This is a genomic window from Rothia sp. HMSC065G12 (assembly GCF_001811455.1).
Classification (GTDB): Bacteria; Actinomycetota; Actinomycetes; order Actinomycetales; family Micrococcaceae; genus Rothia; species Rothia dentocariosa.
Genome location: NZ_KV804813.1, coordinates 204,625 through 262,295 on the forward strand (window position 1 = coordinate 204,625; position 57,671 = coordinate 262,295).

A 57,671-nucleotide genomic window follows, 5' to 3' on the forward strand; every position below is an offset into this window, starting at 1 on the left:
CTGACCCGTTGTATGAGGATGGGGAGTGGATTGACGATCCTGATGAGTACCCCGAGAGCACATCCTACACCGGCGGCAGTGGTGAGGAGGGTTCTTCTGAATAATACAAGTTAGTTTTCTCGTCGAGTTGCACTCCAAAAGAGGTAGAAAATGGCTTATAGACAAGCAGGGTCTTCTAAAAAATTCATCGCGCCCTTGTTTCTTGCAGAAGATCGATACTGGGAAGATTATATGCGCCCTTACCTCGAGAAAGAAGGATGGTGTGTTGTGGAGGTCGATTGCGCAGGAGTGCAAGGTACTAGGGATTTTGGGTATCGACTTATGGAAGCGATCCGACTTGATTGGGAGAATGAGATTAGTGGTGAATTTGACTCATACTGGGCTGAAGAACTTGCTACTGAAATCGACTGGCTAGATATGCGCCAAGGACTGTTTGTTTATCTTAAACATTTTGAAGATGTTCTAAAGATGGCCGATTATCTGGGGGCTGATAGTTATGCGAACTATGTAGTACGTCTCATTGATTCGATGCAGCTTCATTACCCTATGCGGCCTGCCGGTCATGAAGGGTATGAGGTTCTTTTTGGGTATGGGTTTGAGGTGTCGAAAGATTTTCTCCCTCGCGTTGAGGAGTATTTTGAAGGTCATCAGACGATCTGCGCTGATCCCAATGCTGTATATCCCTGGTCTCAGCAGGAGGAGCGGAAGAAGAAATATTTCCCTAATGGTTTTCCCGATCCTCGGTATGATGAGAATGGTATCTGGATAACTGACCCCGACATATACCCCGAAAGTACTACTTACACCAATAACAACGATGTATAAGATAAGAACATCTGAAAGTTAACATAAACAAAGAATACGGACCGTAGTCCAGGTCATGTTCTAATCTTTATTCGTCTTATTGACTAAGCCTGAAAGGAAAAAGCTTATGCCGTATGAACATAGTCTTTCAAAACCTTTTATTGCCCCGATCTTCATTGAGGAAGATGGGTATTGGCAGAATTGTATGAAGCCCTATCTTGAGCGTGAAGGGTGGTATATCGCAGAGGTTGATTGCGCTGGAGCCACTGGATCATTGGAATTTGGGCGTCGTTTTTTAACAGCCCTGGATTTTGATTGGGATTTTTTTCCGTATGAGTTTGATGTCCATTGGGCTTTTGAATATGCTACTGAGGTTGATTGGCTTGATCTGCGTCAGGGACTGTTTGTGTATTATAAAAACTTTGAGGACGTACTGTCGATGGCGGACCGTTTAGGGAACGATAGTTACGCTATCTATGCCGTAAATATCATTGACTCAATGCGTCTGAACTATCCTATGCGTCCTAGCCCACGTCCTAGGTCTGGGGATGATTATGAGGTGACTCTAGGCTACGGGTTCGGGGTGAGCCGGGCTTCTTTGCCGCGTGTGGAGCAGTTCTTTACAGGAAATAACGAGATCCTCATTGCTGGCCCGGAGGTGGTGGAGTATCCGTGGACTTGGCATGAGGAGCGGAAGAAAAAATATTTCCCTCAGGGGTTCCCGGCTCCTCGGTGTGATGAGCGGGGGGAGTGGATTTTTGATCCTGAAAGGTACCCGGAGAGTCCCGCGTTTACGGGTGATGCAGGATATCCCGTAGAAGAATAGTCGTCTTGAGGTTCAAGCTGGGTTTTTGCGTCCTATATACCTAATCCTTTTGAGGATTTTGGAACTACCATAAGAAGTTGGCGCAGGGTAAAGAACCTAGCCTGCAGCAGTACCGGTTTAGTTCTTATGCTGAGTCGCGGTTGTTATCGGCTGCGTTGTGTTCGGTGATGGATTCGGTGGATAAGGCTGGTATGACTGAGGTTGTGCGCTCGGGGATGACTCATATGGTTGAGTAGCCATCAGAATAGGTCGTCAGGTATACCGTCTACTGAAGAGAACATAGACCTAGTCTATATAAGGCTGAAATAGACGGGTCTAGCTTGAGATGACAGGGACGACTGAAGAATCAGTACGAAATCTTTATCCAAATCCTCTAAGGATAAGGTGATGACATACAAATGTGAATATAAAGATGAGTTTGTTGTTCCTGTTTTCCTCGGAAGAGTGGGTATTGGGAGCAGGTGATGAAGCCTCATTTGCAGGAACAGGGGTGGTTTATTGTTGAGGTGGATTGTGCTGGTGTGGATACCTCGCACGAACTTGGGTGCAGGCTTTTACGAGCGCTTGGGTTTAATATTGCTCCGGATCAGTGGGTGAATGGGTTTTGGGTTAAAGATGCTGTTGAGGAAGCTGATTGGAATGATATGCGTCAGGGTCTTTTTGTATTCTATGAGAACTTTGAGGATCTTTTTAGCGTACGGGAAGAGTGTTCGCCTTTTTATGCCCCGGAGTATGCGCTTCAATTAGCTGAACGTATGAGCTATCACTATTCTGATCTTCGTGGGTATATTTACGAGCAGTATCCTGTGGTGGTGGGGTATGGTGTTGGTCTTCCCACCTCATATATTCCACAGTTTGAGGAGCTGATGGGGGCTGAGAACGTGATGATTGCTGGTGAGGGGGTGCGATACCCCTGGTCTGATTTCGAAGAAGAGCAGCGAAGGAATTTCCCGAACGGAGCCCCGGATCCTCTCTACGATAAGACAGGTCAGCTCTTTGGTGGGGTTATAAACCATGATCCGCAGGCTACGGGTATCTATGTTGCTGATCCTCGGTATTATCCTGAATCACCGTTTTATGATCCGGTTCTTGCCTCCAAGGTGCACCTGGTGCATAGTGAAGATGTTGATGATACAGAATAGTATATAAGCACGTTCGTATATATTGAGGGTTATTCATGATTGGGATACTGCCACTTCATAGGTGACCCTCAAATTTTTTATTTCCGCATCATGATAAGCGTTTATTTTGATTAAGGAGTAGAAATATTATGGGTTTCTATACTGATGAGTGGGATGACGTCTTTTTCCCGGTTGTTTATGTGCGGGAGGATGGTGTTTTAGAGCGGCAGTTGGAGTTGTTGCGGCAGGCTGGGTGGAAGATTATTGAGTTCTCCTGTGAAAAGTTATTGGAGTCTTCGGGGCCTGCGGAAGCTGCTGTGATGGTTTTTGAGGCTATTGAGTTTCCGTATGAGATTCCTCGGTTGCCGGATGATTGGATTCATGAGTATCTTGAGGATTTGCAGTGGTTGGATTTGAGTCAGGGGTTCTTTTTTTGTTCTGAAGAATTATGATGCGCTATTCCAGAGTCCTCACGATCCTCATTATTATATGGCGAAGTGGGCTGCACAGCTGTTGCAGACTGTGGATACTGAGTTGAGGTACCGGTATTCGGAGGATGAGGATGGGGAGTATGATCCTGCGAATATCCTTTATGGTATGGAGGTGTCTCAAGAGCATCTTGATCAGGTGTTGGAGTTTTTTGAGGGTCGGGCGATTGTGATTCCTGATTTCGATGAAGATGACCCTGGGGCGGAGCATCCTTTGTATGTGAAGACTAAAGAAGACGCTATCAGTAATTTGAAAGGTATAACGGTTGACCCAACAGATACTGAGGGTTAGTTGTATCTTCTGAAGAGATGATGTGACGAATCGTCCAGATCTTCAATTTACTAAAGATGGTAAACGGTACTATGTTGAATGGGATCGTACTACTTCGGGACGTGAAATTGAGCATGCAGAACGCATTGCAGCCAATGATCCTAACCATGGCGGTATTGAGCTACGTATTGTTGATCCGTATAAAAAATAGCTAGTGTACGGAAAGGTGTGAATTGTCATGACTGAAAATACTGATCGGTACAGGCTTGTAGATGGAAAATATGAGCCTGTGACTTATGACTTAGCATTTTTTAAGGAAAATTACCAATATGTAGCTGAATGCTATAAAAATTGGGTATCGAATATCGAAAGTCCTAAGACCTTAAAATGTAAAGAAGTTCATATTTTAGGAAATAATATATTTGAGTCTTTATTGCCTTTGCAATTTGCTGAGACTAAGATTATTTTTGTCCAATGTAAGAACGGGTGGACTGTCATGTTAAGGAATAGTCCAAAAATGCAAGACTATACAACTATTATGTGGAATATGGAGAAAAAATATTTTCTTGATGGTGTTCTAATAAGGTATATTCCCAATATTTATCCACCGAAGAATTATAAAGATCTTGATAGCTATAGGGAATCATATGGAGATATATTTTTTGGTTATTATAATGGATCTGGAGAAAAACTGTGCGGTAAGACCGGGCGTCGTATCATACATTTAAGTCGGCAAGGGCTTCGGAAATGGTATTTCCAGGCAGCGGGTCAACCATCTTTCAGTTTTGAGGATACGAATGTCTATGAGAATCGGAAAGTAGCTGACCGTTTTTCTCCAGAGCTAATGTTACAGTATGCACAGCATCTAGGGATTGACCCGTATAATCCAAGTTTCTATACTGGACCCGCACTTATATGTCATGTAGAAGCGTCTTGGCATCACGATGATCCAAAATTCTTAAAACCTTTAACTTTTGCCCAGGCTCGCAAAGAATATAAACTTGATCATCTTTACGATAGCTATGGTGATGATGAAGGCTATTCAAAAATATATTTTGAAAGTACCCAGAAGAATGAATCTAAAAAATCTGATGAATTCGAGCCTTTAGATGAATATCAGGCTGATTCTCTACGTCTGAGTGAGCTACAGGCATTGTTGCCATTGCCAGTTGAACAGGTTAGCGTGGGAGATTTGAATTTCTCTTTCACGGGTAATAAAGATAATTCTTCCTTTAAGCTCTATGTGGATTGTGACTGGCGTATCGCTCCAGCATTAGAGAAAAATCGCCTAGAGGAGTTTCCGAAGAATCAGCAAGAGCCTATTAAAGCTCTCCAAGGCGGCATGATAATTGCCGTTGAAGCGGATACACCAGATGCCTATGATCCGCTTATTACCGTTCGCGATATTCATGGTGAGGACTGGGTAATTCACATCCTGAGCGAAGATGAAAATGCTCCGTGGGGTGTCATACAAAATCGGGAACAGATTATCGAAGGCCCCAGTTGGCAGGCTCACGAAGCATGGAAAGAAGCACACTGTCAGGAAACCGAAAGGTAAAAGCCTAAACATTGGTGACGAAAACTCGTACACCTGCAAACTCTATCCGATACTATCGCTAATGTAGATCATTACATCCCCCGCCCCATGACGAAGGAATAAATACATGGTACTCATAAGCCCCGTTACCAGCCAGAATGATGACTTACAACGCACCATTGAGCAATTACATTATCAGGGCGCTGAGGATATTCTTGTTAATGCCCCTCAGCAGAGCGCTTACGGCTACCAAGTAGGGTATAACCATCCCGAGTTGCAGTACACGCTTGATGGTAAACGGTACTATATTCTCTGGCTGACTGAAGAGAGTAAGCTCGCGCAGTATAAGGCACAGCGTATAGCTGCTAATGACCCAGAACATGGAGGGATAGAAATACGTACTGTGCGGGAATACGATGATCCTGCAACGAAGACCTTTACCCGTTCCGCATCCTAAATTCTTACGTAGCGATAACCGACAGAATAGAGTGTTATGAATCCCCACTACACGTTAGCTAACGGTGCATATGAGCCCACTACCTACGAACTTGGCTATATTTATGCGGACCTGCAGGATATCGCCCAGGCATATATCGACTGGCAGCAAAAGCTGGGCTACCGCATGCAGTATGAGGTTGTTGAATCAGGCGGGTTAGCTGCGGCGATGTCGTACCTTGAGCCGCTGCGTCGTATCAGTGATGCTGTTGTGTTTACTGAGTGTGAAAATTATTGGGTTTCGGTTTTGACAAATCGTGTGCCGAGTAACGATGTAGATTCTATTGTGCACACAACCTCTCGACTACTGAATACTACCGGCGTGCTGATCTCAAATGTTCCGAATCGGTACCCTATAGCTTCTCATGCTGATTCTCGGGTGAATGTGCGGGGTCGTCGCCGGTTTGAGGTCCTTTTTCAGCCTGATAATCCTGGCGATATTCACACGGAACGGGCTCGACGATGTGTTGAGGTTAAACGTGAGATGGGTTCTCGGTGGCGTTTCGTTCATGAGGGGATCCCAATTAACTTTGAGCAGGAAGAAGCATATAAGGTTGCGCGTATTCCTGACCGCCTTGGTGAGGATATGCTGATTGATTATGCGCACGCTATGCGTATTAACCCATATGATGAGAACTTCTACACGGGTCGTAGCGTGGCGGTGTATCGGTACAAACCAGAGTTTGAGGTAGAAGAGAATAAGAAATTTATTGTGCCTCATAGTTTTGCCGAGGCACGCCACTATTTTGGGTATGTTCCTTCTGATGGCACAGCCCCGTTGGAACCATCGGATGAGACACCTGCCGGGTGGGATACCCGTTCAGTACTTGAACGTATGCGTTCACACCTCCCGCTAACCGTTGATGCAGTGGAGGTCATGGGTGAGGACGCCTGCGCAGTTTTATCTGGGAAGGATTGGGCACTTCAAGTTAACTGTAGCGGTGTTCTTACTGCGGCAGAGGGCTCTGTTCCCAAGGAGCCCCAGGAAAATCATTTTCCGGATAGTCTGGGGCAAATTCAGGGAACGGTAATCACTGAGGTTTCCGGTTCAGAAGACGGGTATAACCCCGTGATAACACTGCGTGCTTCTGATGGTTCCCCGTGGACTTTAACCCTGCAAGCGGGCGCGGTGAACGATCCATGGGAGCTATTTGCTCATGGCGAGCGTATTGCTGGCTTTTCGTGGCAGGATCACCAGGCTTGGCAAGCAGGAGATCTCACCGAAGGGTAGCTCATATAGAAGGTGACTTCTCGACATAGCCATCGGGAAGTCACCTTTTTGCCGTCCCTATCATGTTCCTGCGGTTATCCAGACGGAAGCTGAACGGCGTTCCGGCTGGTAAACTGATGGTGCTATACGTGCGGTATAAAACCGCGCAGTCACCGTGTGAATGTGCCCCAGGCGTCTGCCGTAAGCACGTACCCTAAGAGAGGGTTTCTTATGATTATTGGATACGCCGCCGGCGCCTACGACCTGTTCCATTACGGGCACCTCGAAATCCTGCGCAAGGCGAAGGAAAACTGCGACTACCTTATCGCCGGTGTCGTGCACGACGACGTTCTTGAGCAGACCAAGGGGCGCCGTCCCGTTATCCCCATTGATGAGCGTGCCGCAATCGTCAGTCATATCGACTATGTGGACGAAGTCTATATCGAGACCACCCCCGATAAGATCGAAACATGGCATCAGAAGCCCTTTAACGTCTTTTTCAAAGGCGACGACTGGAAGGGAACCCCGCAGGGTCTCGCCCTCGAAAAACGTTTCGCAGAGGTCGGCGTGAGCGTCCACTACTTCCCCTATACGGAGCACACCTCAAGCACCAAGCTCCGCAAAGTTGTTGATCTGTTAGAAGCTGAGCACGACTTGCGTGTAGAGATGCGCCGCTTCGCCGAACTTCTTGGCGACCGTGCTTATCATGAGGCGGTAGTCGCCGCTAAAGCAGAGACCCCCGTGGGAGCGGCAGAAGCCGAAGCATCCTAAAGCCCCATCGGTCGTTAGCATTCAGTACCCAACATAAAAAGGCTCTTTATTCGAATAAAGCGGGTTTTTCGCCGCTTCATTCACATAAAGAGCCTTTTTAGCAGGTAGACTAGCAGACCAGTAATTAACCCTGCTGAGCGGTCCACTTCTCAGCCGAGGTGCCAAGAACCTTGAGCACGCGACCAACCTGAGGTTCGGCAGCGGCAGCAATCTTCTTGCCCACCAGCGGAATCGAGCAGGAGACCTCACCATTGACGTCCACACGTGCCTGGCTGTCGCTCACAGGAGTGAGGGTCTGGGTAGCCTGCGCGCTTACAGGCATACCGCTAACCTTAACCTCGGTGTTCACGGTGCGGGTGCCGTCGGCAGCGGGTGCGCTCACCTTATCGGTCTGGGTCATACCCACACCGTTAGAGACGAACTTCTTCGCAATATCCGGAACGCGGTCTGCGGGGATGGTGCGCTCTGTGGTGATGGTGTACTCACCGGCGGGGTCACCGTCAAGGTTAAAGCTGACGAAATTAACACCAACCTCATTGCATACAAAGCGTGCGAAATCTTCGCTGGCGTATGCTGCAGCGATCTGCTCAACTGATACGTTGACGTCGTTGGACTCTTGAACTGCCATATTTTCTCTTTTCCTTCCATGGCGCGTGCGAAGCCCCGGGCATCCTATCCGGAAGATAAGCGCTCCGAGGCTTTTGTACCTAACAGGTAACAGCCTTCGTGGCTGCACAACTTGAGTGGAACACCCGCGCATATGTGCGGTTTTCTGCCTCATATAGTGGCGAATGTTCCGGTGTAGCCTTACGTCTGAAAACTCGGCGGATACATGTGCACTATATCGCCGATAGCTACTTAGATTCTACTCGCTGGGTGTAATAGCGTTAATTCGAGCCATTTCTTGCTTACCCGCAGCGTGAGCACGTGCTGCCTGCTTGAAACGGGCTATATATCCCTCAGCACGGCGAGTCCTCCCCGAAAGCAGGTTATCGAGCCCCTGCGCCAGCTGTCCCGCTGCGATACTTGGGTTCGCCACATAGGGCTGTGCCGCATGAAAAAGTGAGGGATTTTCAAAGGCTAAAGTAAGCTTGTCGAACAGGTCTGCGCGGCTCTCAACGATAACGGCGCCGCCCTGCTTCTCCATCATGGTAACGAAAGGGACCTGGTGGTTATCGACAACTTCATCAAACTCAACGCGGCGCGGTACAACGAGGGGGATAGCGCCGGTGGCACGCGCATCCTGAATAGACCCCGGGCCACCCTGAACCAGTACAACCTGCGCCTTGGCATATAGGCGTTTGAGGGTACCTGCGGGCAGAAGTTTAACGTTGTCTGCCCCTTCAACGGGGGAGGTATGGCCGTGTTGAATGAGGCATCGTACCTGAGGATTCTCCGCCAAATAAGCCTTGACCCACCGTAGCAGCCGGTCAAAGGTGTGATAGTCGGTTCCGAGAGAAACCACAAGATCATAAGTATCCGCCGGAAGACGTGAGGGAGCCTGGGCGAGAGTGAAGCTCGCCGGATCGAGAATAATGCTATGCCCTGCAGTATAGGGCACGTTCTGAATAGACATATATGTCTGATCCTAACTCTAATCGGTGAGTGCGGAATCGGTCAGCCTAAAGAGTGGAAGTAGGCCAGCTAACCCCGAGTGGTTGGTAAATCGGAAGAGTTTCTGCGATTGACTCCGGTGGTTAGTCGAAGGTAATGCTCGCCCGCAGATGTTGTTATCAGTTTGTTATGTATTAAGTATATACGCGCAGACGCAGAATTAAAGTAAAACTTCACGGTCATGAAAGCGGTGAAAATTATTAATCCCACGCCCGCGCATATAATGCGGTGCTGCCCCCTAGAAAATCGGGTGCAGAATCGTCGAATCCGGAAAATTCTTCTGCTGTTCCTCATTCTGAACGTTAAAGCTATCGGCCAGAATATAGAGCATCTTTCCCGTCATCGTCGGCAGCGTTGGGCGGTCATAGCACTCAATGTACATGGTCTTGACCCGAAATAGCTTTGCCGCCACGAAGAACGGAACCGCAACCCCTGCCCCCGCAGACACCACGGCTTGCGGTTTCTCCTGAGGAATAACCTTCAGAGCCAAGAAGAAATTCCGAATAGCGTTCTTAATATTGCGGGTCGTAGGGTAGTAGGCCCAATGCACACGCTCGTTCTCAAGCGCCGCCTGAACATCGGGCTGTTTGAAACTCACCCACACTCGCTCGTAGTTTTCCCATGCAGAAGCGGTCTCGGTCAGATGCTTCAAATGCCCGCCGCTGCTAGAGACGAGAAGTAACTTTGCGGACTTATCCGACGAATTAGTCATCGCTTACCCCTCCTTCTGCGGTTCCATAAATACTGCGATGCTCACGGTATTTTCAAGAGTCTGCAGGTACGAGAAGAGCTCGCGCAGCTTTGCCCGGTTAGTATCTTTGTTCACCGGAATCAGGCACAAACGAGTGGCATTGCTGAATCGCACAACCTGCGGAAGCGTAGCGGAATTCCCCAAATCAACCACAACGGGAATGGAATTACCCGCAACATACTTCTCGGGGTTCTGCAGCGAGTGACTGTCTTTGAGCGACTTGTAGTCGATAAAACGCACCTGATCGCTTGGCAGCGCGGTGTAGAGAGCCTGGTACATACGGTAAGCGAGTTTGCCGGATGCAGAACTGAGGGTAATACCGGCATAACCGGCCTTCTTGAGGTCACCATCCGTAGCGCCTACACGGTGCAGCAGCAAAAGCGCTCCTTCGGTGTCGTTCGGCTTGAGCTCATGCGAATCGATACCCATCTCCTTGAGACGACCAGCGTAGCCCAAGGTACGCATCGAACGGTCATAAATGTATGCCGCAGCAATACCCACCAGCAGACCGAAGGCACCGCCCACGACCATCAGAACCATGGGGGAGAGACCCTTCTGGCTCTTTGGAACCTGAGCAGAGGATACAACACGACCGCCCTCCTGAGAAATCAGCTCAAGCTGAGAAAGGCGTTCACGAAGCTGCGTAAGTTCGGAAGCTGGGATGGTAGTGCTATTTTTTGCTTCGTCAATCTTCTCATTGAGCTTCTTGCGCCGGTCCTCCACATTAGCCTTGAGGCCTTCACTGCGCACCTCCAGATAGGCTTCAGCCACGGCATTTGCGTAGTCAGCCGCTTGTTGGGCGTTAGGCAGAGTCACCTCAATATCCAAAACAGCCGACTGCGAAGTACCCGTTACCTTTGTGGCAGCCATGAGCTTATCAACGTCCATCGCCTGGTAGTTGGGGCCCTCTTGGTTAGCCTGAGCCTTGGTAATGGCACGCCCGGCAACCTGGCGGGAACTTGCCGCACGGGACTCGGTGTTAATATCGACCTTCAAGGAGTTCGCGCTGCCGGTTCCAGAAAGGTCGTTCACGAGCGGATAAACCACCACAGTTGATTTCGCGGCGTATGATGCAGGCGAAATCACACCGTAGGTTCCCGCAAGAATGGCCATCACCACGATCGGAATAAGAACAATGAGCTTATGGCGCCATACTCGCTGAACCTGCTCAAGCAAAGATGCCGAAGGCTGTTTCTCGGAAGTGCTCGAATTTTCCATGGTGTTCTCTTTCTGAACGATAATCCTGGGTCGTTCGTGGTTCGTGATCGGTGTTGTGTTGTGAGAGTCCGTCGTATCTTCGGAAGACTTCGCCGGGGCTTCGGCATCTGTGCTTTCCGTTGGTGTCGTCTGAGTCTTAGCGGCGGGCTGCGCGGGTATCATGCCCGTGGGCGTATCCGGGGCACCATTCGAGGTAGCCTGTGCAATCGCAGGAAGCCTCGGCTTCTTCACGGCTTGCACGGGTCGAGCTGGCTCGGGAGATTTATCGGCTTCAGGCTGTGCAGAATCCTGCGGCAGAGCATTTCTGAGGGTACCAACCGCAGAATCGGGTGAACCCGGCTCGTCGCCAGCCGCCGCACCCAAGAATATTGGTACGGTTGGCGATTTTTCGATATGCGGTGTTTTCCCCGTCTGGGGGTTGCTGTGATCCTGCGACGATGCGTTAGCCTGCGGCGCAGACTCTTGTTCTCTCCCCATGTGCGGAGTTTGTCCCTTCTCGTGAAGTTGTTCGTGGTGAACCGCCGTTCCCTCGGCGGGAGGCGTAGCTGACAGATGTGTCTCAGCTGCGGTATGTTGCTGAGAGGGCGCATCCGAAGAATGCGCCGGTGGTGTTTTTGAAAGCGCCGCAGTAACGGCAGAAGCAATGCTGGAGGAGCGTTGAGGATTCTGCGGGGAAACCCCGACGAGCTGAACCATCGTTGCTCCGTGGGCAAGCGCATCATTCAAGCGCTGTGCATCGGCACCGGAATCGGTGTACTGCGGGAACGCTTCACGTCGCCCCTGAGCAATAGCGGCACGCACCGCCGAAAACTTGCTGGGGGAGCGAACGATCGCCATCACCGTGGTAGGCGCGTTTTCCGGGGTCTGGGCTGCAACAACTTCTTCCGCAGTTGCGGGCTTCTTGCGTGCCGAGAGGAAACGTTCAACGCCCAACGGCTTGCGGAAGCGCTTCAGCAGGTAACCGTAGCTTGGAACCAGAAGAACCAGGTACAGCACCAGAGCTACTAGGCTTTGCCCCAGAATCGCGAGCGGAATAAGGGCGCATACAGTCGGTACCACACCGCCAAGGATGAGCGCCGGAGCCATTTCCTTGACAGTAGCGCGAATACCCACCAGCTTGAAAACCTGGTAGCTTGCCAAGAACGTATCAATCAGCAGTGCCGCCGCCCAAGCGGTGACGGCACCATAGAGCCCCCATAACGGAACCAAGGTAAGGTTCAAGATAATCGCCAGAACCAGAGCGGAGAGCTTATTGAGAAGCTGCCAACGGCTTTTACCGCTCATAAGCAGAACCGATTGCACGCCACCCGCACTCATCGCGAGCATCGCCGCCGGGCAGATAACCCAGAGAATACCGGCGCCAGACTCGAAACCTTTACCAAAGAAACGCAGCAAAACCGGGCCGAAGAAAGCAAGTGAAAGGTAGAAAGGCCAGGCTAGGGCGGTGAGCACGCGGGTGGTCGCAAGGAAGATTTCACGGGCACGAACCAAGTTTTGGGTTGCCAGAGCCGCGCTGATCGATGGTCCAGTCACGATGCGCCCGGTGTGTTCGACCATAGTGCCAACACGCACACACCGGTTTACCGCGCCGTAGACACCGCCTGCGGCCGGTCCGAGGAATGCTGCGATAACCAGCACATCAATCCATTCGAGTGCGGTCTCGACAATGGCGGCAACGCCGCGGGCAGATGAGAACATCCAAAAAGAACGCAGCGTTTCTTCCGGGGCGTCCTGGTGCTCGTTCGTGGTGGGCGGCGCGTCCTGGCTCATTTCTTCGGGAAGAGGGCGGTTGAGCAGGTATGCAGTGACCGCCGTGGTGATAATCACCGGAATAGTCCATGCCCACACTAAGCCCATCAGAGAACCCGCAAGAATCACCGCAAGAGCTACACCCGCTAGACGGAGAGTCGGGAGCACTACGTTCTGCAGGAGGGTGAATGTCACTACCTGGTTTAGACCGCGTAATGCTCCGAACCCCACCGTCATGGCGGCGGCAATTATCAGGAACGGAGCGCTCACCCGTAGAGCGGTGGCGTATTCGTCGCTTCCCGGCATGATCAAACTGTACACCAGCGCTGCGAGGGCTACGACAACGGCAAGAAGTACCGAGGGGAAAAGAGCGAAGCGGATAAGCTGGGGGAGCGCAGAGTATCGTCCTAGGGCACGCTGTGCGGACATCGTACGTACAAGTCCGGTATCCGCGCCGAAGACTGAGAGCGAGGTTCCGATCGCAAAGAGTGCCATTAGACGGAAGAATTCACCGGCACCGGCTGCGCCGATTCCGTTTGAGACCACGAGGGTTGTAACGAACGCAATACCGGCACCGTACATCACACAGAGAGAAGCCAGCGAGCCGCTGCGCGCTAAAGAAGCATGACGTGCCATTAAAGCTCCTCTCTGTAATATCGTGCACGAATGCAAGCCATGGCGCTGAGCAGAAGAACGCTGAGCTGTGCCACATCGAAGCTATAGAAAATAATGACAACACAGCTGCAGACCGGAATAGAATGCAACCAGAATCCGGCGGGGGTGCGCACCTTCAACCCTTCACCCAAAATACTGAGAATAAAGAGGGCATATATAGCAAGACCCACAAATCCGAAACAGAACATTAGAGTCCATAGATACCCCTGAGTACCCATCGAAACACCCACGCTCAATTCCATACGGGGAGTTCCATACCCCACAATGGGAGACTCTAAGGACGCTGCCCAGGTTGAGCGGTACAGCGCCGCGCGACCGCCGGTCGAGTCAGAATATTGCTGACGACCCAAAATAGCTGCCACCGTGCCGGAGGCAATTAACGCGGTCACCACCCCGACAACCATCACCCCGGCCGCCGTTACCAGGCCCCAATAGCGACCAATAATCAGGCGAATAATGACGTATGCAGTCGCAAAACCCAGACCAATGAACATACCGCGGTTACTGGTCGCAACGAGCGGCACGACCGATGCTCCGAGGACGATCGCCAAAAAGATGCGCAGAAGCCACGAGCGTGTGCGAGCAAAGAATGCGAACATCACGGGCGTAAGCACGGTAAAGGCAAGACCCCAGCTATTGGCGTAGGGGAAAGGCGCGGCGGGGCGCACGTAGGGTTCGGGCGCTCCCCAGGGGTTTTGAACCTCCGCGAAGGGTGGGAGCATATAGTCTTTCACCAAAGAGTTCGACATGAAACTCTGTGGCACGACGTAGCTCATTGGTGTTTGAACGCGCACTTCCGGGAAGAGCACGCCGCCCCATCCGAGTACGACAACCGTAACCCACAAAGCAGTTAAACTGCCCAAGAGCTGATTGATCGAGATGCTTTCTTTAGCGTTGAAATAGTAAAGCGCATACACGCCCGCGTTGAGAATATTGACGAAGCGCAGCGTCCAGGCGATATAGTCTGTCACATCTTCTAACGAGACGGTACAGACAATCACCCAGAAGATGAACGCAGCCCATATCCAGAGCGAGCGGGGCACTCGCACGCCGCCGCGGATAGTCAAGTAAATGACCATCGTAACCGAAAGCACCAGCGGCACGATCTGAAGCAGCCCCAACGCCCAGAATGCCGGGAACCCATAGAACAGGGTGAGAAGAGGCCACGCAGGAAGACGTTTACGGGGTGCCTGTGCGGATGCACCGCCCGCCGCGGGTGTAGACGCGAGCTTCCTTGAAGCACCGAGGGTTGGAAGAGCTAGAGCAGTAGACATTACAGACCTCTTCCTGTCTTCTGAACGAGATCAAGAAGCAGCTGAGGTTTCACAATCCCCAGTGCTACCACGTATGCCGCCCAGGCACGTAATTGCTTTTTATCGCGTTTAAGGGCCGAACGGGCGTAGGAACGAGCAAGATCACGGTGACCGAGCGCCGCATGCACAAAAGCTATCTGCCCGGCAATACGTGCCAGTCCACGCGGGCTACGCTCAAATTCGGGGAATTTTTGCAATATATAGGTAAGCCCGTCCGCCATAGCCTGCCACTTACCAGCAAAAAATGAGGGACGATCCCACAGCACCAGAATAAGCGGTTTCTGCACTGAAAAAACGTCGCCGTAGCGGGTTGCTCGTAAGAGTAAATCGTAGTCTTCGCCGTAGGAAGCTGGCAGCTCCTCATCGACTAAACCGAGATGGTCGGTCACAAGATCCTGCCTCGCATAGAGCATAGCGGAAGGATGAATCTCCGTAATGCGTGAGAGCAGAAAGTCATCGAAGGATGCACGCTTAGGCGCCAGCCGCTCAATATCACGCCCACCCGAGCGAACGGTGATACCCGAAGAAACCGCGACCGCCTCCGGGTGAGCATTCCACAGTGCGAGTTGTTCGGTCAGCTTGGTGGGCATCCAATAATCGTCGTCGTCACAGAAACCAATAATTTCTCCAGTGGCGGCAAGAATCCCGCTGTTACGACCACCCGCAAGACCGCCCGTGCGTGTGTTTGCTATCGTAATGAGCTTCCGATTTTCCGGAACCTGCACGTCTTCCAGCAGATCGGGCTCTACCCGGTCATACACCACGACAACCTCGATAAACTCCGCATAATCTTGATCGAGAATAGAGCGTACCGCAGTGCGCAGAGTTTCGGGACGTTTACCGTTAGTTGCGATCACGGCGCTTACGGCGGGAGCTGAAGATTCAAACTTCACGGTTATGCCTCCTGCGAGGGGGACGATGCGGGGGTTGCAAGCGTGACGTATTTACGGCGCATAGACAGCAAAACGGTCGCCGCATTTGCCAAGAAAAGAAGCGCATAGACGAAGACGAAGAGCACGCCAAAACCCCAAAAAATGTAGATCCAGCAGAGCGTACCGGCGTCCATATGCAGATTGATGAAGGAACGGAGGTTACCCCCGGTCGAAGGCGCCGCAGTTTTACGGTTTTTGCGAAGCTGTTCAGCGAGAATCTGACTCATAAAATGTCCGGCGGTGAGCACTGTGAATGTCATGGGCAGTGCCCAAAGAATCCAGCCACCGGGAAAACCATCGGCGGTATGTGATGCAGAGAAGTACTCGGGAAAACGGATAAAACCTACCAGCGTCGCTAGGTGTACGGTGGGTACTCGCATGGAATCTACTACATGGTCAAGCCATTCTCCGGCAGGTGAGGATGCGCCGGTCACGCGGGCTACCTGCCCGTCCGCCGAATCAAGCCCGTAACCGAGGGCAAACAGAAGCGCAACGATAACGCCTGTCAGGATTGTTGGGGGAGCGGTTAGAAGAACGATAACACCTGCCGCCGAGACAGCAGCGCTGACCGCCGTAACGCCGTTGGGCGTAATACCGAGGGAGACAGCGGCAGCAGCAAAATAGCGTGCAATCCTGCGGTTTACCCATCGGGTGTATGCGGGAACTCCAATACCTGGTTTTTGCGCCTGCTCAAGCGCTCTCAGAGTATCCGAAAAGCCGGGGCGTTTTGCTGTGCTTGGCGTAGTGATGTGACCCATGTGAAGAATCCTAATCGGTGATCAAAGTTTGAGGTGGTGCCGCGGGTGATGACGACGTTTGCTGTTACCTAAGCCCGCCGGAAGACATGCGATCTAAAACCGAGTGTCCGAGCAAAAAGTAAGTCATAAAGATTATAGAAATAAAATGCTCTAAAAAGTAGGACTTTGCCAGGCGCGCCTTATTTTGCTGACTCTTAGTCAAACATTGAAGACGGTATCGCGCTGAAAAACGCCCCCGTAGCCGAATACTAAATCCAGCTACAGGAGCGTTTATGCAGTCCCTACAAAGGGGCTAGGTGATTACCAACCGAATCCGTAGTCGTAGAATGCACGACCGAAGAATCCGTGGGCATAACCGAAGCCACCCATGTAACCAAAACCACGGTGATCGTAGTTATAGGCTACGCGTTGGTTACGACGACCGTAGTAGTCACCGTTACCATAGTTGCCGTAGTACTCCGGGTAGTACCAGTACCAGACCTGAGGGCGGTGCTGCTGACCGTTATCCTCCTGATTCTGTGCTTCAGGAAGGGGGTTCTGGTGCTGCGCGGTGGAAATAACCTGCATATCGAAGCTGATGTTGTTGCTCCAGTGCGAGTTAGCGTGAACCTCAACGGCGATTGCGTTGCGACCTTCGCGCAGGTACTCAGCAGGAACGTCAACTGAGAACAGCTGAGCGTTCTGGCTTTCCGGACGCTGGGTTGCGGGGGTATTAGCCGAGATACGACCCTGCGGCATGTTCTTACGAGCAACTTCCTTGCCGTTGACATAAACCACAGTACCGTCATCTGCGTAGGTGGTGAGCTTCAGATACTGCTGAGCCTGTTCCTTCGTGAGGGTAACGTCCTTACGGGCGTAGATGCTCATCGGAGTACCAAAGAAGGTATTCACCTCGGTCTCAACGTTCACCGAGCCAGCACCCAGGGGAGCCTTGCCGCGAGACCATGCGCCGCCGAGCCATGAACGAGTTTTCCATTCGCTTTCGGCGCGGTCGCTGCCTACGCGGTAGACCCATGAAGAACCGCTATCGACGAGAACCTGATCGCCCCGGGGCTTCTGCTCCTGTTTGGGAGCCTCTTGCTTGGGCTGCTCCTGCTTGGGGTTGTCCTGTTTAGGATCTTCCTGCTTAGGCTGCTCCTGCTTCGGGTTCTCCTGCTGCTTAGGCTCGTTCGGTTTCAGATCATCGTTGGGATCAGCGGGCTGAACCTGATCGTCTGTCGCAGGGTTTTCCGGCTGAGGCTGTTCATCCTGTTTAGGATCTTCCTGTTTAGGCTGCTCCTGCTTGGGATCGTCCTGGATGGGGTTCTCCGGCTGAGGATTGACAATATTCTTATTGTCATCCTGCTTGGGATCTTCCTGTTTAGGATCCTCTTGCTTGGGCTGCTCCTGCTTAGGATTATCCTGTTTGGGAGCCTCCTGCTTAGGATCTTCCTGCTTAGGCTGCTCTTGCTTGGGCTGTTCCTGCTTGGGGTCCTCTTGCTTAGGATCTTCCTGCTTAGGGTTTTCCGGCTGAGGCTGCGGATTCTCCTGCTTGGGGTTCTCCTGCTTAGGCTGCTCAGCCTTCTTGCCAGATACAGCAACCGAAGTAGAAGCAGAGTAGTTACCGTTTGCATCAGCCGCACGCACGAAGTAACGAGCGTTGTCGGTGTGCTTTACCCTGTAGCTGGTGCCGTTCACAGTAGCAATCACGCGATCGTTACGGAGCACATGGTAACGTGCACCCGCCTCGCCAGATGCGCTCCAGTTCAGCTGATCGTTATCACCGGATTGAGTAACGGTCAGGTTACTCGGAGCAGGCGGGGGAGTAACATCGCGTGGTGCGTAGCGTACGAAGCCAACAGATTCCTGCTGCACACCATTTTCACCTAGGGAGCGGTTCAAATCGCCGCCAACCCACAGTACACCATTGGAGTCCACGAAGGATTCCCAGATGCCATGACCACTCTTACCCTTAAGAGTAGGAGCGAACTCGGGGAGAGTTTTACCGCTGTCCTTATCGAACGCAGCAACCAAACGGATGCTGTCGGTCACGGTAGAACCACGCCATGCGTAGTCGTGGGTGCCGCTGCCCTGGTACAGGAAGTCACCACAGTGGCAGGCGCCGTAGATGTTATTACCGTTGAGATGCAGATCCTGGAAATCACCGCCGTTGCGGGTAATACTCGAGCTCAAACGGGTCATTGGTTCGTTCTTAGTGTACTGAGAAATCATGTGCTCAGTACCACCAAGCCATACGGAGCTGCCAGCATCCTGAACGTCAAAGTGGAAGCCCCACACCCTTTTCTCGCGGGTTTGTGGATCCGGAAGGTATGAGGGAGTGACCTCCCATGTGCCGACCTTCTTGGCGGAATCGAGGATACGTGCCACACGGAATGCGCGTTGGTCATTCATCTCGGTGAAGTAACCGGCGGCAAATACCTCGGAGTTATCTGCCGATGCACTCATACCATTTACTGTTCCGTTGAAACGCGGGGTCCACGTGCGATCAACCTGGTTGGTGGAGATCTTCACGCGAGCAGCGTTACGGGAGTAAACCTTATTGGGGGTTCCTGAGCTCTTGAGATGGGTAAACGTACCGCCCAAGTACAGGTAATCCCCCTGAGCTTGCAGAGTCTTCACAGAAAGAGCTGAACCGGAAACATTGTTTTCAACCTGCAGGTTCAGTTCGCGGTCAAGCTGTCCGGTTGCGGGGTCAAGCACCGCAAAACCGGGCACCTTTTCGCCGTTAACCTCGGTGAATTCACCACCAACGGCCAACTTGTTGTTCGGCAGAGCCTCAAGAGACTTAATTTGACCATTGAACTTCGGCTTGAAGGTCTGCACCAGTTCACCAGTATTGACGTTGAAACCAGCAAGATAAGACTGATCCACATGAGCACCGGCTGCAGACTCCAGGTATGCAAAGTCACCGCCGGTGAAGACAGTGTCGCCTACCTGAGTAATAGCCTGAACGTAGGTGTTCATTTCGTTGACGTTACCGGTTCCAGACTTATCGCTTGTGCGCCACTTCCATGGCATAGAACCGCTCTTGGGCAGTGCGCGGCGGTTACTTGCCGCGGTACCGTTATCGCCAATAGCCTGTGCCCCCATGTTCTGCTGGGTTAGCTTCGGGCGCAGGTAGACCTGAGTGAAAGCGAAGGGAGTAGCGTTGGAACCGCTCGGGCGGTACAGATATGAGTTGCTTGCGCTCTCATTGCGATTTCCGTTAGCACGAACATCACGGCTGTAGCTAAAGCCGAGCTTCCATCCCTGCTCACGCTGCTCATCAAAGTTCAGCACCGAGTAGGTACCATTTTGCTGGATATGACCCTCGGTCTTGTCGAAGTGGGTACGATCCCTCTGCATGTACTGGGGGTTATCCGCGCTGACGTCAATATTGGACCAGATATTGTTGCTTCGCAGAGCCCAGGTCCAACGCTCGGTCTGATCACGATGCGCCGTGATGTTCTGCCATTCCGTGCCGTCAGTATTCAGAGCGCGGCGGAAGCGCACGCCATCTTCAAGATCCTGCGGCTTCTGGCCGTTCAGCAGCTCATCAACAGTGGTAGAGGGCAGCTGTACCGGAGTCATTGCGTCGTCACCCTCAGGGCTAGTGTATAGCTTAGACGCAGCACCTCGACCGTGGTAGTTCTCGGTCCAGCCGTCACGGCCGCGACCAATCAGAACCCAACCGCCGCCGTTAGTCTCCTGGTCGCAGTAGAACTGCTGTGGAGCCGACATCGAAGGGGTGTACAGCCAGTACTTACCGGATTTTGCATCCTTGTTGACTTGTTTAGCTTCATAGCAGGAAGCGGCTGCCTTGTCGCTGGAGGAGCCGTCGTGAACGACCGCATCCTCAGCAGCGTAGGCTACGGGACCTACCGGGGCTAGCCCGGAAAGTCCAAGCGTCAGGGCAAGCCCTACCGCCGTAGTCGCTTTTCTAGCAAATTTCATGGTTTTATTGCACCTCCGTTGAATGCTGAATACGTATTGAAGGAGTGGAATAAACACGGGCAGACACCGAAGGATAAAACGGCCTTACGATGCCTGTAGGTACGACGTACCATGTGCTTAGCAATCGGGATTGTTAGGGAAGTCGTGTTGGGCTATTTTCCACGTGCCGTCAGATTCGACCAGCGTATATATATTGAGAGTCCGTTTGCCTCCGCTCTGGAGTTCCCGACCCGCGCTGTCTTTGGTCTTGACTTGGGAGGAATCCAGGCACACTTCGACGAATCGTGCACGCTTGCCCTGGTAGGTTCCTTCGGCAACTTTGGGGCTGCCGACGACCGTGCTGGTGCCCTCGTAATGCCAACCGTTTTGGGCGTACTCGGCAGCGGATGCCGCGTATTCTTCAGCGGCGTTGTCTACAGCTACCTTGTTGATGGAGTCCATGGTTGCCTCATCAAGAAACTGCCGGGGTTGACCGGAATCTGATGAAGCAGTATCTGCTGAACCTTCAGGCGCGCTTGGAACAGAAGACATGGTCTGCTCATAGGAGTTTACGAGACCGTTGACTTCTTTAACCTCGGCAGCGTCAGTCGAGACAGTTTTAGCGTCTTTGAGTTGCTCTGCCTGGGGATAATTTTCGTCCTGCGCAGGAACTTCAGCCTGTGCAGATTCAGAGGAAGAAGTAGCAGTCTCAGAAGAAGAAGGGGCGGAAGAAGCGCTAGATGCGCTGGAAGCAGAAGATGACGAGCTTGCTGAAGCTGAGCTGTCAGGGCTCGCAGTCTGTTGATCTGATGACTGAGAGCATGCCGCGAGGGGGACTATCAGAGACAAACTCAGAAGTAAGCCCGTTGCTGCCCGTCGCTGTTTCGGAAGTGAAGAAAACGTACGAAGCACGATCTTTCTCGTTCAGTTGTAAGGTGGTTGGTTATCGGTAAAGTGAAGGCACTTCTGCCAACAATAACGACAACCCACCCTTTGTGTAATTGTAAGTGAGTGAATTGCTATTGCCGACGGGAGTACCCGTTGGTTTTTATTATTTTCCATGGGGCTACACCGCGCCATGAAGGCACAGAACTTTCCGTGGATACCTATAGGCTAGCACAGCGAACGAGAGTTGTGACCGCGGTGAGGTCACAATACTCACGGATAGTCCGAGGGGTGGACAAATACTATAAGAAAACCTAATAAATATTTTATGAACCCTTATCAAAAGAAAGGTGTAAATGGTTGTTTCGATACAAAGTTGATAGTTGTCCTCACATATAGAAATTTACCCATAAAATACCTATAAAACTTCGCAGGGCATGGGTAGAGTTGGGTTTCGGCAACTGAGTCTACTTGAAAGATATCTAAAGCTCTTAAATTTATAAATATGCACTCAATATACGTTCTGAGACTTGGCACATACTTTACCTATCAAATAAAAAATAATAGTACATACCCCCAGAAAACAGGTTCCCTGTGATAACAAGGGAGAAGGGAGGTGGGCAAGCCTTACTATAAATTTCCTAGCCACAGCTTTAAAACCAGGATTTACAAGGGGATATACCTTAAGGACACTCTCATGAACAGTTAAAAATATGCATTTCGCATGCCATCCTCAAAAATATGAGCAGATAGGAACCGACGAACAATAGATTTTGTCGTGAAGACCCGCCTCACCGGCTGTAGTCGAGGAGATAGACAAAAAGCCTGAACGAGATACCCCTACGGTATAAGATAGACGGGTACCCAAACGCATCAACGTGGCAATATAGAGCGCACGCATTATTGGGAGACGCCGCCTTGAATGCCACCGCATCCGGTAGAAGGAGTATCCGTGAAACTAACTGGACTGAGCCGTCTTCTGACAGAACAGCCCTCCTACCGTCATATTCTTGAAGCCTGCGATGTTCCCGCTGCGGAACGTCCTGTCCAAACCCTGATTGGCGCCGTTGCCGGTGTACAGGCACCCCTTATAGCTGATCTTGCCGTTGCAGTACGGCGCCAGTCCAGAACCGGAAAAACTCCGCTGACGCTCATTATTACACCAACCGAGCGACAGGCTGAGGATACCGCGCATGCCCTGCACTCATATTTGCCCGATCACCATATCGAGAGCTTTCCCGCGTGGGAAACTCTGCCGCATGAACGGCTTTCGCCACGCAGCGATACCGTGGGAAAACGTCTGAATGTTCTGCGCTCTATAACTCATCTTGAAACTCCGACTCCACAGGTTGTTATAGCTCCGGTACGTGCGGTCATTCAGCCTCTCGTGGCTGGTATTGAGAACCTGGAACCGGTAAGCCTAGTACGCGGTGAAGAATACTCTTTCAAAGACGTCATTAAAGGTCTAACAGATGCCGCATACTCGCGTGTAGATCTCGTAGCAAAGCGTGGTGAATATGCGGTTCGAGGCGGTATTATCGACGTCTTTGCACCTACCGCACAGCATCCGGTTCGCTTGGAATTCTTCGGCGACGAACTTGACGAAATACGTTACTTCTCAACGGCAGACCAGCGCACTCTAGGGCAAGAAGCAGACCACCCAACGCACGTTACTTTACTCCCATGCCGTGAGCTTCTTATTACCCCGGAAGTTATGGGACGTGCTGCCCGACTCAAAACGGACTATCCGGCGGCATCAAGCATGCTTGAGAAGATTGCGGGAGGTATCTATGTCGAAGGCATGGAATCTCTAACCCCGCTTCTTGTCGATAAAATGCAGACTCTCGTGTCTCTGCTCCCCGAAGAATCACTCATTATTTCTCTGGAACCTGAGCGGGTGCGTGCCCGTGCCGAAGACCTTGTGGCAACCAATGAGGAGTTTTTAGCGGCCGCTTGGGATGCTTCCGCTGATGCGGGCTCGCGTGCGCCTATAGACTTGGGACAGCTTCGGGTCAGCGACAGCGGGTTCCACACGATTGCCGCGACCCAGCAGGAATCTTTGGACCGTAACCTATCCTGGTGGGAAATCACCGAGCTTGTCGATAGTGTAGATCTTCTCAACAATGCTCCCGACGACGACATCCCAACTATGACGGTCGCGGCACAGGCTCCAGCATCCTTCACCGGCTCGGTAGAACAAATGCTTCACGAGGTTGGTTCGCTGGTTCGTGACGGCTGGACGGTACTGGCGCTTACCAATGGGCGAGGATCCACCGACCGCCTCATCGAACTTTTCCGCGAGAGTATCTCAGGAGAAGACCCAATTCCGGCCATACGTCGGGAAACCCTCGACGGGGGAACGGAAGGCGCTCTACAGCCCGGAGTCGTCGAAGTTTGTGAGACCCCAGCCTCTGCCGGATTTTTAATTCCTGAGGCACGCTTTGCTGTTTTGACTGAAGGTGAAATTTTGGGCAGGCGCGGCACCTACGCGCCACGTGGCGCGAGCGGCAAAAAACTCAAACCCCGTAAACGACGTAACGCCGTCGATCCCCTGGCGTTAACCCCTGGCGATTATGTGGTGCACGAACGCCACGGTATCGGTAAATTCATTGAAATGGCTTCGCGCCCAGTCGCTGGAGTGTCTTCAAAACATGGGGAAACCCCTTTGAAAGAATACCTGGTGATCGAGTATGCGCCTTCAAAACGCGGGGGAGCCCCTGATCGCCTCTTTGTACCCTCCGACCAGCTGGATCTCATTTCGCACTATGTGGGAAGCGAAACCCCGACCCTCTCTAAAATGGGCGGGAGCGACTGGGCTAAGACAAAGAGCCGCGCACGTAAAGCAGTCAAAGAGATAGCTGCTGACTTGGTTAAACTCTACTCGGCGCGGCAAGCTTCGCGCGGTCATGCATTCTCAGAAGATACTCCCTGGCAACGGGAACTTGAGGAATCTTTTCCTTATAATGAGACTCCCGACCAGCTCACCGCTATTCACGAGGTTAAGGCGGATATGGAGAAGGAAATCCCCATGGATCGCCTGATCTCCGGGGATGTTGGCTTCGGTAAAACGGAGGTCGCTATTCGGGCTGCCTTCAAAGCCGTGCAGGATGGTAAACAGGTTGCCATACTTGTACCCACAACCCTGCTGGCGCAGCAGCATTTTGAGACTTTTACCGAGCGTTTCTCGGGGTTCCCCATCAAAATTAAGGTGCTATCGCGCTTCCAAAAAGCTAAAGAAACCCGCGCTATCGTGGAGGATATTGCCTCCGGGAGTATAGATGTGGTGATTGGTACCCACCGCATCCTCTCGGAAAACGTGAAGTTCAAGGATCTTGGACTCGTCGTTATTGATGAGGAACAGCGCTTTGGTGTGGAGCATAAGGAAAAGCTCAAGCAGATGCGCACTAATGTGGATGTGCTTGCCATGAGCGCCACCCCGATTCCGCGCACGCTCGAAATGTCGCTCACCGGTATTCGGGAAACCTCAACGTTGGCGACCGCACCGGAAGAGCGGCATCCCGTGCTCACTTTTGTGGGGCCGCGTACTGATGCCCAGATTACTGCCGCTATTCGACGCGAACTTATGCGGGAAGGGCAGGTATTCTTCGTCCATAACAGGGTGGCGAATATTGATACTGTTGCCGCCGAAATCGGTAAGCTCGTGCCGGAGGCACGCATCGCCACGGCACACGGGCGCATGAGTGAATCTCGGCTTGAGCAGATTATCGTGGACTTCTGGGAGCGACGCTTCGATGTTCTGGTGTGTACAACCATCGTGGAAACTGGATTGGATATTTCAAATGCCAATACCCTGATTGTTGATAACGCCCAGAATTATGGACTGAGTCAGCTGCACCAGCTGCGCGGGCGTGTGGGTCGCGGGCGTGAACGGGCTTATGCCTACTTCCTGTACCCGACGGATAAGAGCCTGGGTGAAGTTGCGCATGAACGCCTCAAAGCAGTAGCAACCCATAACGAGCTGGGTGCCGGACTGCAGCTGGCGATGAAAGACCTTGAAATTCGCGGCGCCGGTAACCTGCTCGGCGGCGAACAGTCCGGGCATATCGCAGGTGTCGGCTTTGATCTGTATCTGCGTCTCGTGGGAGAAGCCGTGGCAAATTTCCGCGGCGAACAGGAGAATACCGAAGTCGAGGTTAAGGTTGATCTTCCCGTTAATGCCCATATTCCGCATGATTATATTGATGCGGAACGTCTACGCCTGCAGGCATACCGCCAGATAGCCTCCGCAGACACCGATCAGAAGATCGCGGAGGCACGCGAAGAGCTTCATGACCGTTACGGTGCCTTGCCCGAACCCGTAGAGAATCTGCTTCAGGTGGCGGTGCTGCGCCGCGAAGCACGGGAAGCAGGCATCCATGAGATTACTGCGCTGGGGCCGAAACTGCGCGTGGTCAGCGGTGAGCCGCTGCCGGAATCACGGCAGATGCGCCTCAAACGTGTGTATCCTGGCTCAACCCACACCCAGCCGAAGGGTCTGAGCACGTGGCTGACGCTGGTTCCGCGTCCTAAGACTCTGCCGGTCGGTGGCGTGGACCTTATTGACGGTCCTATGTTGGAATGGTGCTCGAAGTTCATTAACTCTATCTACTCGGCAGACCCGAAAGCATTGGAGGAGTCATGATGCCATCGGCACCTACCCCGCGCACCCCGAAAGGCTGGGTGCGACTTCTGCTGAGTATCGTGGGATGGGCGGCGCTAGGCATTGTCACCTTAGGCACGATTGCTTGGGTCTTTTTCGGCACATACGGGTTAACGGTGTACTTCGTTGTAGTGGCGTACCTGCTGATCGCGGTTGCTTGCGGTACACCTGCCCTCTTGTTTTATACAGCCCATCGAGCTAAGGTTCGCAGCGGAGAATTTGGCACGAGCGGACCGGTAAGGTTTGGCAGCAAGGAATAGCGTGGGAGCAACAGATTGCCGGACGGTGTCACATTTCTTATAGACTGTGATACCGTCCGGCAGATAAGAAAAACTATAAAATGGGGTACTTCAGTTACTTTTGTACCTTATTCTGATCCGTAATCTTACGGGTTGTCTTCGAGGGCAGCAGATGGAACACAACACCAAAGAAAATTCCAAACGCAACGAGGGAACCGGCATACAGAACCGGACCGCCTTCGGGGTAGGTGCCCAGCAAGTAGAGGGATAGAAGCAAAAATACGAAGCAGCCGATGAACAACACTGCGTTCTCAAGATGCCTGCCCTGCCCGGAGTAGGCGGGAGGTTTCGTCGTTTTAGCCATAATTTTCCTTCATCTGTAGCGACCTGCATTGGGTCGATGATGTGTGTGCTTCACCCCGGTTTCAGTGCCCTATAAACATTTGTAAACCGAGAAATCCTTTCTCAAGTATAGTGTTTTTACCCGCACGAATGCACACTTATGACGCAGCGCAACTTCAAAATATGGTTCATGACGTTACCCGGCAAATATAAGACTCTCGTAGGCATCAAGATGTATCCGTAGCGTTCTCGACGACTCTGTCGCTCCTGCAGGCATCACGGTACCTACTCGGCACCAAAAATCGGCATTTAATATCCTAGAGACGACGGCGGTTTCGGTTGAGTATTTCAGTGTGATAGCACACAATGAAAGTGTGACTTCAACAGTGAACTATGCATCCCAACGAATCGTGATACTAGGCGCTGGGCCCGGCGGCTATGAGGCCGCGCTTGTGGCAGCATCATCGAATGCTGATGTAACAATCATCGAACGTAATGCTCTAGGCGGCTCCGCAGTCCTAACCGATGTGGTACCTTCGAAAACGCTTATCGCTACCGCAGATATGATGACTCGTTTCTCTGACGCCGGGCGATTGGGGATCGAAAATACCAAGGGCGACGCGCCGCAGTTGCAAGTAGATATGAACCGGGTGAATAGCCGTGTTTTGGATCTAGCGCATCAACAATCTGCCGATATCAAACGGGCCCTTGCCTCTGCCGGGGTCAAAATTATCAGCGGCACCGGTAAGCTTACCGGTCCACACACCGTCGCGGTTACCGATAATACCGGGCTGGAATATGACCTGCATGCAGACTTTATTCTGCTGTCGGTCGGGACGCACCCACGTGAGATGGCGACCGGGCAGCCTGATGGGGAACGGATTCTCACCTGGACGCAGCTCTATAATCTGCGTGAGGTACCTCGCGAACTCATCGTAATCGGTTCGGGTGTTACCGGTGCCGAATTCGCCTCTGCCTATAACGGGCTTGGCTCCCAGGTGACCCTAATTTCTTCGCGAGATCGTGTGCTTCCGGGCGAAGATGAAGACGCCGCGCGTGTGCTGGAAGACGTCTTTGAGCGCCGTGGTGTTCGGGTAATGCCGCGGTCGCGTGCGAGCGCCGTGGAACGCACCGACGACGGTGTGGTGGTGACTCTCTCCGATGGACGCAAGGTTTCCGGCACGCATTGCTTGGTCGCAATTGGTTCTATTCCCAACACTGAAGGACTGGGTCTTGAGGTCGCTGGTGTAGAGACCAACGAGTCGGGATATGTGGTTGTTGATGCTGTTTCACGTACGTCAGTACCGCATATTTACGCTGCTGGAGACTGCACGGGTGTGTACCCGTTGGCTTCCGTAGCCGCTATGCAGGGGCGCATAGCGATGGCGCATCTTTTGGGTGATACGGTGCATCCGCTTCGCACCGATCGAGTGGCAGCGAATATTTTCACCACCCCGGAGATTGCGACCGTGGGTATTAGTGAGAAAGACCTTGCCGCCGGGGTTTACCGAGGCGAGGCTGTCATGCTTCCGTTGACTACGAATCCGCGCGCCAAAATGATGGCGTTCCAAGACGGCTTTGTGAAGATTTTTGCCCGTAAGCACTCCGGTACTGTGATTGGCGGGGTTGTGGTCGGTCCGCGTGCATCCGAACTTATCTATCCTATTGCGCTGGCTATCGAGAAGAAGCTGACGGTGGATGATTTGGCCGCTACCTTTGCTGTATACCCGTCTCTGTCCGAGGCGATTTCTACGGCATCGCGGCAGCTTCACACCCGTGTTTAGATTTTTGCATAGCTCTTGATATAGGTTTGAGGGGCGTGACTCTATATGAGTCACGCCCCTCAAATGCATACAGGATTCAGGTTATTTAGTGCTGACCGCGTTCATATCGACGTCGCGGGTTTCATGCGTGAGCAAGATGAAGAGAACACTCAGCAAGGATGCACCTGCTAGGTAGTATCCGACGGCCCCAACACCAAACTTCGTATTCAGCCATACCGCCACGAACGGGGTCAAAGCGGCCCCCAAAATAGATGCCATATTGTAGGCGATACCGCTGGCGGTGTACCGCACATTGGTGGGGTACAGCTCGGGCAGGTAGGCGCTCATGGAGCCGAAAGAAAGCCCCATCAGGCACATTCCGATGAACATGAAGATGGTAACTGCGGTGGTATTGGCCTGTGCTCCGGTACCCACGACGGAGGGTGCAATAAATAGGGTGAAACTACCGCCGAAGACAGCCATAGCGATAGTGGTCCACAGCTGTTGTTTGCGGCGACCGTATTTGTCGGCTAACCATCCCGAGACGGGAATAAAGAGCGCAAAACCAATGATAGAGATGAGCTGAATCTCCAAGAACTTGTGGTAGGGGATGCCCAAACCACCCGCATTAACCTTTCCAATACCGTAGGAAAGAATCCATGCAGTCATCAGGTAGAACAGCACGTAGCATGCCACCATGATAAAGGTACCCTGAATCATGGGCCACCAGGCAACTTTGAACGCCTCAACCAACGGGGTCTTGACCTTCTCATCGTTCTTGACAGCTTTGGCAAAGACAGGGGTTTCTTCGAGCTTGAAACGCACATACAGACCCACGGCAACCATGAGGATGGAGAGCAAGAACGGAACACGCCAGCCCCAAATCAGGAAGGGGTGATCGAGGTTCTTACCGTCTGTGGCGGAGTTGAAGGTAATCCAGCTGGTTAGGAGCAGCATGAATCCGTTAGCAAAAACGAAGCCAATGGGCGCGCCCAGCTGGGGCCACATAGCGGAACGTGCGCGCTTGCCTTCTTCGGCATATTCGCTGGCGAGCAGAGCCGCACCCGACCATTCGCCACCCAGGCCTAGACCCTGGCAGAAACGCATAATGGTTAGCATTGCCGGTGCCCACAGACCAATCTGATGGTAGGTGGGCAATAAACCGATGAGGAAGGTTGCTAACCCCATAGTGAGCAGAGCGCCTACGAGTGTAGCCTTACGACCGATCTTATCGCCGAAGTGACCGAAAACGATAGAACCCAGCGGGCGGGCGATAAAAGCAACGCCGAAGGATGCGAAGGAAGCTAACAGCTCAGTGGTAGGGTCTTTGGACGCGAAGAACAGAACCGGGAAAACCGCCACAGCTGCGGTGGCGTAAATATAGAAATCGTAGAATTCGATGGTGGTGCCCACCAGAGAGGCGATAATAACTCTGCTCTTGGGGGTTGTATTCTTAACCTGCGTGCTGTGCCCGGCGGAAACGTCGGGCGCGTGTGTGCTCATCGTGAACAGCTCCTGAAAAGGGATAGTAGCGACTACGCTCGATGCGGTGAGTGTAGATTCTCAACTTTTATATTCTACGCCTCGCGATGCGGTGCCAACATCCTGTATTCATCATCTGGACCATTCAGCTGTATTTCAGTGTTCGAGGATGAAAAATCAGGAACACACGAAACAAACCGCCGGATGCGTATGAGAGAACGCATCCGGCGGTTATAGGGTATAGAGTCCCGTCAGAAGGCTATTTGATGGTGGCTAGAACGGCACCTGCGGTGACAGTATCGCCCGCCTTCAAGGACAGCCCGGAAATCTTACCGGCCTTATGCGCGTTGATAGGCTGTTCCATCTTCATAGCCTCTAACACCAGGATCAGATCGCCTTCGGCGACTGTGTCTCCATCGGCAACGGAGACCTTCACGATCGTACCCTGCATGGGGCTTGTCAGATCGTCGCCGCTGACCGCATTTGAACCACCGCGAGCACGGGACTTACGGGTTTTCGATGCGGGCTTTGAACTGCTCTTGGCAGGAGTACCGCCCAGTTCAGGCAGAACAACCTCAAGACGCTTACCATTAACCTCAACGACCACGGTTTGACGTTCGGCATCGTCATCATCCACGCTGCCAGGAGCGCCGGAGTAGGGCGAAATGGTGTTCTTGTAATCGGTTTCGATCCACCGGGTGTGAACCTTGAAGTCTGATCCTGTTGCAGGGGCGAAATCGGGTTCGTCCAGAACTGCGCGATGGAAGGGAACCACCGTCGGAAGGCCGTCGAGTGTGAGCTCGTCTAGGGCTCGGCGAGCGCGTTCGATCGCCTGCTCGCGGGTAGCACCAGTCACGATGAGCTTGGCCAGCATTGAGTCGAAGTTGCCGCTGATAGTATCGCCTTCTACGAAGCCGGAATCCCAGCGCACACCGGGGCCGGAAGGAACACGAAGTTTTTCGATGGTACCCGGTGCTGGCATGAAGGAACGCCCTGCATCTTCGCCGTTGATGCGGAACTCGAAGGAATGACCCCGCAGCTGGGGACTCTGCGGATCGATTTTCTCGCCGCGGGCAATGCGGAATTGTTCACGCACCAGGTCAATACCCGATACTTCCTCAGAAACCGGGTGCTCAACCTGTAAGCGGGTGTTCACCTCTAGGAAGGAAATCGCTCCGTCCGGGGCAAGCAGGAACTCGCAGGTACCCGCACCCTGGTATCCGGCTTCCTGCAGAATCTTACGGGATGCTTCATAGAGCCGGTCGCTTTGTTCTTCCGTAAGGTATGGGGCGGGGGCTTCCTCTACGAGCTTTTGGTTACGGCGTTGAAGAGAACAATCACGGGTCGAAACGACTTGCACATTGCCGTGAGCATCGGCCAGGCACTGGGTTTCGATATGGCGCGGGGAATCTAGGAAGCGCTCAATAAAACATTCTCCGCGGCCGTAGGCTGCGACCGCTTCCCGTACGGCGGATTCGTAGAGCTCGATAATATCGCTGCGGTTGCGCACAACCTTGATGCCGCGACCGCCGCCACCGAACGCTGCCTTGATCGCGATGGGCAAACCATGCTCGTCGGCAAAGGCGAGCACTTCATCGGCAGACTCTACGGGGTCCTTGGTCCCAGGTACCAAGGGGGCACCCACTTTCTGGGCGATATGGCGCGCGGCAACTTTATCGCCCAACTGGGTAATAGATTCGGGGGAGGGACCAATCCAGGTTAACCCGGCATCAATGACTTTTTGGGCGAATTCGGCGTTTTCTGAAAGGAAACCGTAGCCGGGATGCACCGCATCCGCGCCGGAACGAATAGCTACCTCAATGAGCTTGTCCATCACCAGATATGACTGGGGCGCGGTCGCCCCTCCTAGAGCGTAAGCCTCGTCTGCGAGTTTAACGTGCTGGGCATCGCGATCCGGTTCTGCATAAACGGCGACGGTCTCTAAACCTTCGTCACGGGCCGCGCGAATAATACGTACCGCGATCTCGCCGCGGTTAGCAATAAGAATTTTACTGACCGGACCGGTATGGTGTCCGGGAACAGCTGTAAAGTTTTTGATGGCTTTTGCCGGGTTGTGAGTCACTGAGGCTCTCCTTTTTATCCTGCCGAAAGCATAGCGAGAAAAGCTGAGAATGGCGAATATATAGCGCCGAATGACGCGAAAAATATAAGAAAAGTGAGGAGGCTTATACCGGGTTTGGCTTAGCGCTCGTTAGTCTGATGAGGACTTCCAGAAAAAGCTTATCGATATCCCATATCGTGAGAGCATTTCCTTGAGTGCATTCACCGACAGCCCAATCACCGTATGTGATTCCCCGCAGATGCCCTGAATAAAGGCAGCACCATATCCGTCGAGGGTAAAGGAACCCGCTACATGAAGTGGCTCACCCGTGGCAACATAAGCATCAACCTCTGCGGCGCTCATCGGCGCAAAGTTTACGGTAGCGCTGCGTACCTGCTGAACGGCGGGAAGCTGTTTATCTTTGGTCTCACCGATCCCATCCCGTAAATCTATGAGGCAATGTCCGGTGTGGAGCACCCCGCTTCGACCACTCATCGCAGTGATGCGCTCGCGTGCTTTCTCAGGGGTATGCGGTTTGCCGTAGGCGACCGATTCAAACTCAAAGACCGAATCGCATCCGAGTACAAAGGCGTTTACTATACCCTGGGCGGCGAGAGAATCAGCAACCGCGCGTGCCTTTGCCTCCGCAAGAATACCGGAGACCTCCGCCGGGGTTAGGTCAGTGCGGCCTTCTTCGCGGGCGCGCTGGGCAGCACTGGCTAGTGCCGCATCCTCATCGACATCAGAGACATGAATATCAAACATAATGCCGGAGTCTTCAAGGAGCTTTTTACGCGCGGGTGATGCGGAAGCCAGAATCAGGCGCGGTGCGGGGCCTGATGCCGAATGCGACGCACCGGATGGAACAGAAGATTGGGAAGTCATATCTTTATTTTAGAACGAGTATCAAGATTGGTCTTCATACGAGAGAATAGTCTCCGTACCATACCGATGCGCTGCATACCCTATGCCGTAGCCAAGAACCGCCTAGGACGCAGCGGTAACCTTGGCAGAACTAGGCGAGGTATCCTCGCCACGAATCAGCTCGGACTGGGCGGCTTCCACAAGATCCTGCGGCACAAACCCGTTAGCGCTGCGCGGTGCATTGTAGATCTCGGCGCTGAGGATACCCTCGCGCTTAGAGACAATCGTGGGAACCAAAGCTTGCCCGGCAACGTTCAAAGCGGTACGTCCCATATCAATAATCGGGTCAATCGCCAATAGAAGACCCACTCCATCAAGAGGAAGGCCCACAGTCGAAAGGGTCAGAGTGAGCATCACGATAGCGCCCGTTGTACCTGCCGTAGCGGCAGAACCCAACACCGACACCAGAATAATCAGCAGATACTGCGAAATATCCAGGTGCACTCCGTAGAATTGCGCCACAAAAATAGCTGCCAGCGCGGGGTAGACGGAGGCGCATCCATCCATTTTGGTCGTAGAACCCAGCGGCACTGCAAAGGATGCGTATGCACGCGGCACGCCGAGATTACGTTCGGTAACGGCCTCAGTCATGGGCATAGTGCCCATCGAAGACCGCGATACGAAACCAAGCTGCACTGCGGGCCATACGCCCGAGAAGTACTGTTTCACAGAGAGCCCGTTGAGCTTCACGATCAGGGGATACACCACCAGGAACACGAGGAGCAGACCCGCATACAGTGCCGCAATGAACTTCACCAGCGAGCCCATGGATGTCCAGCCGTAGGCATAGACGGCATGCCCGATCAGCCCGATCGTGCCCAGCGGAGCGAGGCGAATAATCCACCACAGCACCTTCTGAATAATGGCGAGCGCGCTCTTGACGATATCGATAAAGGGCTTAGCCGCATCGCCCACCTTCAGAGCCGCAATACCGATAGCCCCCGAAATCACGAGCATTTGGAGCACGTTAAAGGAAACCGAAGAAGTTATACCGGAGTCGGTGGTTTTCGTGATGACCTCAAGCCCTAAGAAATTGGAGGGGATAATCCCGGTCAGAAATGCTGTCCATGATCCCCGGGTGCTGGTGCTGCCCGAGGCGCTTACCTCGGCACCCACACCAGGCTGAACGAGCAGCCCCAGTACGATACCGATGGAGACCGCAAAAAATGCTGTAATAGCAAACCAGATAAGAGTCTTAACCGCTAAACGCGCCGCATTCGTCACCTGCGAGAGATTCGAGATTGAGGCAACGACGGCGGTAAACACCAGCGGGATTACCGCGGCCTTAAGGAGAGTCACATAGGACGTGCCGACAGCGTCTAGCGTGGCCATGAGCCAGTTGGGGTTATTTTTTGCATCGCCGCCGAGGGCGAGTGCAACGTACCCGAGCGCGATGCCCAGAATAAGGGAAGCTATAATTTGATGTCCGAAAGAAGTAGCCCAGCTGGGAAATCTAGATTTTTGCGGTGTTTCATGTGTAGTAGGCATGGCGTTACTGTAGACCCGTAAGAGAGAACAGCGGTAATTAGTGTGACGAACTATGACTGTATGACATAGCGTGACCGTGCAAGCGCCACCGAAAAAGACCCGAGGCACGTATTATTGCTAATTTTTATCGGCTCAGAAAAGCCTTTGTGCGAGGCGTGCTTGGTATCCTGAAAAGAGCCTGTTATCACCGAGACAGGATAGTGTGAAGGAGAAATGACCCGTGAGCGGGGCCGAACATCAAACCGCAGATGCCGCAGACGTAGAGCATCCGGAGAACGTACAGGACAGTCAAGACCTCAAGTCTCCTCCTGCACGCGGTACCGGTAAGAAAGCGCTCGCAGTGTTCGGCGCCGGTGCCCTTTTGGCAGGCGGCGGCATATTCGCCTATAACTCTTTGCACCAGAGCGAGGAAGCCTTTAGCGCGGACGGTGAAGAATACGCTCAGGTTTGTCAAGACTCCAACACCGGGCTGCGCGTTGAGGATGAGCAATGTGAGAGGGCAGAGAAAGAGGCCGGGAATACTTCTTCGGATTCCAGCTCTGGCTCTTCGGGCGATTCTCATTCCGGAACTCAGAATTCCGGTAATTCGGGCACGACACACCATTCCGGTACAACCAATGCGTTCCTGTGGTACTACCTAGGGCGCCGCAGCGCCGGTACTACCTCCATTCCCGCCGTAGGTTCATCCCTGAGCGGCGGCAGCACCACACGCCCCAATTCGGGAACGGTATACAGCGGTCTTTCCCGCAGCGGCGGCGGATTTGAATCCTCCTATAAGAGTGCTAAAAAGACTTCCACCTATTCCTCGGGCAAGGTGACGGAATCGCGCAGCGGCGGCAAGACCACGACCTCTAAGGGAACGGGACTGACGGGGAATAACTCGGGCGGTAAGGGTGGAAGCAGCTCGAATAATAAAGGTGGCGGCTCCGGGAGTAAAGGCGGCTTCGGTGGAGGCTCGAAGTCCGGAGGCGGTACCTCCGGCGGATAGCCCGCTCCGCGTATTTTCTCAAGGGATACAAACACCCGGCTGACGTACCTATATCTGCGCCGGTTGCTCTATACGCCTCGCAGATGAGAATTCTCTACAAGTTCCTATACTGCACATCGTACTCAGCGGCGGTGTCTTATCACGAAAGATAATATGAAACGCGAAGAATTTCCGGTGGGACGCCCCGGCTGGGAACAAACCATTATTGATGAAGGCCTGACCTATAGCGTTGATGGTCCACACGATCTGCAGCATTACTGGAATGAGTATGCGGCCTATGTTTTTACACCCGTAGAAATGACTAATCTGCGGGATCAGGCGCGTGAGGTTCATCAAATGTGCCTGCACGCCATTGAGCGTATGGCATCTGGTGCCTACGGAACGCTCGGTCTTCCCGAAGCCGCCTTTAACATGGCTAAAGAATCGTGGAACCGCCACGAACCGGATTTCTACGGTCGCTTCGATTTCATCTACTCCGGGGTGCCCGGCGATCGTCTCAAACTCCTGGAATACAACGCCGATACCCCAACCGGCATCGTTGAGGCCACTATCAGCCAAAAGACATGGGCGAGCGATCAACGCCTCGACACCCGCGGTTACGTACACTGGGGTGAAATTGGTGAGGCTTTTACCGAACGCTGGCGGCAAATGTTTGCGCATGATCTCTCTCACGGCCGTTCACCACGACTGCACTTAGCGAGTGTAACCGAAGAAATCGATGTTAACGATGAAGACTATAACAACCTCTGGCTTATAGCCCATGCCGCCAATCGTGCGGGACTGACCACGAAGCTTATCCGTATCGACGAGGTTATTTTCGATGAGACCCTAAAAATCTGGAAAGACCCTGAGGGAGAACGCATCGAGAACCTTTTCAAGCTTTATCCCTGGGAAGATATGGTGACCGATAGCGAAAGCGGTTACGATAAGCTGCTCTTCGCCTACCACGATATGATGAACCGTTGGATTGAACCCGCATGGAAGATGTTCCTGTCGAATAAGATTTTGCTCGCCGCTCTATGGGATTTATACCCCAACCATCCCAACCTCTTAGAAACACATGTAGGAATGCGAGGCGGTCTGAAGAACTGGGTACGTAAACCGATATTTGGTCGCGAAGGCGATGGCATTGAGATCAATGCTCCCGATTACGATGTCTTTGTGCGTGATGAGGACGATGACCACTTTATCAACGTACCTGAAAGCGAATTTGTGTATCAGGATTTTGTTGCCCCGCCGGTGTACTCGGGGATTATTAACCGCACTAACCTGCCGATGCTGGGCATCTGGATGGTCAATGGCGAGGCGGTCGGTATGGGCATTCGCGAATCGGACAGGCCTATCACCGACTACGAATGTCGTTTCGCCCCGCATCTCGTACAGGTCAAACCGAACCTTATTCCGTAGCCGGTGTACCGCGTTTAACCACACTAAAACCCGTACACTTTGCTGTATATTCATAGGTTTATGTACGATACGCAGCAAAATATACGGGTTTTAGCGCCAGCTCTCTAGGGTTTAGCTTTATTCCGCGGTAAAGCGCAGGGGTTTAATCGTCGTCGTCGTCATCCTCATCATCGCTATGGGGCATGACCTCATCGGTGAGGGCGCGTCGTAGCGTATCGAGCCCTACTGAACCGAGCATAAGAGCCTTCGTGTGGAACTCACGTAAAGACAACCCATCACGAAGCGCATCGTCTCGAAGTTGAAGCCACAAACGTTCACCCACCTTATAGCTGGGCGCCTGCCCGGGCCACCCTAGATACCGCAAGAACTCAAAACGGATAACGCTCTCGGTACCCTCTAGATTGAGTTTCAAGAACTCGTACCCCAACTCAGGAGTCCACAAAGTACCTGGTTCAACCCCCAGCGGTTCAGCCCAAGCATCGGGGATCGGAAGCTCACAGTGCACGCCAATGTCGAAAACCACGCGGGCGGCGCGCATCCGCTGACCATCCAACATGCCCATACGGTCTCCAGGATCGGTCAAGAACCCGAATTCTTCCATCAGACGCTCAGCGTAGAGCGCCCAGCCTTCACCATGCCCGGAAACCCAGATCAGCTGCGAACGCCATTTATTCATGCTCTCACTCATGACCAGCGCAATAGCCGTCTGCAGATGATGCCCCGGAACGCCCTCGTGGTACACCGTCGAAGTCTCGCGCCACGTGCCAAATGTATCGTCGCCCTTAGGAACAGACCACCACATGCGCCCAGGGCGCGAAAAATCGGGGGAGGGGCCGGTGTAATAGATACCGCCCTCATGGGTAGGGGCGATGCGGCATTCCAGACGCAGCATTGGGCCGTCAAGATCAAACTGGGTACCCGCGAGCTCATGCACCGCGCGGTCCGAGAGCGACTGCATCCACTCGCGGAGCGCATCGGTTCCGTGCAGAGTGCGTGACGGGTCGGCATCCAGGATCTCTTTTGCGCGTTCAATCGATGCTCCGGGCTCGATCTCCTCTGCAACCTGCCGCTGCTGAGCGATAATACGGTCAAGCTCCTGCACACCCCAGGCATAGGTTTCATCAAGATCGACAGAAGCCCCCAAGGATGCCCGAGAGTGCAGGGCATAGAGTTTGCGGCCGACCGCATCCTGCTGGGGAGCTGCCGGGAGCAGCACCTCGTACAAATACGTCCTGAGCGTAGCGTACCCATCTTTTGCCGCTTTAGCACCCCGCCGCGCCTGCTCGGCAAGATCCGGTACCGCCTGAGTAATCTCGGCGGCAAGCTCATCGAAAAAACCGCCCTCGGCGATATACGCGGCGATCTGCTCGATAACAATCTCTATCTGCCGACGCGGCGAGACATGACCAGCAACCCGAGCCGTATGCAGAGTCTGAACGAACCCGGTGATCGCCTGCGGAACGTTGAACAGACGCCCGGCAATATTAGCCCAATCCTGCTCGGTATTTCGCGCCATCAGATCGAACCCGCCGCGAATCTCTTGAGGAACCGAAACAATGTTGTTTAACTGCCAGCCGCCTAGCCCGGCACGGTGGCTCTCAAGACTAAGCCCCAGACGCTCCTGCATGGCATCAAGAGTCACAAGATCAACATCGTCTATGGGAATGACCTGATCAAGTTTCTTGAGGGTCGCGCGCACTAACTGGATATAGGCTTCCTCCCCGGCGGGGGAATAGTCGCGAAACTGAGTCGCGACACCCGTGCGCCCCTGCTCCGTTGCAATGACGGGATCTAAATCTAGAACCGCTTCGTAGAATTCGTTGGCGATGTGATCGACGTCGGTCAGCGCTCGCTTGACGCGGTAAATCTCCGGAATTTCGTGGTGAATGCTCATACTTTTCATACTAACGTAGCGTGGCATACAGCACGGCATTATTGCGCTGTATGTCCAGTACGTGAAGCGCCGAAACTTGCGTGCACCGCATACGCCGCGACGGCGGCTGAGCAATCCTGAGATTATCAGCCACCGTCGCGTGAAGGGTACTTAAGATAATTACGATGCAGCGGAGTCAGAACCGCTGAAATACGCGTCATCGAGCTCTATCGTCCCGGGCACCCGACCGTCACGAATACCCAAACGATGGGCAATTAGACGGTTCATGAGCTCGTCGCCCGCGATAAGATCCACCAGAATATGCGGGTACTTGGTGGAGCATCGAATGTACTCATCGTATGCATCGTCACCGAAAGTTCCATCCGTGATAAACGCACCCAGTTGACCGCCCAATTGTTCCAGAGAGAGGTACAGGTTGGTAATATCCTGTACGCTGACCGCACCGTCGGCTGAACGCTGAGCCCGCACATAGAATGCGCGGTCGCGTTGCCCACCAGAGGGGTAAGCAATAACCTGAACACCCTGTGAAGCATCCGCACGTTCAGCCGTATATCCTCGTACCGAGAACAAGTCTGCCGCAATATCGGTGAAACGGTCCTTCGTCACCGCCTGCAGCTGGGGCTGAAGGAGAGCACGTTTGAAAACATCGCGGTAGCGCCTCTGCGCATCCTGCACGGCATTCCTTGCGGCTTCGACGGCGCTGAGAGCGTCCGAAGGTGCATCCGACGATTGCTCTACACCGGGTGTCTGAGACGGTACCGGCGCAGGTGCCTGGTAGGCGGGGGCAGGCTGGGTGAAAGACTGTGCAGAAGCGTAAGCTGCCGAAGAAATACCCGAACCACCCTGCGCCTGGGCAATGTTCTGCGGGGTCGCCTGAACGGGGGCACCATAGCCCGAGCGAGGACCCGACCCGTAATGCCCGCGCGAATTCTGGTAGGAATAGGAATCCTGAGAATGCTCTCGCTTCTCATACGGTTTACGGCCAGTATTGAGCGCAGCCGCAATATCCTCGGGAAGTTTGTGCCGAAGTGCCTGCTTCTGAAGCGGTACGATACGCGCGGCAACAGTCTCCGGAATACCGTTGGGGAAGCGATCCAAAAGTTCTATGGCGCTCTGCGTGAGTGTGTACCGTTCGGGATCCTTGCGAGAAAGCCTACCGCTCTGTCCACCGTGAACCTGCAGATAGCCTTCCTGCTTCAAAACCTGAACCGCAACCGCGTACCGGTTGCGCACGCGAGGAGTCGTATTGGAGCGATGCGGCGCTAAACGAGCCTGCAGATACGGCAAATCCAGCGTGTCCTCAACCTTCGCGAACAGGTCGTAGAAATTGATATCCGGGTTGTCACGCACCAAGGTCAGAATGTCGAAAAGCATATGATGCGGATGCGGAATCTGCTCCGCCGCCGCGGGATCGAGGAACGCGCGGCGCATCAACTCGTCAATCGAGCCGTCTTCTATGCTACTAAGAGCATCGACGTAGGCAGATCCCACCATGAAGACCTCTTGCTCGTCTTCATCTCCCTCTTCGAGGTAACGGTGCGCCAACAGTACATCATAAACATGTTCGCGTCCTTGAAAATACTCAGGAGAGTCTTCGTCTGCAAGCTGCTGAATCTCAGCATCCTGGGCAATAGCACGATCCACATCGGCCAGGGGCAGCTTCGCGTTCTCGCCTTTGGCGAGTACCGCATCCATGATGACGTGCCCCATACGAATGAGAAGTTTCTCATGGTGTTTAAGCTGATCCACCGTGAGCAAGGATACGGGAGCATCATCGAAAATATCGCTGAGTGCCTGGGCGGGCACCCCGTGCGGGAAACTGTACCGCAGATTCTTACCCTCGGTCGTGAGCGCATATGCGATCTTATCGTGGTGTTCCTTGGGGCGCAGGTAGCCTGCATCAAGAAGTCCACGCACAGATTCGGCGCATGATGTCTCAAAAAGCTGCTGTTCCAGTTGGGTGAGACCGTACCATCCCTGCACAAAGCCACATTCGCGCATCACAAGCTCACGAAGTTTACTCTCTGTAACGCTCAGATGCAGCGGAATAACCGATAGGGCAATAGGAGCAATATTGCGCACATTAATTTGAGCCAGCAGTCGCGGATAGTAATCCTGCATATAGAACAAATGCGTGCCAATAATGGGATAGAAAAGATCCTCTAGAATTTCACGCTGTTCGTCCTCAGAGCGCTGAAGAAAATCAAGCCCACGTTCGCTCAAAGAATAGAGCAAATTTCCCGGATGCAGATTACTGAGCGATACATCAAGATAATCATGATTTACGAATGCGACAATAATTTTGTCAATCGCATCACGAAATAACACGGATTTACCCACCGCAATATAGCGCTGGGTCATGGTGAAACCTATTTCAACCCCAACTGGAGTGTAAAGTTCGGGAAAAAGCAGTTTCTGTCCGTGCTCATGTGCTCGTTCAAATTGGCGTAAAAGCGCTAATGCCGCTCGAACCGCAATATCACGGCAATCATCGCGGTACTCCTCTGGAATATCATCCCAGGAAAGCGCTTTAAGAATGTTATCTACCGGTGTTTTCTCATGCCGAAGCATGTTCGTATTTACGATGGTCACAAGTACCCCTGTTGATATCTATATTTACTGTTCTACTAGTATAAACGGGAAAAAGGAATAAGTGTATTCATCCAAAAGGATGAATTATGGCAGGAAGGCGCGCAGAACTGCTGATCCAGCTTTGCGGTCTATTTATACAGGATTCTGCTGTCCTTCGAAGGTATCACCCATGAGAATCCTGCGGAATCCCGCGGGAGAAGTACTCTTCATCAATTCTGTAGGTGCATTCTCCCGGAGCATGAATAACCCCCACACGGTGCCGAATCATCAGTGAAACTAAACGGTCACGGTCAACCAGAGCAATGCGGTTGCCTCCGGGAAGGGCTTCCATTTGTTGCGGAACCTGCGCAGCAAATTCTCCACAGGTAACAAAAACGCCCTGTAACCCATTGTGTAAAAGAACTGCTCCAGCAAATTTTTGAATATCGCTGAGGGTTACTTTTGATGATCCACAATAATGTTTTGCTTGAACATAGATAGGCGGAAAACAAAGTTCTTTAGGATAATGTACAAGAACATCAATCCCGTGATCGTTAGGACCGCCTATAACTGCTGCATGAAAAGTCCCTAAAGAATTAAAGACATCTGCCACAATATATTCAAAATATGTTGGTGAAACAGCATAAATACGTTCGATAAGATCACCGGCAAAATCTGCCGCATATGCCGCCTGAGCCAAAATAAGATCGGGATGCGCATCCCGCAAAGACGCGCCGGAGCTCAACGGCGTGGTCATCGGGGTATATGAACTATGCTCGTGTTTATCTTCTGAAGCTGGGGTATCGGGAAAATCCGACGTGTCAGAACCCTTAGGAGCGCTTGCATAAAGCGGAGTAAACAGTTTTTGGAGCTCATATCGAGCGCTTTGGGGAATGACGCTGCCGCGGCGCCGAATCTGCGCCGTTAGAATGTCGGCACCGGAATCGCTGAGCAGATAGCGAGTTTTCGAGGTTGTGGTTTTGGGAACGACCAGCACATAGCCCAAGCGGGCCATCGCCTGGAGCGTCGCCTTGACCTGGTGCATAAAAGCATCGGATTTGAGATCCTGAAGTTCTTCTTTGGTGCCTAAAGCGTGTGTTTGTTCAGAGAGGGACTGCGATATATCCGCCACGGTGCGGGGGACTGCACGGCTAAGCCGCCGCAGAGCCGGCAGAAAAAGAATCTCAACGGCCTCAAGCGGCACAGCATAATTTTTGTATTCTTTAGACATACCTGAACCACCTTTCGGGCATTTTAGTGTGGTTCGCTATATATACCTAGTATATAGGGCATCTAAATATCTTCCAGAGAAGCGATACATATTTCTCTTTATATACATCGAGCCTCGTACGTTATAGCGCACGAGACTCGATATTTTGCCGCAGCGAAGGCAAGGTTACATCGGGCGAGCCCTACGCCACGATCCCGGACCGGGACGCAGCGAAGCCCCCAGCCGCTGACGCCGGTTAAGCAAACGAGAAGCCGCCGTCAGAATCGAATTGTGCTCCTGCTGAGTCTGCGAACTCTGATATGAAGCTACCAATACGGTGAGTGCGGCAATCTCCTCAACCGTCGGATTACCCTTGATAACACGCAGCAGAGGCTGCTTGGAAGATTGTGAATCATCCTGAATATCCGCAGGATCCACGGTATCAGCATGCGGGGCAGCCTCCGAAGCGCCGTTCTGCGGTAAAACCTGATCAGCGGACTCTTTGGGAGTCGTAGGAGCATCCTTCTTCTTCCCGAAAGAGAAATAATTCAGCGGATTGTAGCCTGCCACAGGCGCCTCCTGACAATAAATAACCGATAATATAATGCAGTATCTTGGTTCGAACTCCGGTCAGTACTGCATCACAATGTGAACTAAGAGCGGTCAAGAACTACAGCGGAATATTCCCATGCTTCTTCGCTGGCATAGCGGCACGTTTATCATGCAGCGCGCGAAGAGAAGAGATAATACGCACACGGGTCTCATGCGGAGCGATAACCTCATCCACATACCCCAACTCGGCGGCCTGGTACGGGTTCAGAATCTCTTCCTCATACTGCTCAATCAGCTCAGAACGGCGTTCCTCAATATCTTCGCCAGCCTCCGCAGCCGCGGCAAGATCACGACGATAAAGAATATTGACCGCACCCTGACCATTAAGCACACCCACCTGGGCGGTAGGCCACGCCATGTTAATATCGGCTCCCAGCGTTTTTGACCCCATCGCAATATATGCGCCACCAAAAGCCTTGCGGGTAATGATTGTAATGAGCGGTACAGTCGCCTCCGCATAGGCGTAGAGCAGTTTAGCACCGCGGCGAATAATACCGTTGAACTCCTGATCCGTACCCGGCAAGAATCCGGGAACGTCCACAAACGTCAAAATCGGAATATTGAAAGCATCGCAATTACGCACAAAACGCGCCGCCTTCTCAGCGGCGGCAATATCGAGACATCCCGCAAACTGCGTAGGTTGATTTGCCACAATACCCACCGTGCGACCCTCCACACGGGCATAACCAATCATGACATTCGGGGCAAATAACGCCTGAAGCTCAAAGAAATGCCCATCATCAACCACGGACTCGATCACATCGCGCATATCATAAGGCTGATTCGCAGAATCGGGGATGAGAGTATCAAGATCCAGATCATCCACCACGACCTCAAACTCCTGGTCATGATCCAACGGCAGCGACTCTGACAGGTTATTGGAGGGCAAGAATTCCAAAAGCTCCCGCACGAAATCGAAAGCGTCTTCTTCATCTTCGGCAAGGTAGGCACTCGTGCCAGTCATTGCATTATGCTGACGGGCGCCGCCCAAGGTTTCCATGTCAACCTGCTCACCGGTGACCGCCTTAATAACGTCCGGACCGGTGATAAACATATGCGAGGTCTTATCGACCATCACAATAAAATCAGTGAGCGCGGGGGAGTATGCGGCACCACCTGCGCAGGGGCCCATAATAATTGAAATCTGTGGAATAACACCCGAAGAACGCACATTCATCCGAAAAATATCGGCAAACAGCGCCAGAGAGGCCACCCCCTCCTGGATGCGAGCCCCGCCGCCATCGTTAATGCCGATCACCGGGCAGCCATTCTTGAGGGCAAACTTCTGCACCTTCACGATCTTCTCGCCGTTCACCTGCGAGAGCGAACCCCCGTACACCGTAAAATCTTGAGAATAGATAGCGACAAGACGCCCATCAATGGTGCCGTAGCCCGAAACTAAGCCGTCACCGAGGGGTTTTTTCTTGTCCATACCGAAAGCCGTGGTACGGTGGCGAGCTAAGGCATCAAACTCTACAAAAGAACCCTCATCGAGAATCATATCGATGCGCTCGCGTGCCGTATTCTTACCGCGTGCATGCTGTTTATCTATAGCGGCCTGCCCGCCGGGGGTAAGGGTCTGCTCGCGACGAGCATAAAAATCGGCGAGTTTACCGGCGGTCGTACTCAAGTCGTATTCCTGAGCGTTCTCAGACATGTATTCCTCGATTCGTGCGGCACGCATCATGCGTAGAGGGTTTTTATGACGTGCGGTGTCGATACGGATAGTAGGTTTTCTCAGGCTAGAAAAGCTACCCTATCAACTATAGTGTGCGGGGCGGTCATGGTGCCAGGTACCCGCGTATTTTCGTCATATGTGTTGCCTCAGATTCCTATGCTCCATCGGGATAAACCCGCCGGTTCGTTGCCTGGTGAGGGCACAAAGCGGCGGGTCGAAAACGGTGCTGAGGGGTAAAACTAGCGGATGCTGCCCAGAACCGGGTTCCACTCGCCGATAGTGTAGGACTCGACGGCACCGCCAATTTTCATGGGGTCGTTCTTGACGATGGTCTCGGCGGCATCAAAAGAATCAACTTGAGCGATTAGGAGAGCACCTACGGACACCGAGTCTTTCAGAAGCGGACCGGAAACTACGATCGTACCTTCCTGAACGCGTGTAGAGAGGTATTCACGGTGCGCCGGACGATGTGCATCCTGAAGGGCTGGGTCTCCGTAGACGTAAGAAATGACATAGTATGCCATGGCTGGTTCCTTTCCTGTGGTATTTACCGGTGGTTATCTGTCTCCAAGGGTACGCGCAGGGCGTAGACCCCAGTTACTCTACTATCTCACACCCGTATGAGAGCTCAGCATCACGAAGTACAGAGTGTACAAGGCTCCGAGCCACTATGATGGTACATATGTCGCTACCAGACCAGAGGCCTGCAATCCTTGATCCGTCCCGTATTCTTCCCGAAGCACGTGAGGCAGGGTACAGCTTCGTGCGCGTTTACGATGTTGTCGATACGACGAACACCGAAATTGTTCGGCGCCTTACACGCGGGGAACCGTGCGAACGTACCGAATTGGGGGAACTGTCGGTTTTTACCACCCTTTATATGACTGCCGGAAAAGGACGTATGGACCGCGCGTGGACAGCTCCTGCAGGTACTTGCTTAGCCACCAGCATTGTGGTGCGCCCTCATGCTGGTGTTGGGCAGCAGCTGCCGATTACAAGCTACCATTGGCTGACTATGCTTGCCGGGCTAAGCGTGCTTGATGTCTGGCGTGAGTTGGGGCTTGATGCCGCCTTGAAATGGCCCAATGATCTGGTCATTCAAGGTCGTAAGGCATGCGGTATTCTCGCCCTGCTTCTGAGCGAACCGGCTCAAGTACCGGAGGAGAAAGGGCAGATGAGTATTGTCGTGGGGATTGGGCAGAACCTGAATATGCGTGAAGACCAGGTGCCTGTACCGACCGCCACGAGCGCTCTTATCCAACGCGGTGAACCCGTTGATAACCATGTGGTTTTGAACCGTATGCTGACCATTTTTGCCCGTCGCTATCGTGAGTTTGTAAGTGTTGGGGGAGACCCCCAAAAAACTTTGTTGTGCGGACAGTCTCTGCTTGATCAGGCACGTGCCGCCACGGTGACACTGGGAGCCGAGGTATCGGTGCACCTTCCTGATGGACGCATCGTCACCGGGGCCGCAACCGATCTTGATGCTCAAGGGCGCATCCTAATCCGTGATACAACCGGTGCCGTGCAGGCCTATTCCGTAGGAGACATTGAACATTTGCGTCCGGCGGATGGAAGCTACGGTAATTTTTACCCTGCCCTCAGACAGGAAGATTCTCCAACGCCAACACCGTCTGAGATAACCCCTAATACTTCTGCAAAGGCATAAGCATGAAACTGCGTGGCAAACTCTACCCCGGCGAACAGACCATTGTCCTAACGAGGGCTCATCCCGGCGCTCTTGTGGGAGCCTTTGTCTACCTGCTGGTGGCCTTTACCTCAGCAAGTTTTGCCTCGACCGCACGATCATCGGGGCTGCTCTTCTGGGCGGGCAGTGTGGTAGCTGTGGTTACCGCTCTGGTGGCTCTTCGTAAGATATGGCGCTGGTCTGTCACACGGTACGCTATCACCACGCATCGCATCATGATTATTAAGGGCCTGATGCGCCGTAAGGCTGACATATCCTTGCTGCTTGACGGCATGGGAAATCGTTGGGTTTCGCAGAGTAGCCTGGGCGCTTGGATGGGGTACGGATCTTTCCATGTTGATTATGCAGGAGGGTTTCGGCACCAGCTTATGCACCTTCCAAACCCCGAACGGTTCCGGAATATTGTCGAGCATGCCTGGCAGGACTACTATCCGTTACGTGTTAGTTATGTTTAGGGTCTAGCGGGCGAGATTTTTGCCTGGTAAGGGTAGAATAATGTGGGCAAGCATACTTTTTATGTCTGCCCGGAAGAGCACACGGGTATTCTTAATGTGAAATATTGCACCCGAATACAGTGTGTTGCATATATCCAGGGGACAAGGAAGGAGAACTCAACGCCTATGACTCATGAGAGCCTATCTGGCGATAGCGTTGAGGCTACCCCGTATAAGAATCCCCGAACGTTGGGCCCCGAAACCCAGATGTTGAATCTGCGTATTCTGCAGAACCTAGCGCAAAACAATATTTACCGTGACGAAACCTCAAAAGAAGGCGTGCGCGTGCTTGAACGCGCCCTGCTGGGAGAGGGTCGCCGATATAAACCTCGAGAAGCCGCTGCTGCCGCGCAGATGAGCCTTGAAGATGCTCGTCGGATCTGGCGCAATATGGGTTTTCCTGATATTCACGCTGCCGATCCCCATTTCACGGAACTCGACGTCAATATGCTCGAAGACCTGGAGAATCTCAACCGAACGAATCTTGTTGCGGAAGAGAGCATTGTCTCTTTGACACGGTCCGTAGGGCAGCTGACCGATCGCATTGTGGCGTGGCAGATTGAAACGCTGGTGCACGACATTATGGATCGTGATGGTGTAGACGATGCGCAGGCACGCCGTCAGCTTCTTTTCCGTCTTGCAGATCTCATGCCGGTTCTCGAAGAACTCGCGCTCTACGCTTATCGTCGTCAAATGTATACGGGTGTTCTTCGTCTCGCTCTGCGCGAGAATAAAAAGCTGGGGTCGGAGCCAGCTCAGCTTCCCCTCGTGCGGGGTGTAGGTTTCGTTGATTTGGTGTCGTATACCTCCCTGGTTCGTAACCTGAGTGCCCCCGAATTAGCGCGTCTTATCAACCGTTTTGAGCAAAGCTGTCTCGATATTATTGCTCCGAGTGGCGGGCGCATCATTAAGACTCTAGGCGATGAAGTTTTCTTCCTCACGGAGGCTCCCGAGGCTATCGCCGAGATCAGTCTGAAACTGGCGGAGCAAATCGGAAAAGACCCTGAACTGCCAGAAGTGCGTGTAGCATTTATTTGGGGCGAGGTCCTGGCGAATCGTGGAGATGTTTATGGTTCGAGCGTAAACCTTGCTTCACGGCTGGTATCTCTCGCGGAACCCGGTTCTGTGCTGACCGACAGCGAGACCGCCGAAACGCTCAAAGAGTATGGCGACCGCTTTACTCTGACGTACCAAGGCACACGCAACGTGCGTAGCTTTGGTAATGTAGACCCTGTGGCGGTTACGCCCGGCGCTAGTTACATAACGGAGAACGATACATCATGGCAACTCCCTTGAACCTGACCCTGCGCACCGGTGGTGCGACTCATCGTGGGGCTCATCGTGACAACAACGAGGACTCGATGGCTGTAGCGGGGTCTCTATGCGTGGTGGCCGACGGTATGGGTGGTCACGAAGCGGGAGAGGTCGCATCGCGGTTGTGTGTACGTCAGCTGGCGTATTCGCATTTTTTTACTCGACCCGGCGGTATGAGCGAAGAAGAACAAGAAAACTACCGCCAGCGTGTCGAAAAGATTAAACAGGACTACCAAGATAAAAATTCAAAGCAGCGCCATCGTCGTTTAACAAATGAACTGAACCATGAAATTGTGCGTGCCCTTGATCGCACACGTGAGATTTTGGGTGAAACGAACGACAGTATTAAAGATGCGCTTTCGCGTTCAGGCGGTACCACCGTAACCGGCGCGTGGCTTACCAATATAGGTCAGCAGTACCTGTGGGTTGTCTTTAATATTGGCGATTCTCGTACATACCGGTTGATGCGTGAAGACGATGGTATTCACCACGCTGAAATGGAACGCCTGCCGGGCAACGAGGGCAATGTATCTCTTGAGCAGGTCACTACTGATCACTCTGAGGTTCAATATCTGGTGGATGAAGGGCAGATTACTCAGCTTGAAGCCCTAACGCACCCGCGCAGAAATGTGATTACCCGTGCACTAGGTACAGGTAATTTTTGGGAACCCGATTTTTGGGTGCTTCCCGCACGAGCGGGTGACCGTCTTATGCTCTGCTCGGACGGTCTTTCTGGCGAGCTTTCCCATGAATATATGGCGCGTGTTCTTACTTCTATACGTCACCCGCAAGATGCCGCCGATGTGCTACAGCATGAGGCGCTGCGCTCGGGCGGTCGCGATAATATTACCGTGATTGTTGCTGACGCCATAGAAGCGCAAGACTAGTCTTTCCCTGTGACATTAACCGGCGCATCGGGGAAAGTGAACGGTTAGACTAGTGGGGTGACTGAAAATCTTGCTGAAACTCCCGCATCCCTTGACCGTGCCCTCAAGGCGCTAGATTCGAGCGCTGAGCTGACCGATACTATTCGCGCCGAATATGCTGAGCTGACCGATACTATTCGCGCCGCCCGGCATGACTACTATCAGGAAGATGCCCCGACTCTCTCGGATGCCGAATACGATAGGCTCTACCGCAGGCTTGAGCAGATTGAGGCACAATATCCCGCGTTGATTGCTAACGATTCGCCTACCCAAGAGGTAGGTGGAGAAGTCAGCGAGGCTTTTTCGCCGGTAACCCATCTGGTACGCATGTACTCCCTTGAGGATGTTTTTTCTCTTGAGGAGCTTCGGACATGGCTAACAAAGGCCGAGGAAAATACCCGTCTTCTCACCGGCACCGCACCGCAGTGGCTTACGGAGCTGAAGATTGATGGTCTTGCGGTCAATCTGCTGTATCGTAACGGTGTGTTGGTGCGTGCGGCTACTCGTGGTGATGGCACTACGGGTGAGGATGTAACCCATAATGTGCGCACTATAGCCTCGATCCCGCAGAAATTAGCGGGGGAGAACCATCCGGCGGAGCTTGAAGTACGCGGCGAGGTTTTCATTTCATCGGCAGATTTCAAGAAACTTAACGAAAAAATGGTGTCTGAGGGGAAGAACCCGTTTGCTAACCCCCGAAACGCTGCGGCTGGATCCCTGCGTCAGAAAGACCCTGCCGTGACCGCTGAACGCCCTCTGAGCATGTATGTTCACGGCGTGGGCTCGCGGACCGGGCTAGACGTAAACTCCCAGTACCAAACCTACGAGCAATTGGCCGCTTGGGGGCTTCCCACCAGTCCATACAGCAAACTTTTTACTTCAGTCGATGATATTCTTCGGTATATTGCCGAGTACGGTGAAAAGCGCCATTCTTTGGTGCACGAGATCGACGGCATTGTCATCAAGGTCAATGACTTTGTAGCGCAGACTCAACTGGGGTATACATCGCGAGTGCCGCGCTGGGCTGTAGCGTATAAATACCCGCCCGAAGAGGTTAATACCAAGCTTCTTGATATTCGCGTGGATGTTGGGCGTACCGGCCGCGTGACTCCCTATGGTGTGATGGAACCCGTGCTTGTCTCGGGCTCTACCGTTGAACGCGCAACCTTACATAATCAGGATGTGGTGAAGGCTAAGGGTGTGCTTATCGGAGACACAGTGGTTCTTCGTAAGGCTGGCGACGTGATTCCCGAGATCGTGGGGCCTGTGGTTGCTCTTCGTAACGGTCATGAACGCGAGTTCGTTATGCCCACCGAGTGCCCTTCCTGCGGTACGACGTTGGCTCCCGGTAAAGAGGGCGACGTCGATATGCGCTGCCCCAATTACCGTTCCTGCCCGGCGCAGCTGACCGAGCGCATCTACTACGCCGCGTCGCGGGGTGCTTTCGATATTGAAGCACTCGGCTTTGAGGCGGCTAAGGCGTTGACAGCTCCCGCCGAGCCTGAGCAGCCTCCGCTCACGAGTGAGGCGTTCCTCTTCGATCTCACCGCCGAAGATCTACGCGATGTGAAAATTCGCCGCGAGAAGAAGGTCAAGGGGGTGGGTACCGGCAAGTTTGAGCTTGTTCCGTACTTCTATACGAAGCCCACGAAAGCAAAGCCAGACCCTGTTCCTACGAAGAACACACAAAATCTCTTCGTAGAGCTTGAGAAAGCAAAATCGCAGCCTCTCTGGCGCGTGCTTGTAGCCTTATCGATTCGCCATGTGGGGCCAACCGCGGCGCGAGCCCTTGCCACCGAATTTGGCTCTATGGATGCGATCGCCCAGGCTGACCGGGATAGGTTAGCGGCTGTTGATGGTGTGGGCGGCGTTATCGCCGATTCGATTATCGAATGGTTTGCAACGGATTGGCATCGCGAAGTTCTTGCCCGTTGGGCGGATGCCGGTGTGCGTATGGAAGATGAGCGTGACGCGTCAATAGAACGCACGCTCGAAGGCGTGACCGTGGTTGTGACCGGAACCCTTGTGAACTATAGCCGCGATAGTGCGAAGGAAGCGATTATCGTGCGGGGCGGGCGCGCCTCCGGGTCTGTGTCTAAGAAGACCCATTTTGTGGTTGCTGGAGCCTCTGCGGGGTCAAAACTCGATAAGGCCGAGGCCCTGGGAATTCCGGTTCTTGATGAAGACGGGTTTACGAAACTTTTGGCCCACGGGCCCGATGCGCTAGCACCGGGGGAGTAGGACTCTTACTCCGAGTTATCTACCAAATAACGGCGAAAGGTTACGCTGTAGTTGGTATTTGGTGTGGGGTAGCGCGGCTGCATGATGTACTGCGATGAAGGTCCTGAAACCCGGTAATAGAGTTGTTAACGCCCGAAAATAGCTCTATATGGGGTGACATAAGCATATAATCTCCCAAAGACCGTGCATATATGCTAAGGCGCGCCAGCGCGCCGCAGAGCTGTTAAGCGGTTTGGACTCATGTCGTCATGAACCCTTAAAACACGCCGCAAGCGAAAAATTTTTTAAAAAATTTTTAAATGGGTGGAGGGTCACTATTACGAAATGATAAAGCCCACCCCCAGAAACAGAATATAGAAGATTCGTTCTTGTATGCTTCCTTGGTATGGCAATGGATGAGTAGGAATCGAGGTTTTAAAAGTTTGAACTTAGCCTACCCTGAGTTAATTTACCTGGGAGTTCCCTGTGAGAACTCAGAACGCTTGCTGAGAGTATAGAAGAGGTTGGAATCTTGAGTTTTCTCAGCTATCTTTATCTGCAGAACGATTCCTTTATTGGGAGTCAATCAGAAATTTAGTTTTGGGACCGGAAACCCCAAAACGATGCCCGGTTCTACCGCACGTCCCCACGTGAGGATGCGCCTCTGCCGTCTACCCCGCAATACGCGACTATGGTGGAAGCGTGAATCACGTGGATAGCCGCTCACATGGTAGAGCCTCGACAAGTAATCAATTTGTTAAAACGGGTGAGCGGTAACGCTATGAAGCTCCGGGGACGGAGTGAGCGTGGATGGCCTTATTTGGAGCATTATGAAGAACACTTCCGCAATCCGCCGTACTGTTGCTGCTCTCGCTATTGGTGGTGCAGCTGCAGCCGCTGCCGCGCCTGCTGCAAACGCAGCACCGGCATCCACCTGGGATGCTCTGGCACAGTGTGAGTCCGGTGGTAACTGGGCAACCAACACTGGCAACGGTTTCTACGGTGGTCTGCAGTTCACCCAGCAGTCCTGGAACGGTGTCGGCATGTCCGGTTCCCCCATGAACGCTTCCCGTGAACAGCAGATTGAGGCAGCAGAGCGTCTGCTTGCACAGCAGGGCTGGGGCGCATGGCCCGCATGCTCCTCGAAGCTCGGTCTGTCCGGTAACGCAACCCCCTCCTACACCGATCCCGGTGCAGCTCAGCAGGAGGTAGCACCTCAGGCACAGGCTCAGCAGTCCTACTCCGAGCCCGTTCAGGAAGCAGCACCTGCAGCTCCCGCACCTACGACTCAGGCTCCTGCTCAGGAAGCTCCCGCAGCACCTGTTCAGGAAGCAGCACCTGCAGCTCAGGCACCCGCAGCAACCGCTGCTGGCACCTACACCGTACAGTCCGGTGATACCCTCTCCGGTATCGCTGCTCAGCTCGGCGTTGCTGGTGGTTACCAGGCAATCGCAGCTGCTAACACCGACGTTGTCTACAACGTTGACCTGATCTTCCCCGGTCAGGTTCTGAACATCCCCGCATAATTTAGGGAGTTCACCTTAACGTAGACAATATGAGCCCCATCTTCCTTCGGGAAGGTGGGGCTCATATACGTCTAGGCACGATACTGCCCTTTACACTTCAGACTTATGAATGCCAGAGCGAAAATCTATTCTGTGCAGGCTATAGGTTTGGAGTCCCTGCAAATCTAAAAACTCTCTCGCTAGATCACCAATACGTCAGCATACCTGCGAGCCGGCGGGTACACTAGATAGAGAATTGAAAGTATACCTAACGGAGAATCATGTCTGCCATCACCACCGAGCAGGTTAAACACCTTGCCGAACTGGCACGCATCGAGATGACCGAGGACGAGCTCAACGCTATGGCGGCAGAGCTCGATATTATTGTCAGCTCGATGGAGCATCTGTCTGAAACCGTCACCCCAGACATACCCCCGACCAGCCATCCGATTTCGCTTCAGAACGTCTTGCGTGAAGATGTTGTGGGGCAGACCCTCACCCAGGAAGAGGCGCTTTCAGGTGCCCCCGATGCGCAGGATGGCAAATTCCGCGTGCCCGCAATTCTCGACGAAGACTAAGGGGAAGACGTGAACGAACTTATTGTGCTCACTGCGGCTGAAGCCGCTCAAAAACTTGCAGCCGGTGAGATTTCTGCCGTTGAGCTTACCCGGGCGCATATAGATCGCATTGAAGCAACCGATGGCACCCCACTCAGTGAGAACCGCGCTGACGGTAAAAGCGGTCTGAACGCTTTCCTGCACATCAACCGTGAGGAAGCCCTGGAGACCGCGCAGGCTGTTGATGCTGACCGTGCGGCAGGTCAAGAGCTGCCCGCGCTTGCTGGTGTACCCATCGCTGTTAAAGACTTGATCGTCACAAAGGGACAGCCCACCACCGCTGGATCGCGCATGCTTGAAGGATGGATGAGCCCCTATGACGGTACCGTAACTCGTAAGGTGCGTGCAGCACGCATGCCAATCTTGGGGAAGACTAACCTCGACGAGTTTGCTATGGGTTCCTCGAACGAGCACTCGGCATTCGGCGTAGTTCGTAACCCATGGGCGCTTGATCGTGCCCCCGGCGGCTCTGGCGGCGGATCTGCCAGCGCTGTTGCGGCTTTCCAGGCTCCCTTAGCTCTTGGAACTGATACAGGTGGATCTATTCGCCAGCCTGCCTCCCTCACCGGTTCTGTAGGCGTAAAACCGACTTACGGTTCGGTATCCCGCTACGGCGTAATTGCTATGGCATCTTCACTTGACCAAGTAGGTCCCTGCGCCCGTACCGTGCTCGATACCGCGATGCTTCACGAAGCTATCGCTGGCCACGATCCCTTGGACTCTACCTCTTTGAATGAACCAGTCGGTCCTTTTGCGGCTCAGGCTCTTGAGGGTGCCAACCCTGAATCCCTCAAAGGTATGCGCATCGGCGTTATTAAAGAACTCGGTGGCGGTTCCGGCAGCGGCTTCCAACAGGGTGTTCTTGACCGTTTCCACGACGCCCTAAAGCTGCTGGAGAAGGCTGGGGCTGAGGTTGTAGAAGTTTCCCTTCCTTCCGTGAAGGAAGCGATTAGTGCTTACTACATGATTATGTCCTCCGAGGTATCTTCAAACCTGGCAAAATACGACGGTGTGCGGTACGGTCTGCGCGTTATACCCGAAGACGGCCCCGTGACCATTGAGCGCGTCATGGCGGCTACCCGCGAAGCTGGTTTTGGCGACGAGACTAAGCGCCGCATCATTTTGGGTACCTATGCGCTTTCAGCGGGTAACTACGATGCCCACTACGGTGCGGCATTGCGCGTGCGCACTCTCATTCAACGCGATTACACCGCAGCTTTCGAGAAATGCGATGTGCTGGTTTCTCCGACTTCGCCAACGACCGCCTTCAAACTGGGAGAGAAAACCAAGGGCGACCCTATGGCGATGTACTTGGGCGATGTGGCAACTGTGCCAGTAAACCTTGCAGGGGTTCCTGCGATTTCGCTCCCGGCAGGCGTTGCTGACGAAGACGGATTGCCAGTGGGCATACAGTTCACCGCCCCCGCACGCGAGGATGCACGCCTGTACCGAGTGGGTGCCGGTTTGGAAGCACTTCTGAATGATACCTGGGGCGCGCCGTTCTACACCCGCATTCCCAACACCGAAAATCTGATTAGCGACTTTGACTTTGGGGGTACCAAGTAATGAGTGAAGAAGTCCTCAGCTTCGAAGAAGCCATCGAGAAATATGATCCGGTGCTTGGTTTTGAGGTGCATGTAGAGCTCAACACAAACACTAAAATGTTCGATGCCGCTCCGAACGTTTTCGGGGATGAACCGAACACCAATATCACCCCGGTCTCGCTTGGGCTGCCCGGTGTGCTTCCCGTGGTGAACAAGGTGGCAGTTGAATCAGCTATTAAGTTGGGTCTTGCCCTGGGATGCGATATCGCACCTATCTCGTATTTTGCGCGTAAAAACTACTTCTACCCGGACTCCCCGAAGAACTTCCAGACCTCGCAGCATCACGGTCCTATCGCTGAGAATGGCAAGCTGGATGTGGAACTCGAAGACGGAACCGTCTTTACCGTCGAGATTGAGCGCGCACATATGGAGGAAGACGCCGGTAAGCTCACCCATGTGGGCGGTGCCGACGGGCGCATCCAGGGCGCTGCATTCTCGCTGGTGGACTATAACCGCGCCGGTGTTCCGCTAATCGAGATTGTGACCCGCCCGATTGTGGGCGCTGGCGAGCGTGCGCCCGAACTGGCACGCGCCTATGTTGCGGCGATTCGTGAGATTGTCAAAGGCTTGGGTATCTCGGATGCTCGCATGGAGCGCGGTAACGTGCGATGTGACGCAAACGTGTCGCTCATGCCCAAGGGGAGCGAGAAATTCGGTACTCGTTCGGAGACGAAAAACGTTAACTCCCTGCGCTCGGTGGAACGTGCGGTACGCTATGAGATTCGCCGTCACGCTGCTATTTTGGAGCGTGGCGAGAAAATTCAGCAGGAAACCCGCCACTGGCATGAGGATACCCGTGAGACTTCATCAGGGCGTCCCAAGTCTGATGCCGACGATTATCGCTACTTCCCGGAACCCGACCTGGTGCCCGTGGTACCCGAGACGGCGTGGGTTGAAGAGCTGCGTGCAAGCCTGCCCGAGCCTCCTGCGGAACGTCGCCGCCGGTTGAAGGCGGAGTGGGGATACTCAGATGAAGAGTTCCGTGACGTGGTCAACGCTGGCGCTCTTGACGTTATTGAGCAGACTATTGCCGCTGGGGCTAGCTCATCCGCTGCCCGCAAGTGGTGGATGGGCGAGATCGCCCGCAAAGCTAAGCAGGCGGAAGTTGAACTAACCGATTTGGGAGTTGAACCCGCAACGGTGGTGGAGCTTGAAACGCTGATCGGCGAGGGTAAGATCAACGATAAGATCGCCCGTAAGGTTCTGGAGTATGTGCTTGCTGGCGAAGGTAAGCCTGCCGAGATCGTTGAGGCTCGCGGTCTTGCTGTGGTCTCTGACGATGGTGCGCTCACCGCCGCCGTTGAGGAGGCTCTGGCGGCCATGCCGGATGTTGCCGATAAGATTCGTGCCGGTAAGGTTCAGGCAGCGGGCGCAATCGTTGGCCAAGTCATGAAGGCTACCCGAGGTCAGGCGGATGCGGCTCGCGTGCGTGAGCTTATTCTGCAGGCCTGCGGTGTGGAAGGCTAATTACCTAAGCACCCTGATAAATGCTATAACTGGGTGCTAAAAAGGCTCTTTATCCGAATAAAGCGTATTTTTTATCGCTTTATTCGGATAAAGAGCCTTTTTATGCTGAATAGAGTGCAGCAGCGCGATGAGTAAGGGATAAGCCCGCAGCAGACACGCGGCACATTCACCCTCATACGGTAAAGTAGTGATATGCAGCATAGTAGACTGGATAGGAAAGCATGAAGATTATACGAAGTCTCAGCTCGGGGACCCTCCTAATGCTTATCGTGCTTACTTTTGTGCTTGCTGTAAGTTCGGTGCTTGAAAGTGTGCTCATTAAGTACCTTTCCGATGCCGTTATCACGGACGATCGTAAGCTTTTTCTCCTGATGTTTCTTGCCGTGCCCGTATACCTTATCGTCGATACATTTTTTCGTTACGCACGCCAGTATCGTGCCGCTCTCGCTGGGGTGCAGATTCAGAATAATCTGCGTGCAGAACTGTTCCGCCGCATCGGGCTTTCTCCCGTAGCGCGGTTGACGGGCAGGAGCTCCGAATATTATTTTTCGCAGTTCACGAGTCAGCTTGAAAACATTAAAACCAACTATGTTGACGTTATTTTCTGGGGCGGGTACCTTGCCACGCAGCTTATTCTCGCCATTGTCGCTGCTTTTATTCTGAACCCGTTCATGGCGTGCGCTGTTCTTGCGCTGAGCCTGCCGGTGGGTTTGATGCCGATGCTGACTCGAAAACGTATTGGCGCAGTGACGAAAGTTTATGCTTCGCGGACCGACGCGTTGAACGAGGTTAGCGGTGATGCGCTCCGCAGTGCTTTGGGGTGGAAGATCCTGGGCGCATACTCATTCGTGGCTAAACGCTTTTCTGAAGAATTGAGTGAATGGTACGTGGCGGCGCGGAGCTATCAGCGCACGCAGGAGCGTGTAGACGCCGTCAATAGTATGTTCACGAAACTTCTGTATTTGGGAACGTGGCTTGCCGGTGGGGCGTTGGTGCTCTCGGGGCTATCGAGTGTGGGCGAGGTGGTCGCTTTTGCCCAGTTGACCGGTATGATTTGCATGCCGCTGTTTATGTCTACAGGTTTGCTGACCCAGTATTACGCGGGTCGTGAGATTATTCACAAGATTGATGCGGAAGTACCCGCTGCGGAAGATGACCGACCGGGC

Annotated in this window: 45 protein-coding genes and 1 pseudogene (1 of these 46 running past the window's edge); 26 read left to right on the top strand and 20 right to left on the bottom strand. The window is 53.2% G+C overall.

Annotated features, from left to right (window positions below; genetic code table 11):
* The first annotated feature begins 150 nt into the window (after positions 1-150).
* From HMPREF2804_RS03910 to HMPREF2804_RS03945, 11 genes and pseudogenes are all read left to right on the top strand, one after another.
* Positions 151-825, top strand: coding sequence for a hypothetical protein (locus HMPREF2804_RS03910; RefSeq protein WP_070627370.1), 675 nt, complete (start codon positions 151-153; stop codon positions 823-825).
* Between the two features lie 106 nt (positions 826-931).
* Positions 932-1,630: a hypothetical protein gene (locus HMPREF2804_RS03915; RefSeq protein WP_070627372.1), complete on the top strand. Its 699-nt coding sequence runs from the start codon at positions 932-934 to the stop codon at positions 1,628-1,630.
* A gap of 77 nt (positions 1,631-1,707) precedes the next feature.
* A complete protein-coding gene (locus HMPREF2804_RS11075) occupies positions 1,708-1,866 on the top strand; it encodes a hypothetical protein (protein WP_160311911.1) in 159 nt (52 codons plus the stop codon).
* Between the two features lie 151 nt (positions 1,867-2,017).
* A pseudogene (locus HMPREF2804_RS03920) lies at positions 2,018-2,772 on the top strand (hypothetical protein).
* 128 nt (positions 2,773-2,900) lie between these two features.
* Complete coding sequence (locus HMPREF2804_RS11270; protein WP_246824128.1) at positions 2,901-3,203, top strand: hypothetical protein; 303 nt, start codon at positions 2,901-2,903, stop codon at positions 3,201-3,203.
* Between the two features lie 37 nt (positions 3,204-3,240).
* Entirely contained in the window at positions 3,241-3,531 is a 291-nt protein-coding gene (locus HMPREF2804_RS11275; RefSeq protein ID WP_246824130.1) for a hypothetical protein, read from the top strand.
* A 22-nt stretch (positions 3,532-3,553) separates the two neighbouring features.
* Entirely contained in the window at positions 3,554-3,721 is a 168-nt protein-coding gene (locus HMPREF2804_RS11080) for a hypothetical protein (RefSeq protein ID WP_168164905.1), read from the top strand.
* A gap of 27 nt (positions 3,722-3,748) precedes the next feature.
* A complete protein-coding gene (locus HMPREF2804_RS03930; RefSeq protein WP_048755152.1) occupies positions 3,749-5,068 on the top strand; it encodes a hypothetical protein in 1,320 nt (439 codons plus the stop codon).
* Between the two features lie 106 nt (positions 5,069-5,174).
* Positions 5,175-5,504, top strand: a complete 330-nt coding sequence (locus HMPREF2804_RS03935) for a hypothetical protein (protein WP_048755151.1) — start codon at positions 5,175-5,177, stop codon at positions 5,502-5,504.
* Positions 5,505-5,540: 36 nt separating this feature from the next.
* A complete protein-coding gene (locus HMPREF2804_RS03940; protein WP_048755150.1) occupies positions 5,541-6,773 on the top strand; it encodes a hypothetical protein in 1,233 nt (410 codons plus the stop codon).
* Between the two features lie 210 nt (positions 6,774-6,983).
* Positions 6,984-7,523: an FAD synthase family protein gene (locus HMPREF2804_RS03945; RefSeq protein ID WP_048755149.1), complete on the top strand. Its 540-nt coding sequence runs from the start codon at positions 6,984-6,986 to the stop codon at positions 7,521-7,523.
* Positions 7,524-7,647: 124 nt separating this feature from the next.
* Here the strand turns inward: HMPREF2804_RS03945 and HMPREF2804_RS03950 are convergent, their stop codons facing one another.
* The 9 genes from HMPREF2804_RS03950 to HMPREF2804_RS03995 form a co-directional block, all read right to left on the bottom strand.
* The gene (locus HMPREF2804_RS03950) at positions 7,648-8,151 is read right to left on the bottom strand and encodes a DUF2505 domain-containing protein (protein WP_004006161.1); all 504 of its coding nucleotides are present in this window, start codon (positions 8,149-8,151) and stop codon (positions 7,648-7,650) included.
* Positions 8,152-8,388: 237 nt separating this feature from the next.
* Positions 8,389-9,099 carry a glycosyltransferase gene (locus HMPREF2804_RS03955; RefSeq protein WP_070627374.1) on the bottom strand — a complete coding sequence of 237 codons (711 nt, stop codon included), beginning with the start codon at positions 9,097-9,099 and terminating at the stop codon, positions 8,389-8,391.
* Between the two features lie 276 nt (positions 9,100-9,375).
* Complete coding sequence (pssD, locus tag HMPREF2804_RS03960) at positions 9,376-9,849, bottom strand: PssD/Cps14F family polysaccharide biosynthesis glycosyltransferase (RefSeq protein ID WP_048753458.1); 474 nt, start codon at positions 9,847-9,849, stop codon at positions 9,376-9,378.
* A 3-nt stretch (positions 9,850-9,852) separates the two neighbouring features.
* Positions 9,853-13,491, bottom strand: a complete 3,639-nt coding sequence (locus HMPREF2804_RS10715; RefSeq protein ID WP_083308343.1) for an oligosaccharide flippase family protein — start codon at positions 13,489-13,491, stop codon at positions 9,853-9,855.
* Entirely contained in the window at positions 13,491-14,804 is a 1,314-nt protein-coding gene (locus HMPREF2804_RS03975) for an O-antigen ligase family protein (protein ID WP_048753460.1), read from the bottom strand. Before HMPREF2804_RS03975 ends, HMPREF2804_RS10715 begins: the two co-directional genes overlap by 1 nt.
* Positions 14,804-15,736, bottom strand: coding sequence for a glycosyltransferase family 2 protein (locus HMPREF2804_RS03980; protein WP_070449200.1), 933 nt, complete (start codon positions 15,734-15,736; stop codon positions 14,804-14,806). Before HMPREF2804_RS03980 ends, HMPREF2804_RS03975 begins: the two co-directional genes overlap by 1 nt.
* Before the next feature lie 2 nt (positions 15,737-15,738).
* Positions 15,739-16,533, bottom strand: coding sequence for a CDP-alcohol phosphatidyltransferase family protein (locus HMPREF2804_RS03985; protein ID WP_070449198.1), 795 nt, complete (start codon positions 16,531-16,533; stop codon positions 15,739-15,741).
* A gap of 300 nt (positions 16,534-16,833) precedes the next feature.
* Positions 16,834-20,466, bottom strand: coding sequence for a fibrinogen-like YCDxxxxGGGW domain-containing protein (locus HMPREF2804_RS03990; protein ID WP_070449197.1), 3,633 nt, complete (start codon positions 20,464-20,466; stop codon positions 16,834-16,836).
* 117 nt (positions 20,467-20,583) lie between these two features.
* Complete coding sequence (locus HMPREF2804_RS03995) at positions 20,584-21,294, bottom strand: IMS domain-containing protein (RefSeq protein WP_168160752.1); 711 nt, start codon at positions 21,292-21,294, stop codon at positions 20,584-20,586.
* Between the two features lie 988 nt (positions 21,295-22,282).
* Between HMPREF2804_RS03995 and mfd the strand changes: the two genes are divergently transcribed.
* Both mfd and HMPREF2804_RS04005 read left to right on the top strand, forming a co-directional pair.
* On the top strand, positions 22,283-25,972 hold the full coding sequence (mfd, locus tag HMPREF2804_RS04000; RefSeq protein WP_083297339.1) for a transcription-repair coupling factor: 3,690 nt from the start codon (positions 22,283-22,285) through the stop codon (positions 25,970-25,972).
* Complete coding sequence (locus HMPREF2804_RS04005) at positions 25,972-26,250, top strand: amino acid transporter (RefSeq protein ID WP_246824132.1); 279 nt, start codon at positions 25,972-25,974, stop codon at positions 26,248-26,250. Before mfd ends, HMPREF2804_RS04005 begins: the two co-directional genes overlap by 1 nt.
* Positions 26,251-26,344: 94 nt before the next feature.
* Here the strand turns inward: HMPREF2804_RS04005 and HMPREF2804_RS04010 are convergent, their stop codons facing one another.
* On the bottom strand, positions 26,345-26,593 hold the full coding sequence (locus HMPREF2804_RS04010; protein ID WP_013398676.1) for a hypothetical protein: 249 nt from the start codon (positions 26,591-26,593) through the stop codon (positions 26,345-26,347).
* Positions 26,594-26,945: 352 nt separating this feature from the next.
* Between HMPREF2804_RS04010 and HMPREF2804_RS04015 the strand changes: the two genes are divergently transcribed.
* Complete coding sequence (locus HMPREF2804_RS04015) at positions 26,946-28,355, top strand: NAD(P)H-quinone dehydrogenase (protein ID WP_070449190.1); 1,410 nt, start codon at positions 26,946-26,948, stop codon at positions 28,353-28,355.
* Positions 28,356-28,436: 81 nt separating this feature from the next.
* Here HMPREF2804_RS04015 and HMPREF2804_RS04020 read toward each other — a convergent pair whose 3' ends face one another.
* From HMPREF2804_RS04020 to HMPREF2804_RS04035, 4 genes are all read right to left on the bottom strand, one after another.
* On the bottom strand, positions 28,437-29,837 hold the full coding sequence (locus HMPREF2804_RS04020) for an MFS transporter (protein ID WP_070449188.1): 1,401 nt from the start codon (positions 29,835-29,837) through the stop codon (positions 28,437-28,439).
* A gap of 238 nt (positions 29,838-30,075) precedes the next feature.
* On the bottom strand, positions 30,076-31,899 hold the full coding sequence (locus HMPREF2804_RS04025) for an acetyl/propionyl/methylcrotonyl-CoA carboxylase subunit alpha (RefSeq protein ID WP_070449187.1): 1,824 nt from the start codon (positions 31,897-31,899) through the stop codon (positions 30,076-30,078).
* A gap of 129 nt (positions 31,900-32,028) precedes the next feature.
* Positions 32,029-32,763, bottom strand: a complete 735-nt coding sequence (locus HMPREF2804_RS04030) for a Maf family protein (protein WP_070449185.1) — start codon at positions 32,761-32,763, stop codon at positions 32,029-32,031.
* A gap of 102 nt (positions 32,764-32,865) precedes the next feature.
* Positions 32,866-34,290 (bottom strand): dicarboxylate/amino acid:cation symporter, encoded by a 1,425-nt coding sequence (locus tag HMPREF2804_RS04035; RefSeq protein WP_070449183.1) that lies wholly within the window; start codon positions 34,288-34,290, stop codon positions 32,866-32,868.
* A gap of 220 nt (positions 34,291-34,510) precedes the next feature.
* Here HMPREF2804_RS04035 and HMPREF2804_RS04040 point away from each other — a divergent pair, with 220 nt between their 5' ends.
* Both HMPREF2804_RS04040 and HMPREF2804_RS04045 read left to right on the top strand, forming a co-directional pair.
* Positions 34,511-35,278: a hypothetical protein gene (locus HMPREF2804_RS04040; RefSeq protein ID WP_048755134.1), complete on the top strand. Its 768-nt coding sequence runs from the start codon at positions 34,511-34,513 to the stop codon at positions 35,276-35,278.
* Between the two features lie 153 nt (positions 35,279-35,431).
* Positions 35,432-36,685 (top strand): glutathionylspermidine synthase family protein, encoded by a 1,254-nt coding sequence (locus HMPREF2804_RS04045; protein ID WP_070449181.1) that lies wholly within the window; start codon positions 35,432-35,434, stop codon positions 36,683-36,685.
* 142 nt (positions 36,686-36,827) lie between these two features.
* Here HMPREF2804_RS04045 and HMPREF2804_RS04050 read toward each other — a convergent pair whose 3' ends face one another.
* The 6 genes from HMPREF2804_RS04050 to HMPREF2804_RS04075 form a co-directional block, all read right to left on the bottom strand.
* A complete protein-coding gene (locus HMPREF2804_RS04050; protein WP_048755132.1) occupies positions 36,828-38,579 on the bottom strand; it encodes a DUF885 domain-containing protein in 1,752 nt (583 codons plus the stop codon).
* A 159-nt stretch (positions 38,580-38,738) separates the two neighbouring features.
* Positions 38,739-41,171, bottom strand: a complete 2,433-nt coding sequence (locus HMPREF2804_RS04055) for a restriction endonuclease (protein ID WP_239661863.1) — start codon at positions 41,169-41,171, stop codon at positions 38,739-38,741.
* 163 nt (positions 41,172-41,334) lie between these two features.
* On the bottom strand, positions 41,335-42,381 hold the full coding sequence (locus HMPREF2804_RS04060; protein ID WP_070449177.1) for a restriction endonuclease: 1,047 nt from the start codon (positions 42,379-42,381) through the stop codon (positions 41,335-41,337).
* Positions 42,382-42,546: 165 nt separating this feature from the next.
* On the bottom strand, positions 42,547-42,930 hold the full coding sequence (locus tag HMPREF2804_RS04065; RefSeq protein ID WP_070627376.1) for an acyl-CoA carboxylase subunit epsilon: 384 nt from the start codon (positions 42,928-42,930) through the stop codon (positions 42,547-42,549).
* A 100-nt stretch (positions 42,931-43,030) separates the two neighbouring features.
* Positions 43,031-44,629, bottom strand: a complete 1,599-nt coding sequence (locus tag HMPREF2804_RS04070) for an acyl-CoA carboxylase subunit beta (protein WP_070534864.1) — start codon at positions 44,627-44,629, stop codon at positions 43,031-43,033.
* A gap of 260 nt (positions 44,630-44,889) precedes the next feature.
* Positions 44,890-45,174 carry a YciI family protein gene (locus HMPREF2804_RS04075; protein ID WP_004006185.1) on the bottom strand — a complete coding sequence of 95 codons (285 nt, stop codon included), beginning with the start codon at positions 45,172-45,174 and terminating at the stop codon, positions 44,890-44,892.
* A gap of 158 nt (positions 45,175-45,332) precedes the next feature.
* Between HMPREF2804_RS04075 and HMPREF2804_RS04080 the strand changes: the two genes are divergently transcribed.
* The 10 genes from HMPREF2804_RS04080 to HMPREF2804_RS04125 all read left to right on the top strand — a co-directional run.
* Complete coding sequence (locus HMPREF2804_RS04080; RefSeq protein ID WP_083296676.1) at positions 45,333-46,319, top strand: biotin--[acetyl-CoA-carboxylase] ligase; 987 nt, start codon at positions 45,333-45,335, stop codon at positions 46,317-46,319.
* Between the two features lie 2 nt (positions 46,320-46,321).
* Positions 46,322-46,813, top strand: coding sequence for a PH domain-containing protein (locus tag HMPREF2804_RS04085; RefSeq protein WP_070449166.1), 492 nt, complete (start codon positions 46,322-46,324; stop codon positions 46,811-46,813).
* Between the two features lie 165 nt (positions 46,814-46,978).
* Positions 46,979-48,148, top strand: a complete 1,170-nt coding sequence (locus tag HMPREF2804_RS04090; RefSeq protein WP_048751560.1) for an adenylate/guanylate cyclase domain-containing protein — start codon at positions 46,979-46,981, stop codon at positions 48,146-48,148.
* The gene (locus HMPREF2804_RS04095) at positions 48,133-49,053 is read left to right on the top strand and encodes a PP2C family protein-serine/threonine phosphatase (RefSeq protein ID WP_004006189.1); all 921 of its coding nucleotides are present in this window, start codon (positions 48,133-48,135) and stop codon (positions 49,051-49,053) included. Before HMPREF2804_RS04090 ends, HMPREF2804_RS04095 begins: the two co-directional genes overlap by 16 nt.
* 129 nt (positions 49,054-49,182) lie before the next feature.
* Positions 49,183-51,333 carry an NAD-dependent DNA ligase LigA gene (gene ligA, locus HMPREF2804_RS04100; RefSeq protein WP_239661864.1) on the top strand — a complete coding sequence of 717 codons (2,151 nt, stop codon included), beginning with the start codon at positions 49,183-49,185 and terminating at the stop codon, positions 51,331-51,333.
* A gap of 809 nt (positions 51,334-52,142) precedes the next feature.
* A complete protein-coding gene (locus tag HMPREF2804_RS04105; RefSeq protein ID WP_172461385.1) occupies positions 52,143-52,838 on the top strand; it encodes a transglycosylase family protein in 696 nt (231 codons plus the stop codon).
* A gap of 260 nt (positions 52,839-53,098) precedes the next feature.
* Entirely contained in the window at positions 53,099-53,395 is a 297-nt protein-coding gene (gatC, locus tag HMPREF2804_RS04110) for an Asp-tRNA(Asn)/Glu-tRNA(Gln) amidotransferase subunit GatC (RefSeq protein WP_004006192.1), read from the top strand.
* 9 nt (positions 53,396-53,404) lie between these two features.
* Positions 53,405-55,000: an Asp-tRNA(Asn)/Glu-tRNA(Gln) amidotransferase subunit GatA gene (gene gatA, locus HMPREF2804_RS04115; RefSeq protein WP_004006193.1), complete on the top strand. Its 1,596-nt coding sequence runs from the start codon at positions 53,405-53,407 to the stop codon at positions 54,998-55,000.
* The gene (gene gatB, locus HMPREF2804_RS04120) at positions 55,000-56,505 is read left to right on the top strand and encodes an Asp-tRNA(Asn)/Glu-tRNA(Gln) amidotransferase subunit GatB (RefSeq protein WP_070449156.1); all 1,506 of its coding nucleotides are present in this window, start codon (positions 55,000-55,002) and stop codon (positions 56,503-56,505) included. Before gatA ends, gatB begins: the two co-directional genes overlap by 1 nt.
* A 221-nt stretch (positions 56,506-56,726) precedes the next feature.
* Positions 56,727-57,671: the 5' portion of an ATP-binding cassette domain-containing protein gene (locus HMPREF2804_RS04125; RefSeq protein ID WP_070627378.1), read on the top strand. Its footprint extends 729 nt past the window's final position; only the first 945 of its 1,674 coding nucleotides appear in the window; the start codon lies at positions 56,727-56,729; the stop codon falls past the right edge of the window.

Excerpts from the sequence above, each read along its gene's own strand:
- HMPREF2804_RS03910 (WP_070627370.1), top strand. The coding sequence starts at position 151 with ATGGCTTATAGACAAGCAGGGTCTTCTAAAAAATTCATCGCGCCCTTG.
- HMPREF2804_RS03915 (WP_070627372.1), top strand. The coding sequence starts at position 932 with ATGCCGTATGAACATAGTCTTTCAAAACCTTTTATTGCCCCGATCTTC.
- HMPREF2804_RS11270 (WP_246824128.1), top strand. The coding sequence starts at position 2,901 with ATGGGTTTCTATACTGATGAGTGGGATGACGTCTTTTTCCCGGTTGTT.
- HMPREF2804_RS11275 (WP_246824130.1), top strand. The coding sequence starts at position 3,241 with ATGGCGAAGTGGGCTGCACAGCTGTTGCAGACTGTGGATACTGAGTTG.
- HMPREF2804_RS03930 (WP_048755152.1), top strand. The coding sequence starts at position 3,749 with ATGACTGAAAATACTGATCGGTACAGGCTTGTAGATGGAAAATATGAG.
- HMPREF2804_RS03935 (WP_048755151.1), top strand. The coding sequence starts at position 5,175 with ATGGTACTCATAAGCCCCGTTACCAGCCAGAATGATGACTTACAACGC.
- HMPREF2804_RS03940 (WP_048755150.1), top strand. The coding sequence starts at position 5,541 with ATGAATCCCCACTACACGTTAGCTAACGGTGCATATGAGCCCACTACC.
- HMPREF2804_RS03945 (WP_048755149.1), top strand. The coding sequence starts at position 6,984 with ATGATTATTGGATACGCCGCCGGCGCCTACGACCTGTTCCATTACGGG.
- HMPREF2804_RS03950 (WP_004006161.1), bottom strand. The coding sequence starts at position 8,151 with ATGGCAGTTCAAGAGTCCAACGACGTCAACGTATCAGTTGAGCAGATC.
- HMPREF2804_RS03955 (WP_070627374.1), bottom strand. The coding sequence starts at position 9,099 with ATGTCTATTCAGAACGTGCCCTATACTGCAGGGCATAGCATTATTCTC.
- pssD (WP_048753458.1), bottom strand. The coding sequence starts at position 9,849 with ATGACTAATTCGTCGGATAAGTCCGCAAAGTTACTTCTCGTCTCTAGC.
- HMPREF2804_RS10715 (WP_083308343.1), bottom strand. The coding sequence starts at position 13,491 with ATGGCACGTCATGCTTCTTTAGCGCGCAGCGGCTCGCTGGCTTCTCTC.
- HMPREF2804_RS03975 (WP_048753460.1), bottom strand. The coding sequence starts at position 14,804 with ATGTCTACTGCTCTAGCTCTTCCAACCCTCGGTGCTTCAAGGAAGCTC.
- HMPREF2804_RS03985 (WP_070449198.1), bottom strand. The coding sequence starts at position 16,533 with ATGGGTCACATCACTACGCCAAGCACAGCAAAACGCCCCGGCTTTTCG.
- HMPREF2804_RS03990 (WP_070449197.1), bottom strand. The coding sequence starts at position 20,466 with ATGAAATTTGCTAGAAAAGCGACTACGGCGGTAGGGCTTGCCCTGACG.
- HMPREF2804_RS04005 (WP_246824132.1), top strand. The coding sequence starts at position 25,972 with ATGCCATCGGCACCTACCCCGCGCACCCCGAAAGGCTGGGTGCGACTT.
- HMPREF2804_RS04010 (WP_013398676.1), bottom strand. The coding sequence starts at position 26,593 with ATGGCTAAAACGACGAAACCTCCCGCCTACTCCGGGCAGGGCAGGCAT.
- HMPREF2804_RS04020 (WP_070449188.1), bottom strand. The coding sequence starts at position 29,837 with ATGAGCACACACGCGCCCGACGTTTCCGCCGGGCACAGCACGCAGGTT.
- HMPREF2804_RS04030 (WP_070449185.1), bottom strand. The coding sequence starts at position 32,763 with ATGACTTCCCAATCTTCTGTTCCATCCGGTGCGTCGCATTCGGCATCA.
- HMPREF2804_RS04035 (WP_070449183.1), bottom strand. The coding sequence starts at position 34,290 with ATGCCTACTACACATGAAACACCGCAAAAATCTAGATTTCCCAGCTGG.
- HMPREF2804_RS04045 (WP_070449181.1), top strand. The coding sequence starts at position 35,432 with ATGAAACGCGAAGAATTTCCGGTGGGACGCCCCGGCTGGGAACAAACC.
- HMPREF2804_RS04050 (WP_048755132.1), bottom strand. The coding sequence starts at position 38,579 with ATGAGCATTCACCACGAAATTCCGGAGATTTACCGCGTCAAGCGAGCG.
- HMPREF2804_RS04060 (WP_070449177.1), bottom strand. The coding sequence starts at position 42,381 with ATGTCTAAAGAATACAAAAATTATGCTGTGCCGCTTGAGGCCGTTGAG.
- HMPREF2804_RS04070 (WP_070534864.1), bottom strand. The coding sequence starts at position 44,629 with ATGTCTGAGAACGCTCAGGAATACGACTTGAGTACGACCGCCGGTAAA.
- HMPREF2804_RS04075 (WP_004006185.1), bottom strand. The coding sequence starts at position 45,174 with ATGGCATACTATGTCATTTCTTACGTCTACGGAGACCCAGCCCTTCAG.
- HMPREF2804_RS04080 (WP_083296676.1), top strand. The coding sequence starts at position 45,333 with ATGTCGCTACCAGACCAGAGGCCTGCAATCCTTGATCCGTCCCGTATT.
- HMPREF2804_RS04085 (WP_070449166.1), top strand. The coding sequence starts at position 46,322 with ATGAAACTGCGTGGCAAACTCTACCCCGGCGAACAGACCATTGTCCTA.
- HMPREF2804_RS04090 (WP_048751560.1), top strand. The coding sequence starts at position 46,979 with ATGACTCATGAGAGCCTATCTGGCGATAGCGTTGAGGCTACCCCGTAT.
- HMPREF2804_RS04095 (WP_004006189.1), top strand. The coding sequence starts at position 48,133 with ATGGCAACTCCCTTGAACCTGACCCTGCGCACCGGTGGTGCGACTCAT.
- HMPREF2804_RS04105 (WP_172461385.1), top strand. The coding sequence starts at position 52,143 with ATGAAGAACACTTCCGCAATCCGCCGTACTGTTGCTGCTCTCGCTATT.
- gatC (WP_004006192.1), top strand. The coding sequence starts at position 53,099 with ATGTCTGCCATCACCACCGAGCAGGTTAAACACCTTGCCGAACTGGCA.
- gatB (WP_070449156.1), top strand. The coding sequence starts at position 55,000 with ATGAGTGAAGAAGTCCTCAGCTTCGAAGAAGCCATCGAGAAATATGAT.